The 57,671-nt window shown below is 36.2% G+C and carries 55 protein-coding genes and 2 tRNA genes (2 of these 57 running past the window's edge); 24 read left to right on the top strand and 33 right to left on the bottom strand.

Features of this window, described 5'->3' with window-relative positions:
• On the top strand, positions 1–3,041 hold the 3' portion of the coding sequence (locus IP358_RS01200; protein ID WP_006802101.1) for an autotransporter outer membrane beta-barrel domain-containing protein. The gene continues 361 nt to the left of window position 1, outside the view; only the last 3,041 of its 3,402 coding nucleotides appear in the window; its start codon lies beyond the left edge, outside the window; it ends in the stop codon at positions 3,039–3,041.
• A gap of 14 nt (positions 3,042–3,055) precedes the next feature.
• Here IP358_RS01200 and IP358_RS01205 read toward each other — a convergent pair whose 3' ends face one another.
• The 4 genes from IP358_RS01205 to IP358_RS01220 form a co-directional block, all read right to left on the bottom strand.
• Positions 3,056–3,262, bottom strand: coding sequence for a hypothetical protein (locus IP358_RS01205; protein WP_006802100.1), 207 nt, complete (start codon positions 3,260–3,262; stop codon positions 3,056–3,058).
• Between the two features lie 3 nt (positions 3,263–3,265).
• Positions 3,266–4,498: a malic enzyme-like NAD(P)-binding protein gene (locus tag IP358_RS01210; protein WP_006802099.1), complete on the bottom strand. Its 1,233-nt coding sequence runs from the start codon at positions 4,496–4,498 to the stop codon at positions 3,266–3,268.
• Positions 4,499–4,598: 100 nt separating this feature from the next.
• Positions 4,599–6,584 (bottom strand): translocation/assembly module TamB domain-containing protein, encoded by a 1,986-nt coding sequence (locus tag IP358_RS01215; protein ID WP_006802098.1) that lies wholly within the window; start codon positions 6,582–6,584, stop codon positions 4,599–4,601.
• 17 nt (positions 6,585–6,601) lie between these two features.
• Positions 6,602–6,898: a hypothetical protein gene (locus IP358_RS01220; RefSeq protein WP_006802097.1), complete on the bottom strand. Its 297-nt coding sequence runs from the start codon at positions 6,896–6,898 to the stop codon at positions 6,602–6,604.
• A gap of 108 nt (positions 6,899–7,006) precedes the next feature.
• Here IP358_RS01220 and ileS point away from each other — a divergent pair, with 108 nt between their 5' ends.
• The 4 genes from ileS (at position 7,007) to IP358_RS01240 (ending at position 16,274) form a co-directional block, all read left to right on the top strand.
• Complete coding sequence (ileS, locus tag IP358_RS01225; RefSeq protein WP_006802096.1) at positions 7,007–9,793, top strand: isoleucine--tRNA ligase; 2,787 nt, start codon at positions 7,007–7,009, stop codon at positions 9,791–9,793.
• 16 nt (positions 9,794–9,809) lie between these two features.
• Positions 9,810–9,935, top strand: a complete 126-nt coding sequence (locus IP358_RS01230; RefSeq protein WP_257534883.1) for a hypothetical protein — start codon at positions 9,810–9,812, stop codon at positions 9,933–9,935.
• Between the two features lie 72 nt (positions 9,936–10,007).
• Positions 10,008–11,780, top strand: a complete 1,773-nt coding sequence (locus IP358_RS01235) for a Na/Pi cotransporter family protein (RefSeq protein ID WP_040498270.1) — start codon at positions 10,008–10,010, stop codon at positions 11,778–11,780.
• A gap of 168 nt (positions 11,781–11,948) precedes the next feature.
• Positions 11,949–16,274, top strand: a complete 4,326-nt coding sequence (locus IP358_RS01240) for a hypothetical protein (protein ID WP_370525621.1) — start codon at positions 11,949–11,951, stop codon at positions 16,272–16,274.
• A gap of 43 nt (positions 16,275–16,317) precedes the next feature.
• Here the strand turns inward: IP358_RS01240 and metK are convergent, their stop codons facing one another.
• Positions 16,318–17,475: a methionine adenosyltransferase gene (gene metK, locus IP358_RS01245; protein WP_006802094.1), complete on the bottom strand. Its 1,158-nt coding sequence runs from the start codon at positions 17,473–17,475 to the stop codon at positions 16,318–16,320.
• A 143-nt stretch (positions 17,476–17,618) separates the two neighbouring features.
• On the opposite strand from metK, the gene IP358_RS01250 reads away from it, so the two are divergent.
• Together IP358_RS01250 and IP358_RS01255 are read left to right on the top strand one after the other, a co-directional pair.
• Positions 17,619–18,215, top strand: coding sequence for a peroxiredoxin (locus tag IP358_RS01250; RefSeq protein ID WP_006802092.1), 597 nt, complete (start codon positions 17,619–17,621; stop codon positions 18,213–18,215).
• Positions 18,216–18,345: 130 nt separating this feature from the next.
• A complete protein-coding gene (locus tag IP358_RS01255; RefSeq protein WP_040498268.1) occupies positions 18,346–19,482 on the top strand; it encodes a sugar transporter in 1,137 nt (378 codons plus the stop codon).
• Positions 19,483–19,490: 8 nt separating this feature from the next.
• Here IP358_RS01255 and IP358_RS01260 read toward each other — a convergent pair whose 3' ends face one another.
• Complete coding sequence (locus IP358_RS01260) at positions 19,491–20,342, bottom strand: HDOD domain-containing protein (RefSeq protein ID WP_006802090.1); 852 nt, start codon at positions 20,340–20,342, stop codon at positions 19,491–19,493.
• 150 nt (positions 20,343–20,492) lie between these two features.
• Here IP358_RS01260 and IP358_RS01265 point away from each other — a divergent pair, with 150 nt between their 5' ends.
• The 6 genes from IP358_RS01265 (at position 20,493) to IP358_RS01290 (ending at position 24,298) form a co-directional block, all read left to right on the top strand.
• Positions 20,493–21,212 carry an MqnA/MqnD/SBP family protein gene (locus IP358_RS01265; RefSeq protein WP_006802089.1) on the top strand — a complete coding sequence of 240 codons (720 nt, stop codon included), beginning with the start codon at positions 20,493–20,495 and terminating at the stop codon, positions 21,210–21,212.
• Positions 21,213–21,307: 95 nt separating this feature from the next.
• On the top strand, positions 21,308–21,721 hold the full coding sequence (ndk, locus tag IP358_RS01270) for a nucleoside-diphosphate kinase (RefSeq protein WP_006802088.1): 414 nt from the start codon (positions 21,308–21,310) through the stop codon (positions 21,719–21,721).
• A 3-nt stretch (positions 21,722–21,724) separates the two neighbouring features.
• Positions 21,725–22,096, top strand: coding sequence for a DUF177 domain-containing protein (locus IP358_RS01275; protein ID WP_006802087.1), 372 nt, complete (start codon positions 21,725–21,727; stop codon positions 22,094–22,096).
• 17 nt (positions 22,097–22,113) lie between these two features.
• Positions 22,114–22,269, top strand: coding sequence for a 50S ribosomal protein L32 (rpmF, locus tag IP358_RS01280; RefSeq protein WP_006802086.1), 156 nt, complete (start codon positions 22,114–22,116; stop codon positions 22,267–22,269).
• Between the two features lie 15 nt (positions 22,270–22,284).
• Positions 22,285–23,271, top strand: a complete 987-nt coding sequence (gene plsX / locus IP358_RS01285) for a phosphate acyltransferase PlsX (RefSeq protein ID WP_006802085.1) — start codon at positions 22,285–22,287, stop codon at positions 23,269–23,271.
• 13 nt (positions 23,272–23,284) lie between these two features.
• Entirely contained in the window at positions 23,285–24,298 is a 1,014-nt protein-coding gene (locus IP358_RS01290) for a beta-ketoacyl-ACP synthase III (RefSeq protein WP_006802084.1), read from the top strand.
• Here IP358_RS01290 and IP358_RS01295 read toward each other — a convergent pair.
• The 19 genes from IP358_RS01295 to IP358_RS01385 form a co-directional block, all read right to left on the bottom strand.
• Positions 24,295–25,968 carry a lytic transglycosylase domain-containing protein gene (locus IP358_RS01295; protein ID WP_101313223.1) on the bottom strand — a complete coding sequence of 558 codons (1,674 nt, stop codon included), beginning with the start codon at positions 25,966–25,968 and terminating at the stop codon, positions 24,295–24,297. The two genes, IP358_RS01290 and IP358_RS01295, sit on opposite strands and share 4 nt — an antisense overlap.
• Positions 25,969–25,982: 14 nt before the next feature.
• Positions 25,983–26,276, bottom strand: coding sequence for a YggT family protein (locus IP358_RS01300; RefSeq protein WP_006802082.1), 294 nt, complete (start codon positions 26,274–26,276; stop codon positions 25,983–25,985).
• 2 nt (positions 26,277–26,278) lie between these two features.
• Positions 26,279–27,628, bottom strand: coding sequence for a glutamate--tRNA ligase (gene gltX / locus IP358_RS01305; protein WP_006802081.1), 1,350 nt, complete (start codon positions 27,626–27,628; stop codon positions 26,279–26,281).
• A gap of 71 nt (positions 27,629–27,699) precedes the next feature.
• Complete coding sequence (locus IP358_RS01310) at positions 27,700–28,083, bottom strand: hypothetical protein (protein ID WP_006802080.1); 384 nt, start codon at positions 28,081–28,083, stop codon at positions 27,700–27,702.
• A 262-nt stretch (positions 28,084–28,345) separates the two neighbouring features.
• Complete coding sequence (locus IP358_RS01315) at positions 28,346–28,519, bottom strand: hypothetical protein (protein ID WP_156777714.1); 174 nt, start codon at positions 28,517–28,519, stop codon at positions 28,346–28,348.
• Positions 28,520–28,547: 28 nt separating this feature from the next.
• Positions 28,548–29,207 (bottom strand): LysE family translocator, encoded by a 660-nt coding sequence (locus IP358_RS01320; protein ID WP_006802079.1) that lies wholly within the window; start codon positions 29,205–29,207, stop codon positions 28,548–28,550.
• A 15-nt stretch (positions 29,208–29,222) separates the two neighbouring features.
• The gene (locus IP358_RS01325; protein WP_006802078.1) at positions 29,223–29,900 is read right to left on the bottom strand and encodes a di-trans,poly-cis-decaprenylcistransferase; all 678 of its coding nucleotides are present in this window, start codon (positions 29,898–29,900) and stop codon (positions 29,223–29,225) included.
• Entirely contained in the window at positions 29,901–30,659 is a 759-nt protein-coding gene (locus tag IP358_RS01330; protein ID WP_006802077.1) for a hypothetical protein, read from the bottom strand. It lies immediately after the preceding gene.
• Complete coding sequence (gene coaBC, locus IP358_RS01335; protein WP_006802076.1) at positions 30,656–31,879, bottom strand: bifunctional phosphopantothenoylcysteine decarboxylase/phosphopantothenate--cysteine ligase CoaBC; 1,224 nt, start codon at positions 31,877–31,879, stop codon at positions 30,656–30,658. Before coaBC ends, IP358_RS01330 begins: the two co-directional genes overlap by 4 nt.
• 9 nt (positions 31,880–31,888) lie before the next feature.
• Positions 31,889–33,736 carry a penicillin-binding protein 2 gene (mrdA, locus tag IP358_RS01340; RefSeq protein ID WP_006802075.1) on the bottom strand — a complete coding sequence of 616 codons (1,848 nt, stop codon included), beginning with the start codon at positions 33,734–33,736 and terminating at the stop codon, positions 31,889–31,891.
• Complete coding sequence (locus tag IP358_RS01345; RefSeq protein ID WP_248613353.1) at positions 33,737–34,201, bottom strand: hypothetical protein; 465 nt, start codon at positions 34,199–34,201, stop codon at positions 33,737–33,739. It lies immediately after the preceding gene.
• Positions 34,168–34,710, bottom strand: coding sequence for a GNAT family N-acetyltransferase (locus IP358_RS01350; RefSeq protein WP_006802073.1), 543 nt, complete (start codon positions 34,708–34,710; stop codon positions 34,168–34,170). The genes IP358_RS01345 and IP358_RS01350 overlap by 34 nt, the downstream gene beginning before the upstream one ends.
• Complete coding sequence (gene yihA / locus IP358_RS01355; RefSeq protein ID WP_370521410.1) at positions 34,707–35,318, bottom strand: ribosome biogenesis GTP-binding protein YihA/YsxC; 612 nt, start codon at positions 35,316–35,318, stop codon at positions 34,707–34,709. The genes IP358_RS01350 and yihA overlap by 4 nt, the downstream gene beginning before the upstream one ends.
• 11 nt (positions 35,319–35,329) lie before the next feature.
• Positions 35,330–35,791: an LptA/OstA family protein gene (locus IP358_RS01360; RefSeq protein WP_006802071.1), complete on the bottom strand. Its 462-nt coding sequence runs from the start codon at positions 35,789–35,791 to the stop codon at positions 35,330–35,332.
• A complete protein-coding gene (locus tag IP358_RS01365; RefSeq protein ID WP_006802070.1) occupies positions 35,788–36,339 on the bottom strand; it encodes a hypothetical protein in 552 nt (183 codons plus the stop codon). Before IP358_RS01365 ends, IP358_RS01360 begins: the two co-directional genes overlap by 4 nt.
• Complete coding sequence (locus tag IP358_RS01370; protein WP_006802069.1) at positions 36,323–36,817, bottom strand: KdsC family phosphatase; 495 nt, start codon at positions 36,815–36,817, stop codon at positions 36,323–36,325. Before IP358_RS01370 ends, IP358_RS01365 begins: the two co-directional genes overlap by 17 nt.
• On the bottom strand, positions 36,814–37,386 hold the full coding sequence (gene hisB, locus IP358_RS01375) for an imidazoleglycerol-phosphate dehydratase HisB (protein ID WP_006802068.1): 573 nt from the start codon (positions 37,384–37,386) through the stop codon (positions 36,814–36,816). Before hisB ends, IP358_RS01370 begins: the two co-directional genes overlap by 4 nt.
• Before the next feature lie 8 nt (positions 37,387–37,394).
• Positions 37,395–38,219: a septal ring lytic transglycosylase RlpA family protein gene (locus tag IP358_RS01380; protein WP_006802067.1), complete on the bottom strand. Its 825-nt coding sequence runs from the start codon at positions 38,217–38,219 to the stop codon at positions 37,395–37,397.
• 2 nt (positions 38,220–38,221) lie between these two features.
• On the bottom strand, positions 38,222–39,301 hold the full coding sequence (locus IP358_RS01385) for a lytic transglycosylase domain-containing protein (protein WP_050754798.1): 1,080 nt from the start codon (positions 39,299–39,301) through the stop codon (positions 38,222–38,224).
• A 283-nt stretch (positions 39,302–39,584) separates the two neighbouring features.
• On the opposite strand from IP358_RS01385, the gene IP358_RS01390 reads away from it, so the two are divergent.
• The 3 genes from IP358_RS01390 (at position 39,585) to IP358_RS01400 (ending at position 42,818) form a co-directional block, all read left to right on the top strand.
• Positions 39,585–40,760: a ferritin-like domain-containing protein gene (locus IP358_RS01390; RefSeq protein WP_006802065.1), complete on the top strand. Its 1,176-nt coding sequence runs from the start codon at positions 39,585–39,587 to the stop codon at positions 40,758–40,760.
• Positions 40,761–40,844: 84 nt separating this feature from the next.
• Positions 40,845–41,969, top strand: a complete 1,125-nt coding sequence (locus tag IP358_RS01395) for an acyl-CoA dehydrogenase family protein (RefSeq protein WP_006802064.1) — start codon at positions 40,845–40,847, stop codon at positions 41,967–41,969.
• A 9-nt stretch (positions 41,970–41,978) separates the two neighbouring features.
• Entirely contained in the window at positions 41,979–42,818 is an 840-nt protein-coding gene (locus IP358_RS01400; RefSeq protein WP_006802063.1) for a phosphate/phosphite/phosphonate ABC transporter substrate-binding protein, read from the top strand.
• Positions 42,819–42,945: 127 nt separating this feature from the next.
• Here IP358_RS01400 and IP358_RS01405 read toward each other — a convergent pair.
• From IP358_RS01405 to rpsT, 3 genes are all read right to left on the bottom strand, one after another.
• A tRNA-Ser gene (locus IP358_RS01405) sits at positions 42,946–43,036 on the bottom strand.
• A 55-nt stretch (positions 43,037–43,091) separates the two neighbouring features.
• On the bottom strand, positions 43,092–44,162 hold the full coding sequence (gene prfA / locus IP358_RS01410; RefSeq protein WP_006802062.1) for a peptide chain release factor 1: 1,071 nt from the start codon (positions 44,160–44,162) through the stop codon (positions 43,092–43,094).
• Between the two features lie 30 nt (positions 44,163–44,192).
• A complete protein-coding gene (gene rpsT / locus IP358_RS01415) occupies positions 44,193–44,468 on the bottom strand; it encodes a 30S ribosomal protein S20 (protein ID WP_006802061.1) in 276 nt (91 codons plus the stop codon).
• A gap of 80 nt (positions 44,469–44,548) precedes the next feature.
• Here rpsT and glmM point away from each other — a divergent pair, with 80 nt between their 5' ends.
• The 3 genes from glmM to IP358_RS01430 all read left to right on the top strand — a co-directional run bounded on the left by glmM (position 44,549) and on the right by IP358_RS01430 (position 46,471).
• Entirely contained in the window at positions 44,549–45,886 is a 1,338-nt protein-coding gene (gene glmM, locus IP358_RS01420; RefSeq protein WP_006802060.1) for a phosphoglucosamine mutase, read from the top strand.
• A complete protein-coding gene (gene lspA, locus IP358_RS01425) occupies positions 45,880–46,368 on the top strand; it encodes a signal peptidase II (protein ID WP_006802059.1) in 489 nt (162 codons plus the stop codon). Before glmM ends, lspA begins: the two co-directional genes overlap by 7 nt.
• 27 nt (positions 46,369–46,395) lie before the next feature.
• Positions 46,396–46,471 (top strand) — tRNA-Val (locus tag IP358_RS01430).
• A gap of 73 nt (positions 46,472–46,544) precedes the next feature.
• Here the strand turns inward: IP358_RS01430 and glmS are convergent.
• A complete protein-coding gene (glmS, locus tag IP358_RS01435) occupies positions 46,545–48,338 on the bottom strand; it encodes a glutamine--fructose-6-phosphate transaminase (isomerizing) (protein ID WP_006802058.1) in 1,794 nt (597 codons plus the stop codon).
• Between the two features lie 123 nt (positions 48,339–48,461).
• Here glmS and galE point away from each other — a divergent pair, with 123 nt between their 5' ends.
• Both galE and IP358_RS01445 read left to right on the top strand, forming a co-directional pair.
• On the top strand, positions 48,462–49,484 hold the full coding sequence (galE, locus tag IP358_RS01440; protein WP_006802057.1) for a UDP-glucose 4-epimerase GalE: 1,023 nt from the start codon (positions 48,462–48,464) through the stop codon (positions 49,482–49,484).
• A 4-nt stretch (positions 49,485–49,488) separates the two neighbouring features.
• Positions 49,489–50,580, top strand: coding sequence for a phospholipase A (locus IP358_RS01445; RefSeq protein ID WP_006802056.1), 1,092 nt, complete (start codon positions 49,489–49,491; stop codon positions 50,578–50,580).
• Positions 50,581–50,683: 103 nt separating this feature from the next.
• Here IP358_RS01445 and IP358_RS01450 read toward each other — a convergent pair whose 3' ends face one another.
• The 3 genes from IP358_RS01450 to grpE form a co-directional block, all read right to left on the bottom strand.
• Complete coding sequence (locus IP358_RS01450; protein ID WP_180322761.1) at positions 50,684–51,310, bottom strand: glycosyltransferase family 9 protein; 627 nt, start codon at positions 51,308–51,310, stop codon at positions 50,684–50,686.
• A 397-nt stretch (positions 51,311–51,707) separates the two neighbouring features.
• On the bottom strand, positions 51,708–53,585 hold the full coding sequence (gene dnaK, locus IP358_RS01455; protein ID WP_006802054.1) for a molecular chaperone DnaK: 1,878 nt from the start codon (positions 53,583–53,585) through the stop codon (positions 51,708–51,710).
• A 22-nt stretch (positions 53,586–53,607) separates the two neighbouring features.
• A complete protein-coding gene (gene grpE, locus IP358_RS01460) occupies positions 53,608–54,117 on the bottom strand; it encodes a nucleotide exchange factor GrpE (protein WP_050754808.1) in 510 nt (169 codons plus the stop codon).
• 380 nt (positions 54,118–54,497) lie between these two features.
• Here grpE and pgp3 point away from each other — a divergent pair, with 380 nt between their 5' ends.
• Entirely contained in the window at positions 54,498–55,256 is a 759-nt protein-coding gene (gene pgp3 / locus IP358_RS01465; RefSeq protein ID WP_457851935.1) for a peptidoglycan metallopeptidase Pgp3, read from the top strand.
• Between the two features lie 66 nt (positions 55,257–55,322).
• Positions 55,323–55,883, top strand: coding sequence for a class II aldolase and adducin N-terminal domain-containing protein (locus tag IP358_RS01470; RefSeq protein WP_050754807.1), 561 nt, complete (start codon positions 55,323–55,325; stop codon positions 55,881–55,883).
• Here IP358_RS01470 and IP358_RS01475 read toward each other — a convergent pair.
• The gene (locus IP358_RS01475; protein WP_006802050.1) at positions 55,880–57,091 is read right to left on the bottom strand and encodes an NAD(P)/FAD-dependent oxidoreductase; all 1,212 of its coding nucleotides are present in this window, start codon (positions 57,089–57,091) and stop codon (positions 55,880–55,882) included. The two genes, IP358_RS01470 and IP358_RS01475, sit on opposite strands and share 4 nt — an antisense overlap.
• A 153-nt stretch (positions 57,092–57,244) precedes the next feature.
• Here IP358_RS01475 and IP358_RS01480 point away from each other — a divergent pair, with 153 nt between their 5' ends.
• Positions 57,245–57,671, top strand: the 5' portion of a protein-coding gene (locus IP358_RS01480) for a hypothetical protein (RefSeq protein ID WP_143440563.1). 371 nt of this gene lie beyond the right edge of the window; 427 of the gene's 798 nt are visible here — the first part of the coding sequence; it begins with the start codon at positions 57,245–57,247; its stop codon lies beyond the right edge, outside the window.

Below are 57,671 nucleotides of genomic sequence, written 5' to 3' on the forward strand. Positions count from 1 at the left end.
ATCTCAAAAATTCCATTATAGTGGAGGGCAAAGAATCTAAATTGCAAGTGCAAGATAAAATTAGCTCTACAAATCAAGATAATACGCTGATTGTCGTTAATGGATTTAGGGAAACGACAAATAGCAAGGTTAAAGATGTGGTGCATTCTGCGATTTTAAGCGCGAATGGAGGCATTGAGCTACAAGGCACAGAATCGCGTGGGTTAAGCCAAACTTGCAACGGAGATAAATCTGGTGTAGATTGTTTTAATGATAAATCTATGAATAGTAAGATTAGCAATATTGTGCTAACAACTGGGGGCAAAATAGATTCTAACCTTAAAGCTACAAATTTACAACTCAATGTTAATGTAGATAAAGATTCTAGCTTTTTGGGTAGTGGTAAAACGCTCACAGCAGATAAGTCAAGCGTGGCATTAAATTTTGAGTTAGGCGGTAAAGAACAAGAGTTTAACATTGACGCAAAGCAAAAAAGCCATATCACGCTCACCGCTCACGCTAAAGAATCTTTGGCAAAGGACTCTAAAGCCTTTGAAAAGGCATTAGAATCTTCACAGTATAAAGGTAAAATCTCTGCGGATAATGGTTCTAAAATAGATTCTAATCTAAGCAATATTACTGCAAGTGTGGATTTAAAAGGTGGAGCTAGTTTAAATGTCAAAAGTGGTGGAATCCTAACGCTTAAAGATAACTTCAATAGCATAAGCTTGAGTGGAGCTAATACGGCGTTAAATGTTGGCACAATTGTGGCGGAGAGTTTAAGCAATCTTGCTTTGAATGTGGGGCAAGATTCTAAATTTAATGTTACAAACTTTGTGTTTAAGGGCGGCAGTGTGAGTAACGATAGATTCTATGGGGAGAATGTTTGGTTGCAAGATTCCGCCAATGTAACACTAAATCAAGGTGGCACAATTGCGCATAATCTTTACATTGATAGCAAATCTATCTTTAATACCAATCCAAATGAAGCACTACTAAGCGGAGGTAAAAAGCTTTTAATTGGTGGGGAATCTAGCTTTAAAGTGGCAAATGGAAGCGGGACTTTGGGCGTAAATGAGAGCGGAGAGACGATAATTCAAACCGAGATAGGTTCAAAACTAGAGATTAACAAACTTTTAGCGCAAAATGGTAGCAAGGTGTATGTAAGTCTAGATTTAGACAAAGTAGAGAGCAAAAAAGCGAATTCTAGCGAGCAAAAGAACTTCAACATTGAAGCGACAAATGGCAGTAATGTTTATGTCAATAGCTGGGATATGAATCGCCAAAGCTTTAGTAGTGGCAAAACAAGTCTCATTACTGATGAAAGCTCCAGAATCCACTTTGGGATTTTCAAGCATAATATGGCAAACCAAAACTATATAGAATCACCTATTAAGGCAAATCTCACTATTTCTCAACATTTAAGTCTGGAGAATGTTGGTAAGCCTAAGCCAAGTGCTGGGAATAAGGCTGTACAAAATAGCGTAAGTGTTTCTGCGATGACAAGAGATATTACAAGCGAAACTGCCACAATGCCTACAAATCAAACATTTTCAGAATCTGACCCGCTAAAGCTTGCTACACAAGCTGGCACAAATGATGATAGATTCCACGCGCTAAAATTGGAAGGCAATACTCTGTCAAATGGAGTGGTGCAAAACACAGGTAAAAATCTTACCCTAGAAAATGGCACGCGTATTGATGTAAAACTAGATGAAAGCATAAAAGCACCTGAAAATAGTAGCGGTGGAGATTTTCAGCTTAATAAATACTACACGCTAATTTCTGCAGGGAGCATTACGGATAATCGCACAGATAAGAGAATTTATTTTGATTTCGCAAATGGAAATGCGCCGCTGTATTGGGTTACGCTTGTGGAAAATGGAGAGGTGAAAGTTAAATTTATCAAAGAAGATCCAAGCAGTTATAAGGAGCTATCAAAATATATTAATAATGATAGATTGCTAGAGATTTTAATCCAGCATAATCCACAAGATTCTTTTGTGCAAATGGCAGGAACAGCAAGTCAATATAAAGAATTAGAGGGATATTTGGGAGCTATTGATAAGGATATGGAGCGTATTGCTAAAAATAGTGTGAATACTATTGAAAAGGTGCTTTGGGCAAATAATCAAAGCATTAATACGCGCATTATTCAAGTAAGACACGCACAAAAACACTTTGCTATAACTCCTGTGAAGCTTGCAAGCAATGATACTGAAGCCACATCGTTAGCTATTCAGGAAATTGAGAGTATGAGAGAGAAAAATAATATGTGGCTAAATACGAGTGTGGGGGCTTTTGTGCAAGGTAGAGATGATGAAGCAGATATTAATTTTTATAGCACAAATATTGGCTATGATAGATTGTTTGATATAGGAGATGATGAGTTGATACTTGGTGTTATGGCTGGATTTGGTAAGTCAAATTATGACGCTTCTATTTTTAGCGATAATTCTACGATTGTGAATTTTGGAGTTTATGGGTTGTATCAAACAGGCAATCACGAAATACAAAGCAATCTATCTATTAGCTCTATTAGAGGAGATAGAAGTATGCAGGGTGTTTTGGGGAGTGAAAAAGCGCATACGGATTCTTTGGGATTGCTTTCTCATAATTATTATAAATATAACTTCTTGCTAAAAAAGGGAGAAAATTTTGAATCTCTTTTGAAGCCTGTGGGGCTTTTGAGTCTTGGTTATGATAGTATTGGTGATTATAGAGGGACAAATTACGCACAGCAATCATTTGAATCTTTTAATGTAGGTTTGGGTACTGGGGTGGAATACGCTCTTGTGAATGAAAAAAATTCCTATATTTTTTCACTCTTAGCAAAAAAGAATCTATATAACTCAGCAGACCAAGTTTTTGTAAGCTTGAGCAATGCCCAAAACTTTATCGGTTATGAGCTTAATCCGGAGCCTTTAACCTTTCAACTTGACTTTATTGGAAAAAATCAATTTGATAATGGTTTTGCGTTACAATATGGGTTTTCGGTGATGAGCGATGTAGATGGCGGATATGGCGGCAAGGGTAATATAAGCCTTGAATATAAATTTTAAAGAAGTGACTAAAATTAAAGTTTATCAATCACAAAGCGATTGTTTTTTAAAAGAATCGGATAAACTTCACGCGTTTTGAGATCTACTAAGAAGCATTCATCACCATTTTCAAGCGTATAACGCTCTATGGGATAAATGCTTAAGCGGCGTTTGACTTCTTCTAAATCTTCGCATAATGCACTAAAGCCAAACATTACGAGTTTATAGCTAAATTCTTCCATAAATTATAGGCTTTTAATGCGCGCCACACCGCTATCAATGGCAGCTTGAGCAACAGCATTTGAGATAAACTCTTTTAAGCGTGTATCAAATGGGCTTGGGATAATGTATTCTTTGCCAAATTCAAAGGCTCTGCCGTGGATTTTCTCTAATTCTTGCTTTAAATCACTTGGAATCTCCGCTCTTGCTAAGTCCGCTAATGCTTTTGCTGCTGCAAGTTTCATCTCTTCATTAATACATCTTGCGCGTGCTTTTAACGCACCTTTAAAGATATAAGGAAACCCTAGCACATTATTGATTTGATTAGGATAATCGCTTCTGCCTGTGGCGATAATTGCGTCTGGACGCACTTTTCGCACAAGTTCCGGGCTAATTTCTGGCACTGGATTGCTCATTACAAAAATCATTGGATTAGGATTCATTCCTTCAATATCTTTTGCTTCTAAAATATCTGCTCTTGATAGTCCTAGCACCACATCCGCACCATCAAGCGCGTCTTTATAAGAGTTGATTTCTCTATCTACGATAAAATCTTTTTTAAATCCATTAAGATTGTCTTTGCGGTGCGTGGTGATTGCGCCCTTACTATCAAACATTACAATATTTTTTATGCCTAGACTTTGGGCAATTTTTGCACAAGCAATTGCCGCACCACCAGCCCCTAGCACAACGACCTTTAAATCCGCAATATTCTTATTAGTAACCTTTGCCCCATTGATGATTCCAGAAGCGGAGATAATCGCCGTTCCGTGCTGGTCATCGTGCATAATAGGGATATTTAAAATCTCTTTTAAGCGAGATTCTATATAAAAACACTCAGGGGCTTTAATATCTTCTAAATTGATTCCTCCAAAAGTTGGGGCGATAGCACGCACAATATCAATAAATTTATCGGGATCTGTTTCATCAACTTCAATGTCAAAGGCATTAATATCGGCAAATTTTTTAAACAACACTGCTTTGCCTTCCATTACAGGTTTTCCTGCAAGTGCGCCAATATCACCTAGCCCTAAAACTGCTGTTCCATTGGAGATAACAGCAACAAGATTGCTTTTTGCGGTGTATTCATAGGCGGTGTTTGGATTGCGCTGGATTTCTTTACAAGGGACGGCAACTCCCGGAGAGTAGGCTAGGGACAAGTCGTGTTCGTTATCAAGCTTGGTGCGTGCAATAACTTCAATTTTGCCACCTTGATGATAGGGGAGAGAATCGGGGTAAGTTTGCTTTAAATCTTCCATTTTGAAGCCTTAAGGGGGGGATAAAATTTTGCACGCATTTAAGCGAAATTAATATAAAGAAAAAATGAATTTAAATTTAAATTGTGCTAAATTTGTGTTTTTATATAGCTTTTTTAAATTTTAGATTTTGTGTTGAGCCACTTATATCAGCCTTTTTTGTGGTTTTGTTGCATTGTATTGTGAGATTTCCTCTTAGTGCTTGCGTGTTTAGATTTGTAATAATTTCAGAAGTATGAATGTTTTTGGGGTTGGAATCTTTTTTGTTTTGGAGTGTAAAAGTGCTTAAGAGTGTATTATCTGCTTGGAGTTTATTGTAAAAATGTCCGCTAAAAGTAGCGTTGTCTAGATTTATGCAACTCACTTTATTGAGATTATTTAAGAGCATTCCTTTTTGAAGCTTTAGAGCTATAATGTCAAAATTTATGTGCTTTGTGTGTTCTAAAAAATCGTGTTGAAAATGTAGATTAGCGCGTCCTTCTAGTGTTTTTAAAAAGGTTGGAATCTTTGGAAAAATTGTGTGAATTTGCTTTTGGGAGAGATTTTCTAAGTTAAAGTTTATGCGTTTTGGGTTTAAGATAAGACTGATTTTGGATTCTAACTTTTCTTGTGTGATTGCGCCATTTAGTGTAATAGAATCTTGTGTTGCAATGCCATTAAGGTTTAGCGCGCCATTTAGTAGGCTTTTGTTGTTATAAGAGAGATTTTGGAGTTTGCTAGCATTAATATTTTGAGGGAGATTTAGGCTAAAAGGTGCTAGCGTAATGCTTCCACCTACGCTTTGAAAGCGTATAATGTTAGAATCCAAAATGTAATCTACCACTCCTTTGCCTTGTGCAAGTTCAACTTTGGAATCTAAAGAAAATGCAGTGGAGGGGAAACCAATTTTAGTGTGGGTTTCAAAGAGTGGGCTATTGATAAATAGGTTTTCTCCTTGAATTTGTGCAATGCCTGAGATTCCGTGTGTAAAGTCGCGCAAAAGCACTTTTAGTGATAAGATTCCATTAAGATAAGCAGGTTGATTAAAAAGCTTTAAAAGCGCCATTGCTTGGAGATTATCGCTGTTTAACTCAAGGGTATGGGGATTTAACTCTTTTAAGCTTAGGCGAAAGTCAAGCGGGGAGTTTTCAAGTGTGATTCCGCCTTGGATTAACATATTTTTTATATCACCGCGTGCTGTGCCTTTTGCTAAAAAGATTCCATTTAAGGGGAGTTTAAAAAAAGGTGAAAAAGGCGATAAGCTTTGAAGCTTAATATTAAAGTCTGTATTTGTGGCAAGAGAGTAGATATTAGTTGTTCCATTTAAGAGAATATCGCCAATATTAGAGTAAAGGTTGAAAGTGTAATCTAAAGTGTTTTGGGAGATTGTGCCTTGGAATTGCGTGATAAAATGCGTTGGAGAAATCTTTAGATTAAAGGTTTTTAAAAACGCTTCTGTATCTAAATCTCCGCCATCAATATTTAGTGTAATATTGCCATCAAAGGTGCTGTTGAAAGCCTTTTGGGCTAAGTGGCGGTTAAGCTGTAAATCAAGGCTTAAGATTCCATCGCTATATGGGATAATATTTAGCATTTCAAGTGTTTTGGCAAGGCTTGCATCTTTTGTGGCAAGGCTAATACTTTGGGGAGTTAGATAAGAAAAGGCTATGCTTAAATCACTATGGGCTTGTAAGAGATTGCTACTTGCTTGAATGAAATAGTTTGCAAACTCTCCTGAAAATGTGCCTTCAATCCACGCGTTATTAGGGATTTTTAGGTGCTTTTGCTGATTTTTAAGCGGAAGCAAAAAGCCCTTAGAGTTTAAAAGAAAATCTCCTTGAATGCTTTGGGTTAAAAGAGAGTAATTACCCTTTGCAAAAAGCTCCAAATGCGTATCTAATGCGCTAAAATCCAAAGAAAATGCACTTGGGGTAAGTTTAAAATCACGCGTTTCCCATACAATGCCTGTTTTGGATTCTAAATTTTTAAGGATTAAACTTGCAACAAGGCTATTCCCAAAAGGTGAAAATAACAGCGCAAAAGCTCCACCAAAGAATATGAAAAGTCCAAAAATACAGAGTAAGATTTTGGACTTTAAAAGAGATTTCATTGTGATTTAAATGCGTTTTATAAGCCTTGACAGCGTTTTTTACACTGCTCAGAAGCTGGAGTATTTTTTCCGTGGCGTGTATTGCAATCTTGCAAGCAACCTTTTGTTTTTACTGCTTCACACATTCCACGCACCTTTTCGCATTCTTCAAGACAGCGAGTTTGCCCTTTGCCATCTTTGCGACATTTAATTAAACAATCACGCTTTGCATCATTACAATTAGAGCTTTTGTAAAGAAAAGAATTATTTTCTCCACTGCAAGCACCAAAAAATAAAACAGCAACAAAACCAAATAAAATAAATAATTTTTTCATAAGGCGAAGTCTATTTAAAAAATAGTTTAAAAGAACTTAAAAATAATACAATTTTAAATCAAATTAAGGTAGTATTCAAACTTTATTGTCTTAAAACAAAGGAATTTTATGGATTATAAAGAAACTCTTGTGCTACCTGTTACTAGCTTTCCTATGCGTGGAAATCTTCCACAAAATGAACCTAAAACCTATCTTTCTTGGAAGCAAAAAGGCGTGTATGCAAAAATGCTAAAAAATCGCCAAAACGCCAAAGATAGTTTTAATCTTCACGATGGTCCTCCCTATGCAAATGGGCATATCCACATAGGACACGCGCTTAATAAGATTCTAAAAGATATGGTTGTAAAACACCATTATTTTCAAGGTAAAAAGGTATTTTACACACCCGGCTGGGACTGCCACGGATTGCCTATTGAACAACAAGTGGAGAAAAAAATCGGCAAAGAAAAAAAGGATAATCTACCAAAAACGAAAATTAGAGAGCTTTGTCGCAAGCACGCACAAGAGTTTGTAGCAATCCAAAAAGACGAGTTTTTAGGGCTTGGAGTTTGGGGGGATTTTGAAAATCCTTATCAAACAATGGATTTTGCCTTTGAGACAGAAATTTATAAAGCACTCTGTGAAATCGCAAAAAAAGGATTGTTAAAAGAGCGTAGCAAGCCTGTGTATTGGAGCTGGGCTTGCCAAACAGCACTTGCTGAAGCAGAAGTGGAGTATAAAGAAAAAGAAAGCGATTCTATCTTTGTAGCCTTTGATTTGCAACAAGACGCACTAGAAGCTATTAACGCTAAAGAATGTGGAATCCAAAAAGCACAATGCGTAATTTGGACAACAACGCCTTGGACTTTGCCAGCAAATAGCGGGATTGCGCTAAATCCAAATGAAACTTATGCGCTCACAAGCAATGGCAAAATTGTTCTAGCTTCACAAGTGGAAAAACTTGTCCAAAGTGGCATTGTAGAGAATGGAATCCTAAAAACCTTTAGCGCAAAGATTTTAGAAAACAAGCACGCAATTAATCCACTAAATGGCAAGGATTCTAAGATTATCCTAGGCGAACATGTTGCAGTGGGCGAGGGAAGTGGTTGTGTGCATACAGCTCCCGGACACGGAGAGGACGATTATTTTGTGGGGTTAAAATACCATTTGCCTGTGTATATGCCTGTTGATGATAGGGGTTGTTTTGATGAAACTCTAATTAGAGAGCAATTATTGTTTAATCCTGATGAATTTGTAGGAAAATTTGTTTTTGACACACATACAAGGATTTTTGAGCTTTTAGGGGAGAATCTTTTAAAGCATACTAAGATCAAGCATTCCTATCCGCATTGCTGGCGATCTCACCAGCCGATTATTTTTAGGGCAACGGCGCAATGGTTTGTGATGATGGATACTCCCTTTAGTAGCAAGGGAAAAACACTGCGCGAAGTGGCATTAGAGCAAATTGATGCAACGCGTTTTTACCCAGAACACGGACTCCGTAGAATCCGCTCTATGATTGAAGAACGCCCTGATTGGTGCATTTCAAGACAAAGGGATTGGGGTGTGCCTATTGCGTTTTTTAGGGATAAGCGTAGTGGTGAAGTGTTATTAAATGCTGAAATTTTAGATTTTGTAGCAGATATTTTTAGCAAAGAGGGCTGTGATGCGTGGTGGAGTAAGAGTGTAGAAGAGCTTTTGCCTCCAAGTTTTAAAGCACAAAGTGAGCATTTAGAGAAAATCCACCATATTTTAGATGTGTGGTTTGATAGTGGAAGCACTTGGAAAGCTGTTTTAAATAACGCAAAATACACAAGTGGCGGTTATCCAGCGCAAATGTATTTAGAGGGGAGCGACCAGCATAGAGGGTGGTTTCATAGTTCCTTGCTTGTAAGCTGTGCGATTAATGAATGTGCGCCTTATCAAAGCATTTTAACGCACGGCTTTACAATGGACGAAAATGGTGAGAAAATGAGCAAATCTAAAGGCAATGTGATTCCACCAGAGAAAGTGTTAAAAGACTTTGGAAGTGAGATTTTGCGCCTTTGGGTGGCACAAAGTGATTATCAAAATGATCAAAGGATTTCAGAAAATATTTTAAAACAAGTGAGCGATAATTATCGCAAGATACGCAATACAATCCGCTTTTTGCTTGCTAATGTGGAATCTTTGGAATCCTTAGAAGTTGAGCATTTTTCACAAATTGATTTGTGGATTTTAAAATGTGCTAAAGAATGCTTTGAAAGTGTCAATCAATTCTTTTTTAATTATGAATTTTCAAAGGGGTTGCAAGAGTTAAATTACTTCTTAAATGTGGAGTTAAGTGGAATCTATTTGGATTTATGTAAAGATAATTTGTATTGCAATGCGCTAAATTCAAAAGAGCGCAAAGCTGCACAAAGCGTAATGGCTTTAATTTGCGGTAGGCTTTTTGGCTTGCTTGCCCCAATTCTCACTTATACTATTAATGAGGCTCTAAGCCATACGCAAAGTAAGGCGTTATTGGAATCTTGTGGAATCGCAAATGTAGCAAGTTATGATGTGCTAGATTTACTCTATCAGCCTTTGCCTAGCTTTGAAACTCCAAGTGTGGATTTTGAAATGCTTTTAGCCTTGCGTTCAAGCTTCTTAGAGCAAATTGATAGCTTAAAAAAAGAAGGTAAAATCAAATCCACGCTTGAAGTGGATTTAGGGATTCCAACTTCTTTAGAAAATTTTAAGGAATTAAACCTTTGGCTAATGGTGAGTGCTATTAAAGAGAATAGCGAAGCAAACGCGCTTGTAACTTTCACATTCAAGGGCGAGAATTACAAGATTTATCTAGCAAGTGGGCATAAATGTCCGCGTTGTTGGCAGTTTATTAGCAAGCAAGAAGGGCAACCTTGCGCGCGCTGTGCGCAAGTTTTAGAAAATTAAATAGCGCAGGGATTTAATGAAAGGATTTTTTGATTTAACACAGCCAGTAGGGCTTGTTGAAACTTGGGTAAGTATTGTGGTGGTTGTTTCTGCAATGTGGCTTGGATTTGCTTTGTTAAAGCGCTTAAAAAATAAGGAATAAAATGCAAGACAAGTGATAGCGCTAAAAATTAACAACACAATCCAAAAGTAACTTTAAATAAAAGGAGTGTTTTTGCAAAGAATAGGGTTGCCTCTAGCAATTTTAATATTGTGCTATATTTTTTATATGCATAAAGATAGCGTTGAGATTATCGCAGGCGTTGGGATTTTCTTGTTTGGAATGCTAACGCTTGAAGATGGGTTTAAGCTTTTAAGTGGTGGTGTGCTAGAAAAGATTATGAAAAAAGCAACTTCTAACACACTAAAAAGCATTATTTTTGGAACAATTTCAACGGCTCTTATGCAATCTAGCACGCTAATTTCGTTGTTTGCGATTTCTTTTGTGTCTGCTGGAATTATTACCTTAGCACAAGGCGTGGGTGTGATTTTTGGAGCAAATCTTGGAACAACGACAGGGGCTTGGATCATCGCTGGAATTGGGATTAAGGTTAATATCGCAGAATACGCCTTGCCACTAATTGCCATTGGTGTGATTTGCCTTTTTGTGAAAGATAGAATTACGCGCGGAATCGGATATGTGCTAGTTGGAATCGGATTTATCTTTCTTGGAATTTATTACATTAAAGAGGGCTTTGATGTATATAAAGAAATGATAGATTTGACACAATATGCAGTAAGTGGCTTTAAAGGTGTGCTTGTCTTTACTTTTATTGGAATCCTTTTTACTATCGTTGCCCAAAGTAGCCACGCAACTCTTGTAATTGTTATCTCCGCGCTTTCTGTCGGGCAAGTAACCTATGAAAACGCGCTTGCAATGGCGATTGGCGCAAACATTGGTTCAAGCGTTACAACAGCACTTGGAGCGATAAATTCAAACCTTAATGGTAAGCGATTAGCCCTAGCGCATATTGTATTTAATGGAATCACAGCCATTGTGGCGATTGTCTTTATTAATCAAATGTTATTTTTAGTAACTGCAATTAGCGACTTTTTAGACATTCAAGATGATATGCTAAGGCTTGCAGTTTTCCACACATTGTTTAATTTAATTGGAATCCTTTTAATGCTCCCTTTTATTCCAAAGCTTATTCACTTGCTTTATTTAATGGTGCGCAACAAAAAAGATAGCGATTCTGGCGCGCCGTTGTATTTAGAAAACTCTGCGCTAGATTATGCAGATACTTCCTTAGAAGTTTTGCGCAAAGAGATTAAGCACCTATATAACAATGCCTTTGGGATTATTGCGCATAGCATTGGCTTTAATCGCCGTGATATTAAGTCTTTTGAAGCCCTTGAAACGCTTGCGAAAAACAAAGCAATGCTTAAAAAAGATATTGATATTAATGAGTTGTATGAAAACACGATTAAGCCCCTTGATAATGCTATTATGGAGTTTAGTATCAAGGCTAAGGCACACATTGAAAGCGATGCGCAAAACCACTCGTATTATAATTTACAGCTTGCTACACAAAATATCGTAGAAGCAGTGAAATATATGCTTTTGTTACAAAAGAACATTCAACGCTATTCTTTGAGCGAAAACAAGGCGTTAAGTGATGAGTATGACGCGATTAGAAAGTCGCTAGCTAGGCTCTTACGAAGTGTTGAAGAGCTAAAGATTACGCCAGAAGATGACAACGCGCAAGTGCTTAAGAAAATTAAAGCGTGTAAAAATGAGTTTTCTTATGATGATTTGTATATTGTAAATAAAACAGAATTGCTTGTGTATAATCAGAAAATCACCTTAGCACAATCCACTTCTTTAATAAATGATTTATCCTTTGTGCGCTCCATTGCAACGAAGCTTTTAGGGGCGATTGATTGCTTGTATATTACGCATAATACAGATAAAAAAGAAGATAATATACGCCAAATTACTGCTTAAGGAACTCCCCTTAGGCATTTCTTTTTCAAGCCTAAACATAAAGGCTTGGATATAAAAAGTAATAAGAAAAATAAATTAAAAATGTTTTATTTATTTTTCTTATGCAAAGAAGTATAATTACACATTTTTATTTTTACAAATAAGGGAGAAATAAATGCAAAACAATTCTTGCTCCATTTTCAATATTCAATTAACCCAGCGGGGGGGGGGCAAAATCCTAATTATCAGCCACTAAAACGACTTACTTCTTCAATCTTTTATGGTTCATTAGTTTTAACAACTTTTCTTACAAATGTCAATGCGCAAGATATTGAAATTGCCCAAAAAAATAATGCTCCACTTACTGTTACTGGGGGAACAAATAATGTTACAATAAAAAATGGTGCTAGCGTGCAGAAAGGGACTCCAACTGCTGGTGGAAATCAAGCTAGTAACTCTTCCATTGGTGTGGGTGGTAATGTTGGGACTATCATTGTAGAAGAAGGTGCTAGGTTGGATGGTAGGATTTATAGTAATAATGCGAAAATTAACAAAATAGAAGTTAATGGTAATATAGGTGTTGGAGGTAGCAATTCCAGTATTATTAATTTTAATGGGACAAACATAAATACAATTGAGATAGGAAAGAATGCTGTCCTTCAAGGTAAAATTTTTAATACATACTATAATAATTTAGGGTCTAGTAGTGGTAATAGCATAATTTCTAATATTAATATACAAGGTTCTGTTCATAGTCTTGATAATCAATCTGGCACAATGAGTAATGTCCAAATTACCAATGGCGGTAAGGTTAATAATGGTATTAGTAACAAAGGCACAATGAACACTATCCAAATTACCAATGGTGGTTCTGTTGGTGGCACAAGTCAAGGCATTAGAAATGACAAGACCATAAACGATATCCAAATAACAAATGGTGGTGGCGTTAATTGGATTGGAAACCATAGTCAAGGGACAATTGATAATGTTACTATTGATGGTGGCACTATTAAAAGTGACATCAATAATCAAAATGGTTCAATAAATAAGATTAATATTGACAACAATGGTTCTGTCGGTTCAATTACAAATGGAGATGGCAACACAAATTCTACAATAGGTTCTATACAAATTAGCAACAAAAGTAACATTAATGGCAATATCACTAATAAGGCAACTATCACAAATGGCATCTCCATCAATGGTGGAACAATAGGTGGCGACATTAAAAACAACGGAACCAATGCAAAAACAGGAAACATTACTATTAATAATGGTGGAAGTGTTGGTGGTTCTATCATCAATGAAAATGGTGCAAATTATGAAGCTACAAATACAATTACACTAGATAAAGGCTCTAGCCTAGGTGGTATTCAAAACAAAGGAGCAAACTCAACTTTTAGTGCCAAACTTGATTTAAAAGGCAATGTTGGAACAATCTCTAATGAAGGAACATTTAATAGTGATTTAAATCTTAATAACATTAGTGTTAATACAATTAACAATTCTAAAGACTTCAATGGAGATTTAAATCTTAGTAATGGTGCGAGTGTTCAAGCCATTAACAATAATGGCGGAACAATCTCTAAAGATATTAGTATAAACTCTAATGCTAAGGTTGGAACAATCTCTAATGCTGTTGGTGCAATCATTGCAAAAAACATTTCTGTAAATAATGCTACACTAACAAGCATTGATAACAAAGGAACAATACAAGAAGCTATTAAATTAGAAAATGGAACAATAGGCGATATTACTAATAGTGGAACAATCACAAATGGAATCACTGCAAGTAATGGAACAATCAATAAGATTACTAATAGTGATAGTGGAACAATCTCTAAAGAAATTAATATAAGCTCTAATGCTAATGTTGGAGCAATCTCTAACTCTGGAACAATTCAAGAAGCTATTAGACTAAATAGTGGAATCCTAACTGCTTTAAGCAATGCTAAAAATGCAACCATTAAAGAAGTAAATATTTCTAATAATTCTAAAGTAGGCAATATTACAAATGAAGGCACAATCACAAATGGTATCACAATTGATAAAGCAAGCTTAGAAGGTAATATTACAAATTCTGGAAATCTTTCTAAAATAGATGTTAATAATGGTGGAAACATCACAGGTAATATTACTTATAGCAATAACGCTAAAGGAAATCTTACTATTAAAGATGGTGGTAAAGTAGCAGGAGCTTTTATTAATGAAAAAAATTCAACCTTTAATGACGCAATCAAAGTAGAAAATAACGCAAGTTTAGGTGGAGTTGTTAATAAAGGAACATTTTCAGGTAGTCTTACAGTAGATAAAGGTGGAGAAGTAGGATATATTTCTTATGAAGAGGGTTCTACCTTTAATGGAACACTAGATATAAAAGGGGAAGTAGGTGGAATCTCTAATAAAGGAAACTTTAATGGAACTATTAAAGTAGATTCTATTCTAAAAGCTTTAAGTAATGAAGGAACTATTAAAGAAGTAGAACTTGCCAATACTGCTAAACTTGATGCTCTAATTAATGAAGGAACTATTAATGATAAACTCACAAACAAAGGAGAGCTTGCACAATTAGCAAACTCTGGGACATTAGAAAATGGATTTGAAAGTGAGAGTAAAAAAGATACCACTTTAATAAACTCTGGAAACATTAAAAATGGTATTACTAATAATGGAACTGGAAAACTAACTCTAGCTAATAGTGGAACTATCACTAATGGTATTACTAACAACACTAATGCAAATCTCACTTTAGTTAATCAAAAGAACATTACAGGAGATATTACTAACAATACCAATGCAAATCTTACCTTAGATAACCACAAAGACATCACAGGAAGTATCACTAACTCTGGGGAATTAACTCTAACTAATACTGGAGATATTTCTAAGGGAGTTACTAATAATGCTAATAGTAATTTAACTCTAACTAACTCTGGAACAATTACTGAAAATATCACTAACTCTGGTGAATTAACTCTTACTAATACTGGAAATATTTCTCAAGGTATTACTAATAGTGGAACTATGACTCTTGCTAATAACCTTGATAATGGTATAACAAGAGCAGTAAGTAATCTTGCAAATGGAATCATTGGTAAAAACAATAATGGTGTGCAATTAGAAAACAATGGAGTAAATGCTAAACTCTCTATTAAAGATTGGTATTTTAAAGCACCCGAATTTACAACTAATGATGAAAGAAAAGATGGCTCTTTACTTGTAGGTGGAGATAATATTGCTGGAATCTCTTTAGAGAAAGTCTATATTAACACTGAAGATTTAGATATAGATAAAATCTATGATTCTAATACTTTCTTTGCAGATAAAGATGGAAATGCAGTAGGAGAGCAAATTAATACTAATCAAGGAATTGATGCTAATAATATCCATTCTATCTCTGGAATTTATACCTTTGAGAGTGCAAACAATAATGGGGGATATAGAGCAAAAATTAATCGTGCAGAATTAAGTGGTAAAACCTTAGCACAATCTGTTGTGTATTCTTCAAGACTTAGAAATATGAGCGTTTCAAATCTTTTAAGAGCTACCACCACACAGAACTTTGCAACAAACTTTAATGCCATAGAAGATATGGAACTCTCTAAAGAAGGAGAAGCACCAACAGATGCAGATGTTTTATCAGAGTTTGAAAAACTCTATATTAACCATAATAACTTAGAATCTAAAAACCATTCCTTTGTAATTCCTTATTATCAATACTTTAGTGCAGATATGGAAGGGGGCAGTGGAAAACTAAAATCTAATTCTGCAGGAATGCTAATAGGAACACAAAGACTACTTCCAAATGATTATGGAATCTTAGGTGTTTATGGCGGATTTGAAAGTGCAGATCAAGATGTTTCTAACCAAAGATTAGAGTTTGATAATAAATCTTACTTTGGGGGATTATCTTATTATGATATTTTTTATAGAAAAGGTTTAACACAATATTTTGTGAGTCTTACAACAAATCTTGATTACACTAATGCAGATGTTAGCAAAACTTATACAGATGGTGTTACAAAAGTAGATTCTACTGCAAAGATTTATGGATATGGAGTAAATGCAAGAGTTGGATTAAGCCATTATATGTTGCATAACTATTTAAGAGTAACTCCAGAGATAGGATTTAATTATTTAGGAATGCATTCTAAAGACTTTACATTACAACACTTAGGTGGAACAAATGAACATTATAAGGCACAATATTTTAACTTTATAGATACAGTTGCTTCTATAAAAATAGAATCCCCTTATAGTAATCGTTTAAGAACATCTTTTAGTGTAGGTGGTTTATACAATGTTTATAAAGATGCAGAAGGAAGATTAAAGCTAGATAGAAATATCCTTACAAGTGAAATTGATGTTGCAAGATGGTATGCATTTGTGCAAATGGGATTATCTTATGATTTCTTAGAAAATGCTAATCTCTCATTAAACTATAATGGAATCTCTACACTCTCAAGCAAAGCAAACTCTCATAGTGTGTTTGTGAAGTTTGCTTGGTGGTGGTAGGTTGCTTATTTAGGCTTTAAAGCCTAAATAAATACTCTTTAAATTATAAATTGAAGTAGTCTTTAATTGCTTCTACTTTGTCAGTCTTTTCCCAAGTGAATTCTGGCAACTCTCTTCCAAAGTGTCCATAGCTTGCTGTTTTTTGATAAATCGGACGCAATAAGTCTAAAGACTCAATGATTCCACGCGGTGTTAAACGAAAAATCTTTTTGACACATTCTTCAATTTTAGAGTCTTCCACTTTGCCTGTTCCGTGCGTATTAACAAGAATAGAGACAGGTTCTACAACACCGATTGCATAAGCGATTTGAATAGTAGCTTTATCGCAAATTCCGCTTGCAACAAGGTTTTTTGCCACATAGCGCATTGCATAAGCACCGCTTCTATCTACTTTGCTAGGATCTTTTCCGCTAAATGCACCCCCGCCGTGTGGGCAACTTCCACCATAAGTATCTACGATGATTTTACGCCCTGTAAGCCCTGCGTCTCCTTGTGGTCCGCCGATAACAAACTTACCTGTGGGATTAACAAAATAGCGAATATTATCGTTTGCGAATTCTTTTGGTAGCACTTTTTTAACCACTTCTTCAATTACAGAATTTCTTAGTGTATCTTGTGAAGTCTCAGGGCTGTGCTGTGTAGAAACAACGATTGTATCAATGCCAACAGGCTTACCATTTGCGTATTTAATAGTAACTTGCGATTTGCCATCAGGGCGCAAGAAAGGTAGTGTTCCGTCCTTTCTAGCGCGTGCTAGCCCTTCTGTGATTCTGTGAGAGAGATAAATAGGAAGTGGCATTAGCACATCAGTTTCTCGGCAAGCATAGCCAAACATAAGCCCTTGATCCCCTGCGCCTATCTCGCCATCTTCTCTATCAACTCCTTGATTAATATCTGGGCTTTGCTCTCCGATTCCATTTAAAACACCGGCACTTCTATAATCAAAGCCATATTTGGCGTCAATATAGCCAATTTCACGCACAACGCGTCTTGCAATATCTTGCATAGGAGCATAAGCGTGTGTTTTTAACTCTCCAGCAATCACGCAATAGCCATTAGAAAGTAAGGTTTCACAAGCTACTCTAGCCTTTGGGTCGTGTTCAATAATATAGTCTAAAATCGCGTCACTAATTTGGTCAGCCATTTTATCGGGGTGCCCTTCTGTTACAGATTCTGAAGTAAAAAGAAACTCTTTTTGCATAAATTCACCTTGTATTTTGAAATAATTTGCAATTCTAACATAAAAAACTTAAAAGTTTTAATTTTGCATTTATATTATGTTGGTTAGAATTTCGCAATTGATATTTTTTATCAATAAATTATTTTTACATTAAGGATTTAACAATGTTAGTTACAAAAAAAGCTCCCGATTTTAAAGCGTCTGCTGTTTTAGCAAATAATCAAATTGTAAAAGATTTTGAACTTTCAAAAAATCTTGGCAAAAATGGTGCAGTTTTGTTTTTCTGGCCTTTGGATTTTACTTTTGTTTGTCCATCAGAAATTATTGCAATGGATCATAGAGTGAAAGACTTTGAAGCAAAAGGATTTAATGTAATTGGTGTGTCTATTGACTCTGATGTTGTGCATTTTGCTTGGAAAAACACTCCTGTAAATCAAGGTGGAATCGGAAATGTGCAATTCCCTATGGTTGCAGATTTAAATAAACAAATTTCAAGAGATTATGATGTGTTGTTTGATGAGTCTGTTGCACTTAGAGGTTCTTTCTTAATTGATAAAAATCAAGTAATCCGCCACGCTGTAATTAATGATTTACCGCTTGGTAGAAATATGGACGAAATGCTAAGAATGTGTGATGCTTTAACATTCTTTGAAGAGCACGGAGAAGTATGTCCAGCTGGCTGGAATAAAGGCGATAAGGGAATGAAAGCAACAACAGAAGGTGTTGCAGAATATCTTGCACAAAACGCTGATAAATTATAATTTTACAAGATTCCATTTTTGGAATCTTGAACTTCTTATTCAAACTTCCTAAATTTAATTTCAAACTTGCATATTTTTGGAAAAACTTAAGTATAATGCGCGCCTAATTTTTGGATTTTTAAGGATAGAAATGCAAGCTGTTATTGCAATTGCCTTTGCTGCATTTATTTTCAATACTTCAGAATTTATCCCTATTGGGCTTTTAACGCTTATTGCCACAGATTTTGGAATCACAGAAGCTAAGGCTGGATTTTTAATGAGTGTGTATGCGTGGGTTGTTGCGCTTGCTTCGTTACCTTTAATGCTTGCGTGTTCGCGTTTTGATTTAAGACGCCTTTTGCTCTTTGTAATGGGGTTATTTATCGTCAGCCATATTTTTTCTACATTTGCGGATAATTATTATATGTTAATGGCTTCAAGGTTGGGGGTTGCCTGTGCGCACGCATTGTTTTGGTCAATCGCTACGCCAATGGCGGTGCGCGTTGCTCCAAAGGGAAAGGAAAGCGTGGCGATTAGTTTTGTGATTGTAGGGACTAGTATAGCACTGCTTGCCGGGCTTCCTTTAGGGCGTGTGATTGGATTGTATTTAGGTTGGAGAGTGAGTTTTTTTAGCATTGGAATTGTAGCGTTTTTAGTCTTTTTGGTGCTATTAAAAACCTTGCCACAAATGCCAACAAGTGGAGCGATTTCCTTGCGTTCTTTACCACAGCTTCTAAAAACACCAAAGCTCTTAGGGGTTTATGGTATCACAATGTGCCTAGTTACTGCCCATTTCATTGCATATAGTTATATTGAACCATTTTTAGCGCAAAATGCGCATTTTAGTCAAAATGCAATTACGGCAACGCTTATAATCTTTGGTGCAATGGGGATTGTTGGGGGATATTTGTTTTCTAAATATCACGATAAATATAAGGAAACTTTTTTGACTTTTGCAATTTTTGGAGTTTTTGTTGCGTTATTGCTTTTGAAGCTTTTAAGTTTTAGCGGATTTGGCGTTGTTTTAGTCTGTTTGCTTTGGGGTTTATCTATTGTAATGTTTGGACTTGCTTTTCAGGCAAAGGTATTGCATTTAGTGCCTGTTGGAACTTCTGTTGCGATGTCTATTTTTTCTGGAATTTATAATGTTGGAATCGGAAGTGGTGCTTATTTTGGCGGATTAATTACAGAGTATTTAAGTGTAGGATATGTGGGCTACTTTGGAGCGTTTTTAGCATTTTTTGTTTGCGTGTATTACAAGGGAAGTTTTGCAAAAAAGATTCCATAGTTGGAATCTTAATCATCTTTGATGAGATTTTCTTTTGCTTCTTCTGGGAGTTTTGCTAGAAAATTTGCCATATTGAAATTAACACCTTGCCCTATGGCTTCGTTAATAAGCGCAATGGATTTTTTAGAATTGAATTGACTAAGCGGATGATAAGGCTCAAAGAGACAATTTGTAACTGCAAGCGCATAGGAATTCTTTTTTATTTCTTGTGTTGCTGCGTGGGGGTTATGAATGTAGGCTATGCTTTGGATTAAGCGTTCATCAAACTCCCAGTGATTAAACAAGAAGCCTAAAAATGAAATGCTATCTACTCCACAATATTGATTTTCTAAGTTATGCACATCTTGAAAATTATTAGCTTTGTTTTGCTCTAAAAATTCCTTATCCTTGCCAGATTTAATGAGCATATCAGAGAGTAAAATCATTCCTAAGCGCAATAGCATTGCACAAGGGATTAACTCATTTGCAAGTGCTTTATCTTCTTCCCTTAACCACGCTGAAATAAAATCCACTTCCTTAGAGCAGTTTGTTAAAAACGCATTATTATCTAGCCCATAGGGCGAAACATTAATAGAGAAGTTTGAGCGGATTGCATTTGCCATAACAGTGTTTTTAATTGTTCCAGCTCCTAGCAAAGATACAACTTGTTGGATAGTGGAAACTTGGCGTGATAGCCCATAAAAAGGAGAATTTGCAAGGCGTAACAACTCGCCTACAATTAAGGGATCTTTTGAAAGGATTTCTGCAACTTTAGAGACTTCCAAATCAGCTCCACTGGAATCTACATAATTACGCAATTCTATAACTGTTTGTGGTAGCGGTGGTAGCTCTTTAATGGTTTCTACAAGTAAAGGATTCATAGGATTTTCCTCTAGTTTATGTTGTTAATCAAAAGGTAGATTTTATATTAAATTTATTAAAACAATCCTTTAATATTGAAGCGAGTTTTAGGGGGCAAGGCTTTTTGGTTTAAGTTATGTTAAAATAATGCAAATTTTTAAGGATTTTTGATGCGTTTTGGAAAAATTGATTATTTAAATCTTTTGCCTTTTGAAGTCTTTGTGCGTGCTTATCCAAAACTTTCGCAATTTCAGCTATTTTATAATAAGAAGAAATCTTATCCTGCACATTTAAATAAGGAATTTTTGTTTCAACGCATTGATGCTGGGTTTATTTCATCTATTGCGGCTTTAAGGGCTAAAAAAGAGAGATTTCAAGCAACTAACATTGGAATCATAGCGCGTAAAAGAGTAATAAGTGTGATTTGTTTGCCAGAAGAGAGAGGTGATGATTATCAATCTGCAACTTCAAATGCGCTTTTAAGGGTATTGGGATTAAAAGGGCGTGTGTTAATTGGTGATAGAGCATTGGTAGAAGTGTTGCAGCAAGAGCAAAATTTTAGAGAAAAGGGAAAGGGGGTTACCTATTTGGATATGGGGGAAAAATGGGTGCAAAAAGAGCATTTGCCTTTTGTGTTTGGGCGTTTGTGCGTTAGGGAAAATAAGGAATTTTATGCAAAATTAATGCGTGCCTTTGCGAAAAAAAAGAAAATTAAGATTCCATATTTTATGCTTAAAAATACAGAGTCTAAAAGTGGAGTGGAAGCCAAAGAGATTTTAAATTATCTTCAAGTCCTATCTTATGTAATAGATAAAAAGGCTTGGTTTGGAGTGGAGCGGTTTTATCGTAAATTGAGAATTTTAGGAATTAAACCGCCAAAAAGATTTTAGCAGTTTTTAATTTTAAACTAAAATCTAGGTTTAATATAATATAATTTTGCCCTTAAATTTTAAAAAATCCCAAAAATATGGGTTTAGGAGTAGCAATGGAGCAGACATTATCCATTATCAAGCCTGATGCAGTGCAAAAAAATGTGATTGGGAAAATTGTTGATAGATTTGAAAGCAATGGCTTAAGAATTGCAGCAATGAAAAAAATTAGGCTTAGTAGAAATGATGCAAAAGAATTTTATGCAGTGCATAAAGAGCGTCCTTTCTTTAATGATTTAGTTGATTTTATGGTAAGCGGACCTGTGGTTGTAATGGTTCTTGAGGGGTTAAATGCTGTGGCTAAAAATCGTGAGCTTATGGGAGCAACAAATCCAAAAGAAGCAGCAGCTGGGACTATCCGCGCAGACTTTGCTGATAGCATTGATGCAAATGCAGTGCATGGAAGCGATAGTTTAGAAAACGCACAAAGAGAGGTTGCATTTTTCTTTTCAACAAGGGAAATTTGTTAGTTAATGCAATTAGCTTTTCAAAAGGCATTCCAAACCTGTAAAAATGGAGAAAAGATTCCATTTTTGGTTCAAAGCGATGATAAAAAAGCACAATTAGAAGGCGTGCTTTTTTATGAAAAGGGTCATTTTAATTTATTAAAATTAAAAGGAATCCTTAAGGGAAGCATTACTTTAATCTGCGATATTAGCGGAGAAGAATATGAAAAAATACTTAATGAGCCTTTAGAATTTTATCTAAGTGATGGCATTATAAATTTAGATAATGAAAATTTTGAAGATGTAATTGAGTGTGAAAATGGTAATATTAACTTAAGTGAGATTTTAAATGGCGAGTTAGAGATAATTCGTTGTGATTATCACACAAAAGATGATTAATTTTTAAGGAGTAAAAAATGGCAGTACCAAAAAGACGCGTAAGTAAAACAAGAGCAGCAAAAAGAAGAACACATTACAAACTAACATTGGCGGTTCCTGTAAAAGATAAGGATGGTAGTTGGAAAATGCCGCACCGCGTAAATAAATTTACTGGAAATTACAAAAGCAACTAATATTAGGGTGCAATAATGAGAATTGCCGTAGATGCAATGGGTGGGGATTATGGCTCTGTGCCACTTGTGCAAGGATCGTTGCAAGCCTTAAAAGAGCGTGATTTTACGCTTGTGCTTGTGGGCGATGAGCAAGTGATTAAGCCTTTAATTCCTGCAAATTTACAAAGCAAAGTGGAAATTGTGCATTGTAATGATTTTATTGCAATGGAAGAGAGTGCAACTTCTGCGCTAAAGCGAAAAGAGAGCTCTATTTATATTGCAATGGAAATGTTAAAAAACAAAGCCATAGATGGAGTTGTTTCTGCTGGGCATAGTGGTGCAACAATGAGTTTAGCCACACTAAAAATTGGGCGATTAAACAATGTTTTGCGTCCTGCAATTTGTACGCTTATGCCACGCATTGATGGAAACAAAAGCTTAGTTTTAGATGCTGGGGCAAATGTGGATTGCAAGCCAGAAAATTTGTTTGAGTTTGGAATTATGGGCTACGAATATGCAAGGGCGATTTTAAATTACCCTAAAGTGCGTATTGGTCTGCTTGCAAATGGAGAAGAAGAGTGCAAGGGCAATGAGATGACAAAAGTTGCTTTTGAGCTTTTAAAGAAGCATCCAAACTTTATAGGCAATGTGGAAGGGAACAATATTTTTGATAGCAATGTAGAAGTTATTGTTTGTGATGGCTTTGTAGGAAATGCTGTGCTAAAAGCAAGCGAGGGAGTTGCAAACTCTATTTCTTTTTTGCTAAAAAAACATATTAAGGCTTCCCCGATTGGAATTTTTGGGGCGTTGTTTATGAAAAATGTGTTTAAGAAGCTTAAAAAGCAGATTGACTATGCTGAATATGGTGGTGCGCCACTTCTTGGCGTAAATGGCAATGTGATTATTTGCCACGGAAAAAGCAATGCAAAGGCGATGAAAAATGCTGTTTTTCAAGCAATTTTGGCTTATGAAAATGCAGTGAATCATAATATTGAAGTCGCACTAGAAAAATTTAAAAACTAAAAAGGATTAGCCAGTGGAGAAGCCAATATATGCAAGTTTAAGCTCCATTGGTGCTTATATTCCAAGTCAAATTATTACAAACGATGATCTTTCTAAAATTGTAGAAACTAGCGATGAATGGATTACTAAACGCACAGGGATTAAAGAGCGTAGATTTGCTGATGATAGTGAGGCTACAAGTGATCTCGCCACAAAGGCTGCAAAATTAGCCATTAAGCGTGCAAATTTAAAGTCTAGTGATATAGATGCAGTGATTGTTGCGACAATTTCTCCAGATTATTTTTGTATGCCTTCAACTGCTTGTGTGGTGGCACATAATTTAGGAATTGTTGGCAAGCCTGCATTTGATATTGCCGCAGCTTGTAGTGGGTTTATTTATCTGCTTTTTTTGGCAAAGTCTTTGATTGAGTCAAGGGCGCATAAAAATATCTTAATTATCGGTGCCGAAAAGCTTTCAAGCATTATTGATATGCAAGATAGAAGCACTTGTGTGCTTTTTGGCGATGGGGCTGGGGCAGCTGTGATTAGCCAAACACAGCATAAAGATTTAAGTATTTTAGATGTAAATTGTGCATCAAATGGACAATACCAAGACTTTTTAATGACTCCGGGTTGTGGAAGCAAGAATCCTGTAAATGATAGGGTTTTACAAGAGAGATTACAATTTATTAAAATGAAAGGTAATGAGACTTTTAAGCTTGCTGTTAAAACACTCACACAAGATGTTATTGAGATTTTAGAAAAAAACAATATAAGTAAAGATTTCATTGACTTTTTTATTCCCCATCAGGCGAACTTGCGTATCATTTCTGCTGTGGGTGATGCACTTTCTTTTCCTAAAGAAAAGATTGCTCTAACGGTGCAAAAATACGGCAACACTTCTGCTGCTTCAATCCCTATGGCAATCAATGAATTGTATGAAGAAGGTAGAATCCAAAAGGGTTCTAAACTTCTCTTAGACGCTTTTGGTGGTGGTTTAACTTGGGGTTCAGCAATTCTTGCTTTTAATGGAGAGAGTTTAGCCTAATACACAAGCGTATCGTGTAAAAGGTCTAATAGATTAACTTCTTTGCCTAATTTTCTTTGGTAAATTATATAGTTTGCAAGCACTTTTTTCCCATAAATGCGCGATTCTTCATAGGGTATCATCTCCATACTATACCAAGGATCTAAGGGATTATTCTTTTTAAAAAGATAATTTTTAGCGAGTAAGCGGCGTGTAAAGCCGGGTCCGCCATTGTAGGCATAAGCAATAAATAAAGGGTGGTTGAATTCTTTTACTAAAGGGCGCGTAAAGTATTCTGCATAAGGCACATTAATCGCTGGGTCAAACATATCTAAATAGCCCACTTGTTGTTCTTGTTTTAATTCCTTGGCAATAGCTTTAACATTAAAAGGCATAAGCTGCATAAGTCCTAGTGCATAAGAAGTAGAAATTGCTGTTGGGATAAAGAGACTTTCTTGTCTAGCAAGCGCATAAAGAAGAGCTTGCTTATCAGTGTTATATTTAGAAAAGACTTCTCTATAAGGCATTAAAAAATATTCTTTGTTGAAATCGCGTGAGAGCCAAACATAATGCGCTTTAGTTTCTGCATTATTTGTTTTGAGCAAGAGTTTTTTAGCGGAATCTTGATTAGAAGTTTTTAGATTTTTAAAGGAATCACGGATTCTTTCCCATTCAAATGGGTTCTTAAAATCCCACTCTGCATTTTTTGCTTGTGTTGAAACATCATAGATAATGCTATAATTTGGATTTTCTTGAAGCATTTCAATGCTTGATAGACTGTAAATATCTACTGCTTTAGATTGTGAAACTTCTTGCAAGTAGAGTGCATCATTACTTGCCAAAAAAGCCCAAAAGGTTGCACGATTTTTATTGAAAGGATATTTTGAAAGCTTTTGGGAATGTAGAAAATAAGAAAGTGCTTGATCTTTTTTATTAGAGTGCATTGCGTTTAAGCCTAAATAAAAGGAGGTTTCAGCGTCAAGAGCGTTAATAATGCTTTGTGGTTTAATGGTTGTAAGTGAGGCATTAAATGTTTTAAGGTTTGGTGAGAGAATCATATGTTTTAGCGCGCGGTTAAAATTCTCATTGCGTTCATTGATTAAACGCACTATTATTTCTTTTGGAATCTTAAAATTTAAATGCTTGCGATATTCTTGAGAGACTGCAAAATAAAAGCTACCAAAGGTTTTAGCATCTTTTGTAATTAGGGATTCAAAGGGATTTTTAGAAGCTAGAATTTGTAAGTTTTTAGAAAGATTAGGGTTATGGGGTTGGATTGTATTTGAGATTTTTCTTAGTGTGGCTTTATCTAAGGATTCTGCATTTTTTGTTGTGAGTGCAAGGGCTACACATTTCGCATCTTCTTTTAAGAGTTTATCTAGGGGCATTCTTTGGCAAATTGTTTGGCGTGAGAGTGTTTTATTGTCGCCTTTTTTAAAGTAGAGTCCAAAGAGTTTTGCATTTTTGCGTATGGCGAGATTGTAGGCTTCTTTTGCTTCTTTTGGGCTAATATCTTGTTGTAAGAATAGCCAAATATAAAAATCTCTTGAAATTCCAGCAGGCTGTTTTTTAAGGTAATCTAGCGTGATGTTTTGATTAATGGTTGGGGCTTTGTGTAATTGTTTATGCTGTTGTGCTGTTGCGCCACAAGTAAGACTTAGCAAACAAAAAAGAAAAAGAAAATATCGCATTACTTTCCTTAAATTTAGAGATTGTGAGAGAGCTGAAAAAGTAATTTTACAACAAATAAATCAATGAATTTTAATACTAAAATCACAAGAATAGGTGTTAAATCCACGCCTCCTATAAATGTTGGAATAAATCTCCGAATCTTTGCATAAAGAGGTTCGGTAAGTCTTGCTAGAATTTGAACAATAGGATTATAAGGGTCTGGTCGCACCCAAGAGATAAGAGCGGCGATGATAATCACCCAAATATAAATGTTAATTACCATACTTAAAATTTGTGCAAAGGCTTGAATAAAAGTGCTTAAAACCATTTTTAGTTCCTTAAAATATCATCTAAATATAAACGCAAATATGGAAAAAGGTCGCTTAACTCCGGTCCGTGCGTGTGTCCTGTTAGCAAAAAGCGCAAAGGTTTAAAGAAATGCTTACCCTTTAATCCACTTACTTGCATTGCCTGTGTTTTAAAGGCATCAAATTCTGCCCTTTTAAAATCCTGCTCTTTTAAGAGTGAGAGAAGGGCAAGTTGTAAAGTGTTAATTGCGTCTTTAAACTCTAAAATTTCTTGTGCTTCTTGGTTTTTAGATTCCATATTTTGCTCTAAAAGTAGGGCTTTTTTAGCAAAAATACAATCCACTTTTTCGCGGATTTCATTAAGTGTGCTTGCTTCTTGCAAATACAGCTTTGCTAATGCGCCAATTGTGGAATCCTTATAGCCTAAAAGCACTGCTAAATCTTGCTCACTAAGTTTTTTAAAATGTTCTCTATTTAGGAATTTTAGCTTATCAATATCAAAACGCGCAGGGGCTTTTGCCACTTTTGTAATATCAAACCATTCAAAGGTATCCTTTAAGCTAAAGACTTCACAGGGCGTTTTATTCCCCATTAGCACAAGATAATTCACAATCGCCTGTGGCAAAAAACCACAATCTAAGAGCCATTGCACGCTAGAAGCATTATCTCTTTTGCTCATTTTTTTGCCTTCTTCATTAAGGATTATCGGCAAATGCGCAAATTTAATAGTTTTTTCATAGTTTAAATAATGATGGATTAGCATTTGTTTGGGCGTATTGCTTACATGGTCTTCTCCACGCACGATAAAATCAATATCATAGAGCATATCATCAACCGCACAAGCAAAATTATAAGTTGGGATTCCATCTTCTTTTAAGATAATAAAACTATCAATTTCATTGGGCGCAAAAACGATATCGCCTTTAATTTCATCGTGGAATTGCATTTGCTCTTTAGGGGCTTTTAATCGCACAACAGGGTGTGGATTTTTGTCCTTTTGCAGTTCTGCCCAAGAGTCATCATAGCGGAATGCTTGGTGGTTTGCCTTTGCAATTTCGCGCTTGCTGTCTAAAAACTCTTTTGTGCAGTAGCAATAAAATGCATTTCCTTGCTTGATTAAATATTCCGCTAATTGGCGGTGGCGTTCAAAATTGTGGCTTTGATACACAAGATTATCCCAAGTGATTCCAAAAAGACTAAGCAAAAACATAATATCTTTATCTTTACCTTCAATATTGCGCGCAGTGTCTGTATCTTCAATGCGAAGCAAAAACTTTTCATTGCGCTGTTTTGCTAAAATATAATTAAAAACAGCGGCACGCAAATTTCCTGTGTGCATATCGCCTGTTGGGCTTGGTGCAAATCGTAGCATCTTAAAACCTTATGTTAAAATCTTGGGATTTTAGCATAAGCAAAATTAAAATAGCACCTTAAGCTTGAAGTTTAGACAAATTGATAGCGTGAATCTTGGCGAATATCATAGAGATTTTTAGATTCTGGTTTTCTAAGATTAAAGGTTAAAATGGGTGCAACAAAGGGATAAAATCCCATAAACATAAACCATTCCCTATTGTATTTAAAAGTCGTGTGCGTGTTTGTATTAATAATTGTCTGCACAAAATCTTCATAATCTTGCGTAGAATCTGTGTAAAACTCATTAGAATATAAGCTTAAGATTTTGCGCTTGCAATAGGGATCTTGAATAATATCTTCTGTGCCGATGTTAAAAAAGACATTAAAAGTTGGATCTAAAATCTGCCATTGATTGTGGGTTTTAACTTCTAAAAATCCGTGCGACCAGCCTAAAATATCAGAGTAACTTACCACGCGTGATTCTAATCCAAAGTGTTCTAAAAGCCAAAAGAGAGCATGAGGCTTTTGCCCGCAATGTCCGTATTCTAATTTTGTAAAATACTCATAGAGATTCTTAAAAGCTATATTTTCTTTAATATTGTTTGGTGTGTAGTGTTTGGTTTTATGAATAAAGTCGTTTAAATATAAATAGATGGCGATCTCTTTTTGGATTCCGCGTTCTTGTAATTCTTTTTGTAAGTGTTTTTCTTGTTTGTTAAAATCTAGCTTTAGAGCATTAATGAGTTTGTTTAAATCTTTTGTTGTTGGTTTGCGGGGGGGGGGGGCAAACTAATGGATTATTAAAGAGCTTTTTATTGTGAGAGATTTTTAAGGGAAAATATTCTTGAATTTGCAAGGGACGAATGGTGCTAGAAGTGTAGCGGTATTGGTGTTTGGTATCTATTACCATTTAAAATCCTTTAAAAGTAAATTTAAGATTATAGCATTAAATGAGAGATTCCATAGATAATCCCCATAATTCCTATGCCACATAGCACAAGATCGCTAAAAAGGGTGATAAGTCTTTGGAATCTCTCTAGTTTTGCTTTTTGGGCAAAGTAACTAAGGGCAAGAAGTAAGCCAAAATCAAGCAATATCCAAAGAAATGCTAAAAGAATAATGCTTAATGCCATAGAATCTGTTATGCCCATAAATTGTGGAAAAAATGCGATAAAAAACAAAATATCCTTAGGATTGCTAAGGCTTAGAAAAAGTCCTTGTATAAAGCATTTTCTTGGAGTTAGTTTAGTTTGATTGGTGAAATTGTTAGATTGTTCCATATTTGTGGCTTTGCTAGCTTTAAAAAGGGCAAAAAGGGAGCTAAATCCTAGATAAAAGATAAAACAAGAGCCAAGCAAGCTAAGTAATGAGATCGCAAAGCTTGAAATGCGTGTTGTCCCTAAAATCACGGCAATGCTTATAGAGATTAGCAGAAGTGAGCCAAGGTTAGTTCCACAGATTGTAAAAAATGCCACTTTAAAGTTATTTTGTGGATTTTGCAAAGCATTTTTAATCACAAGAGCAACAACAGGTCCGGGTGTGGCAATAAGCGTGATGATTGCCACAAGATAGACTAAAAGAAGTTCATAAGAGAGCATTACAATATCCTTGAGCTATAAGCCTCCAAAACGGCGGTGGCGGGTTTTAAACTCCAAAAGCATTGCTTCTAATTCTTTAGAAGTAAAGCTAGGCCACAGCGTTTTTGTAAAAAAGAGTTCTGCATAAGCGCTCTGCCATAAAAGGAAGTTTGAAAGGCGCATTTCACCCCCTGTTCTTACAAGCATATCCACAGGTGGAATCCCTGTGGTATCAAGTGCATTTTCAATAGAATCAAAACTAAAATTTCGCTCTTGTTTTAAAACAAGTTTTAAAAAGGCGCGGCGCAACTCATCTTGTGAGCCATAATTTAAGGCTAGGATTTGTGTTAAGCCATTGCATTGCTCTTTTGTGACAAGTTCTAAAGAGTGGATTTTTTCTTGTAATTGCGTGCTAAAAATGCTTAAATCACCAATGGCCTTAAAAATAATGTTATTGTTTAAATAGGTAGAAAATTTAGAATCCAAATATTCTTCAAGCAAGCGCATTAGAAAATCTACTTCAGTTTTTGGGCGTTTCCAGTTTTCTGTTGAAAAAGCATAAAGGCTTAAAAAAGCGATTCCATATTTTGTGCAAAATTCTGTGATTTCTTGGATTTTTTTGGCACCTGCTTTGTGCCCAAAGGTGCGCATTTGCAAATGGTTTTTAGCCCATCTGCCATTGCCATCCATAATAATTGCTAAATGCTTTGGCATTTATCCCTCTAAATCCAGCAAAGAGTCGCTAAACTCATAAAGTGGCACAATTTCGCTATTAATGTTAATATGCGTTTCTTTGATGAAGGCAAGATTGTCTAAGTTTCTGTGCAAAAGATTCGCTACGCTCTCATACATTACGCTAATATCTAATCGCACGCCTTCTTTAAAATCCCAGAGTAAGCCCCAAGTTGCACCTAAGTTTGAAAATACGGAGTAAAACTCTAAGCATTCTTGCTCTTTAATACGCTTTTTTCTTAGCTGCATAAAGCCATCTTTGCTTGCATCATCATAATGAAGTGGAATGGTTAAAACCTTGTGTTTTAGGGACATTAGCATATGGCTAAGAAAGGCAAACTCCCATTTGGATTCCGCATTTGCTAGGCGGTCTGTTAAAAAGCCCTTCATTATATCAAAGGGATTTTCGCTATTTTTTAAAAACTGCTCTAGAGTTTTTTCATTGAGTTTTAAAGGAATATTGGAATCTTTTAGTAAATTTGGCTGTTTAATAAGGTTTGAAAGCGTGATAGAGCCTGTGCTTCCACGCCCCATCATTGCCCAATATTTGCCACCAATTTGAAGTTCTTTTAGGCTTTTTGTCTCCATCGCAGTGTTGCCGACTTTTAGCATATAACGAATGCCTTGTAGTTTTTCCATTACTTCAAGTTTAATAGGTAATGTGGCATTAAATTGCGTTGTTTTAGCGGGGTTTTGGAGTGTGTTTTGCACTTGGGCTAATTGGTGCAATTGTTTTATCATAAATACTGCGCCTGTTCTAAGATTTTAAATGCTAGGCTTAGTTTATCGCAAAATCCTAAATCTTTAACAAACGAATTGCTAATCCATAAAAGCTGATTGTTATTAGCATTTAGAGGATTATGGCTTTGTGTGATTGTGTTTAGGCAAATGGCGTCTAAGCCCTTGTGTTTTAGGGCATTTTTAGCATTTTGGATTCCATCTTTGGATTCCAACTTAAAGCCGATTGTTTTTTGTGTTTTAGGAAGTGTGGCTAAAATATCTTGGTTTTCTATTAGTTTAAGATTCCATTCCTGCCCTAATTCTTGCTTTTTTAGCTTTTCTTTAACTTGATTTTTAGGGAGATAATCGCTAATTGCCGCACTCATAAACAAAAAATTTTGTGTTTTGGATTCCATATTTTGCCATTGTTTGATTGCTTCTAAATATTCTTGTGTGGATTGCACAGCTTGTGTTTGTAGATTTAGTGGCAAAATAAAGGGGAATTGTGAGCTTATAAACTCTACTTTTGCACCTAAAAAATACGCTACAAGCGCAATACAAGCCCCCATTTTGCCACTAGAATAATTAGAGAGATAACGCACTGCATCAATGTTTTCTTTGCTGCCACCGCCACTTACACATACACGCGCTTGCTTCCAAAAAGGGTTTTGATAAAAGGCGCGCAAGATTTGATAAGCAATTTCTAAAGGCTCTGCTAATGCGCCATTTCCGATTGTTTGGCAAGCTAGTTCTTTACATTGTGGAGCGATGAGTGTTATTTCTCTTTGCTTCAAAAGCCTTAGAGATTCCATAGTTGCTTTGTTTTCTAGCATTTTTGTATTTGCTGCTGGGGCAATGCATTTAAGCTTATCAAAGGCTAAAAAACTCTCTAATAGCACATTATCTGCAATTCCGCAGGCGATTTTATTAAGCGTGTTTGCGCTACAAGGAGCGATTACAAATAAATCTGCCCAAGTGGCAAGTTCAATGTGATTGTGTGGAATCTCCCCCCAGCTTTGTGTGCTTTGTGTTAGCACACTATGGTGTGAAATAGCCTCAAAAAGTAAGGGTTGGATAAAATCCGCTGCTCCCTTACTCATCACCACGCGCACGCTAGCACCTAGTTTTTGTAAAATGCGTATAAGTTCCAAGCTTTTATAAATTGCCACGCTTCCACACACGCCAAGTGCGATTTTTTTGCCCTTTAAGAGTTGTCCTAAGTTTTGGATTGTTTGCTTCATTTTCCCCCCTTATTCCGCTTCTAATTCAAAGTTTAAATCGTTTTTATTTAGGGATTTAGAAGCTTTTTTGTAAGGTTTAACATAGCCTAAATCCACAAGAGCATTTGAAAGCTTTGCAAGCACTGGACCACCTGTTCCACTTCCACTTCCTCCGTGTTCTACCATTATAGTAATCACATAGCGAGGGTTATCAGCGGGTAAAAATGCTGTAATCCACGCTTGTGAGCGGTGAAAATATTCCATATCTTCTTCTTTGATTCTTGCTTTATCTTCTTGTGAGATTCCAACAACTTGCGCAGTTCCGGTTTTGCAAGCTAGATGAGCCTTAGATTCTCTTGTTGCATAAAATGCTGTGCCACCGATTTCAGAACACACTTGACGCATTCCTTCGCGCAAAATGGGAAGCTTGCTTTTTTCAAACGCATTTAGCACATCTTTTGGCAATGCTTCTTGTGTATTTTTGACAAAATGGGGAGTGGGAAGCTTGCCGCTTGCAATTAGGGCGGTGTAGTTTGCAATCTGTAAGGGGGTGGTTAGAAACAAGCCCTGTCCTATGGAGCTAACAACGCTATCGCCTGCAAACCAGTCTTGCTTGTAACGCTTCTTTTTAAAAGAAGGGCTTGGCACGATTCCTATAAATTCATTGGGTAAATCCACACCTGTCTTTTCGCCTAAGCCCATTTTCTTTAACACGCTAGCAATGTTTTCAAAATCTGTGCGTTGGGCTAAAAGGTAAAAATACACATCAACGCTGCGTTTAATCGCTTTGTATAAATCAGCACTTTCGTGTCCCTCTTTTTTCCAATCTCGGAATTTTCTCCCACCTAGCTCAATAAAGGGGGGAGTTTTAATTTCAGTGTTTTCATTAATATCGGTATATTCTAAAAGGGCTAAACCCATTCCCATTTTAATAACGGAGCCGGGAGGATATAAACCATTTATAAACTTATTAATAAGCGGTTTATGGGGATTATCACGCAATGCATTCCAGTTTTCATGAGAGATTCCACCTATAAAATGATTTAAATTATATTCTGGATAACTTCCAGCTGCTAAAATCTCTCCATTAAGGGCGTCCATAATAATTGCCGCTCCATTTTTATTGCTAAAGATGGAATCCATTGCGCTTTGAAGCTTTATATCAAGTGTTGTGATGAGAACACGATTTTCAATAGCTTCTTTATGGGAGACTACACCTACTTCCTGATTGAGTGCAGTAACTTTAACAATCCTTTCGCCTAGCTCACCTTGCAAAAAAGTGTCGTATTGTCGCTCCAAGCCTTCTTTACCGATATTTCCTGTGTATTTTGCGATGGGCTGTTTTTCTATGTCTTTTTGATTTGCGCGACTCACATAGCCTATAATATGTGAAGCAGTGGCATTGTTTGGGTAAAAACGGCGTGCTAATGGGACTATGCGGAGTGTATTGCTTTGGCTAAGTTTAGGATAATATTTCAAAATCTCTTCGTGCCCTACAAAGTCAATCACTGGGATAAACTCGTGGTTGTAAGGGGAGTCTTTTTGCCGATATTTTTTAATTAACTCTTCTTTGGAATATTTTGGAAAAAAAGCTAAGAGCTTTTCTGTCTCTTGCTCTAAAATGGGCAGATTTGCGCGTAAAGATAGGCGTGGTGGCAAGGATATACTAAAACCTACGGTGTTTGTAGCAAGAGGAAGCCCATTGCGATCTAAGATTTGTCCGCGGATTGGGATAATGGGTTCTTGGCGGAGCATATTTTTACTCGCTTGATCTTCAAAGTTTTTATGTTCTAAAATGCTAATGTCAAAGATTTTAATCAATAATAAAAGCCAAAACAATACAAAGGCGCTAAAGAGAAAAAGAATGCGTGAATTCATCTACAAAATCCATAAAAATATCCAAATTAATACTACTTCAGTTCCTGCATAGAGTGCTAAAAGTGGTGAAAACTGCGGAATGTGGATATCAAAAAGCCAACCAAAAAAGCAAAGAAAAGCAAAATAACCAAAATACGCATAAAAAATAAAAAGTGGAATGAAAATTTTGTTATATCCAAAGAATTTACGGAATTTTGGAAGTAAAATTTTAAAGGAAAAGAGTATAAAAAGTAGGGTGCTAAGGAATGGCAAGCCCTTGCTTGCTTCAAAATAAAGAAAAAACGGTGCAAGAAAATAAAAGATTCCAAAGGATTGTGCTTCATATTTTTCTTGTGCAATCACATAGGCAACACCAAAAAGTGGTGGCAAAAAATAATAAATATCAGTGATTGCAACATAAACAATAAAAAAAAGAACTAAGAAAAAAATTCTTAGATTTCTTTTATCAGTGCTATTTCTTCGCATAGTGGAAAATGTTTGCATAAAATACAATCCGCCCAAATTTTTTGATTAGGAATTTTATCTTTGCTAATCTCCATAAAATCAAGCTTTTCAAAGAGTGTGCGTTTGTAGGTTAGCACTAAGATTTCTTTGATTCCAAGTGCTTTGGCTTCTTTTTCACAATCTCTAATCAGTGCTGTGGCAACCCCTAGCCGTTGAGCTTTAGGAGTAACAATTAAACTTCTAATTTCAGCAAGTGTGGTAGAATGTAAATGCAAGGCACAAAAACCTAACATTATGGGGTTTTTCATCGCTCTTAAGAGCTTGTTTTCTAAGATGAGTTTGCCAAAGTTGGAATCCAAAAATTCTTTATTCTTTAAAACTTCTTGTTCTTCCCAAGCAACGCGATAAGAGCGAATCATATTTGCCATAACTTCGGCACTTCTCTCTAAAATCACGCCTCTTTCTACTTCTGGGCGAACAATTTCACGCATTGCTGGAATATCATTTAATACAGGCTGTGTAATAATCATAGGGCATATCCTAATGTGTTTGCTACAATAAAATCCGCAATTTTAGGGGTATTGTGCTTTTTTAAAGAGCTTGAAAATAAAGCGTTTGGAAAGGCAGCTTTTAGCTTGTTTTGCTCATTAACATTAAGCTTATCAAACTTTGTAAAAACCTGCACAAAGCGTTGATCCCCCCTTAAAAATTGTTCCACAAAAGCAACAAGATTGGCATCAATTTCTAAGCTTGGATGTCTGCTATCTACCAAATGCACAAATAATCTAATACAATCCCTTTTGCGTAAAAATTCTACTAAATTGCGATTCCATAATTCCTTTTGGCTTTTAGCAACTTTTGCATAGCCAAAACCGGGCAAATCTACAAACATAAGTTTTAAAACCTCTTGTGTGGAATCTTGCGAGTTTGCTTTCCATTGTGTTGCAAAGAAGTTAATAAGCTGTGTTTTGCCCGGAGTTGAAGAGCTTTTTGCTAGGTTTTTTTGGTTGCATAAGAGATTAATAAGCGTGCTTTTTCCTACATTGCTTCGCCCTAAAAACGCAACTTCTGAGAGCATAGGCGGAGGGCATTGCGAGAGATTTTGCGCCGAAGTTAGAAAGCTTGCGTTTTTTAGGATAAAGTGTTGCATTATTTCTCTTTGTCAAGCTTAAAAATTAGTCGTGCTGGTTTTTTGTCATTACCTATTACATTGATATAGCCAACTTTTTGGCGAACTATGATTTTATCACCACGCACAATATTTTGTTTGCCGATTTCTCGCACAATTGCATTGCCTAAAATTTGATATTCTTGCGTGTTTGGAAAGTATAAGGCTTCATTAGATTCCCCTTCAATTTCTCTTCCATCTTTTAATGCGAACCAAAAACGCACATTGCCAATGGCTTGCATTTTATTAGGGCGATTGTTGGAATCTAAATATACAAAGGCTTCATTGGCAATCAAACGATCGCTTGCGCGTTTAATTTCTACATTCCCTTTTAAATGTGTAAGTTTTTTTTTCTCATCACCGATAAATTCTTGTGCGCTCACCTCAATTTCATCAGCAAACGCAAAAATCCCTAAAATCAGGATTCCAACTAAAAATTTCATTGCTCTGCCTTTAGGATTCCGTGAATATTTGTTGCATAGACTTTTGCATCTTTATAGATAATATTGCGCCCACGAATTGTGGCACTTTTATCTAAAATCACAAACTCTCCCACTCCTTCTAGATTTTTAGAATCTGGGTAATAGCGCGCCTGTTCACTCCAAAACTTTGTAGCATCACGCGTGTAAGTAACGCCTTGTGGAAAGAAAATATCGCTATTGTTATAAAGAGCAAAATCTGCTTGTAAGTATTCTGAAGTTCCGTTATTTAAATTTTTCACATTTAAGGATTCTAGTTCGCTTTCTTTATTTGTATTTTCTCTTGCTTTTTTGCCACTAGCAGTGGTATTTACTCCATTTTTTGTGATTTTAAAATACTCAAAATCAAAGACTTCAAAGCGCGTGATATTTTGTTGCGCTTGTGCAATGCGGGCTTGTTTAATGCCTAAAAACAACACCATTAAAAGACTAAAACCGCACAGAGCAATAAAAAAGAGAGTTACAAATCGCGCACTTTGGTAAGATTTTAGGGGGTTAAGCAAAGAGTTCATAAAGTTTTTTCTCTAAATTTTCTTTTTTGATAAGTTCATCAATCATCGCACGCACAGCACCTTTGCCGCCCTTTTGCTTAAGCACTTTGCAGACATTTTGCCTAACAAGTTTTACAGCATCTTTTGGAGCATAAGAGTGCTTAACAAGTCTTAACATACTTAAATCATTTAAATCATCACCGATAATTGCGACTTCATCTAAGGAAATATTTGCTTGCTCTAAAATTTCTTTTAGGGCTTGTGCCTTGTCTTTAATTCCTTGTTTAATGTAGGTAACTTTTAACTCTTTAGCGCGATTTTCTACAAGTTTAGATTCCCTTCCTGTGATAATCGCAACTTCTCTCCCAAGCTTAATCCAAGCTGCAATGCCTAAGCCATCTTTGACATTAAAAGCTTTAATTTCTGCTCCACTATCGCTATAAATAATGCTTCCATCACTCAAAGTGCCATCTACATCTAAGACAATAAGTCTAATCATAGCACGCCCTTTGTGCTAGGGATTCCAAGCGCATTATTTTTCACGCAAGCCCTACGCAATGCCACTGCAAAGGCTTTAAAAGAAGCTTCAATTAAATGGTGCTGATTTTTTCCTCTTTTTGCAATGATATGTGCTGAGATTCCAGCATTTTGCACAACAGCACGAAAAAATTCCTCTGCTAACTCGGAATCAAACTCCCCAACCTTGCCACTAACAGGGACTTTATACACTAAAAAAGGGCGATTGCTTAAGTCTAAGTCGCATTCTACGCATGCTTCATCCATTACAATGCTGGCATTACCAAAGCGTTCTATTTGGCTAATGGGAAAAAGTGCTTGTTTTAGCAATGTTCCTATAACAATTCCGCAATCTTCCACGCTGTGATGAAAATCTACTTCTAAATCTCCCTTGCAATTAAGATTTAGATTCCAACTTGCGTGCTTGCAAAGAGATTCTAGCATATGGTTAAAAAATCCGATTCCACTTTTAATCTCCCCATTACCCTTTCCATACACTTCTAAAGAAGCGGTGATCTGTGTTTCTTTTGTGTTGCGTGTTAATGTTTGCATATTTTAGCCTATTCTGTGGTGATAAATGCACCTGCAATTTTTTGTGAAGCAATAAAATCCCTTGCTTCTTCCTCACTTTTAAATCCACTTAACATTACGCGATAAATGGGTGCGCCATCAAGCATATATTCTTTAATGATGGCGTGATAGCCGTGTATATCAGTGTGGCTTTTTTGGTAGCTTTGCGCGCCTTCTTTGCGCCTAAATGCCCCAATTTGCACAAGGAATTGTGAGAGTTGTATTGTTTTTTGTGTTGTAGCAACCTTGTATTCACTGCGTGCAATGGTTTCTTGGTTGAGCGGTAAAGAATTGGAGATTGTGCCATTAAATCCGATAACTTCTACACGCACACGCGCTGTGCCTTTTGCCATCATATCAATATCTTCTGCAGCGCTTTTGGATAAATCAATAATTCTGCCTGCAATAAAAGGACCTCTATCATTAATGCGCACAATTGTTGATCGACCATTCTCTTTGCTCGTTACGCGCACAATCGTATTCATTGGCAGGGTTTTATGTGCAGCAGTGTGTGCATACATACTATAAGTTTCTCCATTGGAAGTTTTTTTGCCGTGAAACTTTGGACCATACCAACTTGCGATTCCATCATAAGTTTCTCCTAGTGTTACGGTTGTGGGATAATACCATTTGCCATTGATTTGATAAGGACGCATTGTGGCTTTTTGTGATTGTGCGCTATTGTTCATTGAGCCATAATTAGGAGCACCGCCATTATAAGGAATGTTTGTTCTCTTGGAGCCACAGCCACCAAGCAGTAAAATTGCTATGAAAATCCCTGAAAAAACTTTAAAAAAGATTCCAATAATTTGCATTTTTATCCCTTATTTAGTGGAATTACAATCTCTTGATTGATAGAGAGTGTATTGCTATTTAGGATTCCATTGTGTTGTGCGATTTGCTTGCTTGGGACACCGTAGCGTTTAGCAATAGAATACATTGTATCTCCCTTGCCTACGCGATGCACAAGATAAGGTTTGACTTTAATCTCTTGATTTTGGGCGTTCTCTTTGTATTGGGCTAGGAATTGATAGGGTAAATGCACGCTATAAGTTTTGGCGAATGTTGGGGTGATTGCGCGTTTAAATTGCGGGTTATAGCGCTTTAATTTGTTTAAAGGAATTCCAGCTTTAGCAGCAATTTGGCTAAGTGGTGTGGCAGGAGCTACTTTAATGGTTGCTAGAAGAGAGTTTGCTCCACGATTTAAGAAGTAGTCATAATCATTTGTTTTTAATGTATCAATATTGTGAAAAAATAAGGAAACTGATAGGATTTTGCGGATATACATTCTGCTTTCTAGTGGAATGTATTTCTCATTTGGATCTAAGAGTACACTTAGTGAGTCGCTTCCTGCCTTTTCTATTGCTCTTCTTAAGCGCCCATCTCCACAATTATATGCAATAGCGGCTAGATACCATTTGCCAAAAGAAGCTTTGAGATATTTTAGATACGCAATGGCAGCTTGTGTGGATTTAATGGGATCTTTGCGTTCATCAATTTGTGCATTAATGGAAAGTCCCAAGGATTGCGCAGTTTTTGGCATAAACTGCCACATTCCTATGGCGCGTTTGTTAGATTTTGCCGTGAGTGAAAAGCCTGATTCTATCATTGCAAGATATAAAAATTCTTGGGGAATACCTTCCTTTAAAAACATTTCTTTCAAGGTTGGAATAAACTCTTGTCCGTCTTTAAACTTCGCAAGTAAATAGTTTTGATGTGTATCGTTAAAAAATGTGTTTTTTACATCAAGAAAGTAGGGGTTATTTAAAAAATCTGGTTCTACTTCAAAGGTTTTTAGTACTTCTTCACTATGTATATCATAGCTTAAATCATCAAATTGCGCGAAACTAGAAGTTATAAAAGTTAGCAAACAAAGTAAAACATAAAAAAATTTCATTTTTAGATAGCCTTGCATTAAAAATTACATTTAAAAATTAAGATTAAGTTTAAAAAACTTTGATTTTATCTAAAAAAAGCTAATTTTGCAATAAATTGTCCTACAAAGAAAAATTAAGAAAATAAGGCAAGAAAAGAGTCTAAAGCATTAAGAAAAACATTTTAGATAGTTTTAAAAGGTTTTGTGTTATAATCAAAACCTTTACTGCAATATTGCCATTGCCGTGTTGTTTTCCGTGTGAAAAATCCATAGCTCACGCTACAATTTATTTTAAAAGCCAAAAATGCCTACAAATACAATTTTTATGGGAGAGATTCCTTTAGGAAAACTCTTTTTTATGCGCCTTGAAAATGCGTTTTTACTTGCTTTGGAGAATGCAACGCTTGAAGTGGTAAGTGATTTTGATAATTTAGAGTCCGAGCTTAATGCGTGGTGCCGTTTAAAGGGCGAAAAGTTCATTCAAAAAACCCCTTTAAAGCATTGCTCTAGCTACACGCTTCAAAAGCAATCTAAAAATGCTTTCACGCCTTTAAAAACCGATTCTATCTTGTCTCTTGCGCCAAGTAATTTTGGGCTAAGTGCTAGGGATTCTATACCACAGATTGCAAGCCCAGAGTATGACTTTATGTTAAGCCACAAAGAGAGCGTTTGGAGTGAGAATCTAACACGTCTTTATGAAGACTCTAAAGTGGCACAATGGAATGCAACAAGTGAGATTGAGTGGGGTGCGATTCCAACTTATGATAAATCCTTAGAATTTGCCATTGCGCAAGTTATGACTTATCTCGTAGAAAATGAGTTTTCCGCCCTTTATGTGCCTGCAAAATTTTTACCAAAAGTTTCGCCTTATTACACAGAAGTGCCTTTACTCCTCTCTAGTATTATCGGTGATGAAGCAAGGCATATTGAAGTTTTCATTAAGCGTGCAAAAGCCACAGGTTTAGGGCTTCAATACTCTACGCTAACTACTCAGCAAAGCCTTTATACGCTTTTTAAAGAAGAAAATTACTTTGTTTCTAGTTTTTTGTTACACATTATGGGAGAGGGGACTTTTGTAGATTTGTTACATTTTTTAGAAGAGCATATCCCTGATGCGCCGACAAAAAAGCTTTTGCGCCTTGCAAGAAAAGATGAAATGCGCCATGTTGCCTATGGAATGGCACATATTAAGCAAGGTTTAAGCGAAAATCCTAACAAAATCGTGCTTTTAAAACGCTCTGTGTTAGAGCGGAGAAGTTATTTAGATGAATTAAGTGGGGAATCTACGCTTTTATTGGAGTCATTAGCTGTAATTGCTGGTGGTGGAAATTCTCCAAATGCTATAAAAAGAGGATTTGAAGCCTTAGAAGAGTTAAAGAAAAAAATGGAAAAAAATCGCACAAAACGCTTGATAGAATGCAGAATTGATGAAGAGCTTGCAAGGGAGTTAAGCAAGGCACATACACCAAACTTTATGTGAATCTTTTTTGGTGGCGCAATTTGCGCTATCACAAAGGGTTTATCCTTAAAATCCGTGAGATTATTAACAAAAAAAGGAGCTTAAATGCTAGAGAAAGAAACACTTTTGGATTCCACACTTGCCTTTGGAGCGGAGTTTGTCGCACCTGTTACACAAGATGCTGATTTGCAAGGAAAGTTTCCAAAATCTGCTTATGATGCCTTAAAACAAAAGGGTTATATGGGGCTTTTAGTGCCAAAGGAATATGGCGGTTTAGGTGGAGGAAACTTTGAACATACTCAGGTTTGCTATGCTTTGGCACAATATTGTGCTACAACAGCACTTTGCTATATGATGCACAATACTTCTGTGGCGGGGCTTTGCGCGAGCGGTTCTGATGAGCTAAAGCAAGAGTTTTTGCCAAAGGTTGCTAAAGGGGAGATTGCCTTTGCTCTTGCCTTTAGTGAAAGTGGCTCTGGGACACATTTTGGAGAGCCTGATATTACAGAAGAATTAAGTGGTGAAGATAGAATCCTAAATGGGCGAAAGAGCTTTGTAACTTCTGCGCAAAATGCGGATTATTATCTAACTTATACAAATTCCTGCATTAATCAAGGTGCAAAAAATATTTGGCTTGTGCATAAGGATTCTAACAATCTTTTGCACGAAGAAAATGTATGGAATGGTCTTGGAATGCGTGGTAATGCTTCAAAGCCTGTGCAATATAATGGTGTGCGTGTGAGTGAGCATTTAAGAGTGGGTAAAGAAGGAGACGGGGAGAGTGCTACTGGGGCTGTTTTAATGCATTTTATTACTGGACTTGCAGCAGTGTATAGCGGACTTGCAAAAGCGGCGTATGATTGTGCGTTAGAACATACAAAAACAAGACAATACACAAACAAGACTTCTCTTAGTGATGTGGAGCTTGTGAAAATCCACTTAGCTGATATGTATGCTAAGGTTCAAAGTGGAATTGCATTAGCACTTGATGCGGCAAGTAGCTTTGATAAAGGTGCTGATGATGCGGTTGTAAAAATCTTTGCTTCGCGCATTAATGCAACACATAATGTCTTAGATGTCTGCACTCTTGCAATGCGTTTAGGCGGTGGAAAGGCATATAGCAAGCTTTTGCCACTTGAACGCTATATGCGTGATGCGCTTGCTTCACAAGTTATGGCACCTAGTCTTGATGTGTTAAAGGTATGGCTAGGTAATGCGATTACAAAATAAAGGAAAACTATGCAAACATTACTTTTAGGCGCGGTTGCGTATGACCCAAAGGTTGTGCCTATTTGGGATATTATTAGGGATTATGCAAATGAAAATGCAAAGACTTTTGGCATTAAACTAGATTATGTGCTATTTAGCAATTATGAAAGGCAAGTTGATGCGCTGTTAAAGGGGCATATTGATATTGCGTGGAATACAAATGTAGCGTGGATTCGCACTTTGCATGCGACAGGAGGCAAGGCAAGCGCGCTGGTTATGCGTGATACGGATATAGATTTTACGACGAAATTTGTTTGTAAAAAGGGAAGTAGAATCCAAAGCCTTGCTGATTTGGCAGGTAAAAGATTTGGTTTAGGCTCTATGGATTCCGCTCAAGCGGCGATTATGCCTTTGTATTATTTGCAAAAAGAGCAAGACGGTTTAGATTTTCAACTCTCCATTGTGCGTTATAATAGTGATGTTGGCAAGCACGGAGATACAGGTAGAAGCGAGTTTGATCTCTTAGAAGCGATTAAAAAAGGTGAGTTAGATGCCGGAAGCATTGGCTCTAGCACTTGGATTAGAATCCTAGAAGAAGGGAGTTATCCTGATATTGAAAGTTTTTGGAGTAGCCCAGGGTATTGCCATTGTAACTTTTCTGTTTTATCAAATTTGGATTCCAACTTAGCGGAATCTTTTAGCCAAATGTTACTTAGCCAAAATGCTAAAAAAGATAATCCTATCATTGCAAAAATGATGCAAATGGAAGGATTAAATGCTTGGGTTAAAGTAGGGGAGAGTGAGCTTAGAGCTTATGATAGCATTCATCAAGCAATGCAAAAACAAAATCTTTTAGAAAATAATCTTTAAATATTCAAACCACTGCGTGCAAAATGCGTGGGGGTTGCAAGTAAATAAAATCACAAATTTCAATCACTAGATTAACTTAATATGGAATCCATTTTTGGTATTTGTTACAGTGGAGATTTATAAAGAGTGGCGGACAGAGAGAGATTCGAACTCTCGGTAATCTTGCGACTACGCATCCTTAGCAGGGATGTGGTTTCAGCCAACTCACCCATCTGTCCAAAGAATAAAAAGAAGCGTAATTATAGCGGATTTAAGTAAAAGAGAGCTTAAAGATTATGCAATTCCACTATTTTGCAAGGCTTCTGCTTGAAAATACGCGACAATAGGATCAATAACGGAATCCAAATTTCCACTTAACATAATTTCCTCTAGGCTATAAAGCGTAAGTCCAACGCGATGGTCTGTCAAGCGGTTTTGTGGATAGTTATAAGTGCGGATTCTCTCACTTCTATCTCCACTTCCAACTTGAGATTTTCGAGCTTCTGCGTTTTGTTCCATTTGTGCTTCAAGCTCCGCTTCATAGATTCTAGCCTTTAGGATTTTCATCGCCTTATCTTTGTTTTTATGCTGGGATTTTTCATCTTGCATAGATACACTAATGCCTGTGGGAATATGTGTAATTCTAACGGCGGAATCTGTGGTATTAACGCATTGTCCGCCGTGTCCGCCTGCGCGAAAAACTTCAATGCGTAAATCATTAGGATTTATCACAACTTCTACATCATCAACTTCAGGCATAATGGCAACTGTGATTGCTGAGGTATGCACCCTGCCTTGTGATTCTGTTGCTGGAACGCGTTGCACGCGATGTGTGCCACCTTCATATTTTAGCCTTGAATATGCTCCCTTGCCTTTAACAAGTGCGATGATTTCTTTATAGCCCCCAACACTATTTTCACTAGAGCTGATAATCTCTACTTTCCAACCTTTAAGATCTGCATAGCGAACATAAGCGCGGAATAAATCGCCCACAAAAATCCCTGCTTCATCTCCCCCTGTACCCGCACGCAATTCCAAATAAATATTTTTATCATCATTGGGGTCCTTGGGCAATAATAAGACTTTAATTTCTGCTTCTAATTTCACATTTTGTGTTTCTGTTTCTTTAATTTCTTCTTTTGCTAAATCGCCAAGCTCTTTATCATCTAGCAAAGCTTTATTCTCTTCAATGCTTTGGAGATTGTTAAGATAAGCGCGTGCCTTTTCTACAAGCTCTTCTAGGTCGCTTTGTTCTTTGCTAAGTTCTGTAATGCGTTTAATATCATTTAAGATATTAGGATCAACAAGTAATGTGCTAATTTCATCATAACGTTTAATGAAAGGCTGAAGTTTGGAAGCTAACATATAAGAGCTTTGGGGAACAAACGCTAAGATTTAAGCGTTTGCTAGGGCAAGTTTTTTTACAGAAGCGTTTAGACGACTAACTTTTCTAGCGGCTGTATTTTTAGTTAGGATTCCTTTGCTAACATAGCTATGAAAGTTTTGATTGATTTGTTTCATAGTTTCTTGTGCTTTATTTAAATCTTTCGCATCAATAGCCTCTTTTAAAGCTCTTGTCATATTTTTAATTCTTGTTTTATAATAGCGATTTCTTTCTGTGCGCTTTTTTGTCTGACGAATGCGTTTCTCTGCCGATTTATGATTTGCCATAGGGTATTAATCCTTTTGTAAAAAATTTAAGCTAAAATTCTATTTAACATTTTATTAAAAGCAAATAAAAAGGCGTAATTATGAAATTATTTGGAACAGATGGTGTAAGGGGTGAGGCTGGTGTGAAGTTAGATGCGTTTTGCGCGCTTAAGTTAGGGATTGCTGCGGGGATTTATTATAGAGAGCACGCAAAAACAAATAGGATTCTTGTAGGAAAAGACACAAGACGCAGTGGATATATGTTAGAAAATGCACTTGTTAGCGGACTTACAGCAGTGGGTTATGAAGTGATACAAATTGGTCCTATGCCTACACCTGCAATTGCGTATTTGACAGAGGATATGCGCTGCGATGGAGGGATAATGGTGAGTGCTAGTCATAATCCTTTTATGGACAATGGAATCAAATTTTTTGGGCGTAGTGGATACAAGATTGATGAAAAAGATGAAGGGGAGATTGAGAGAATTTATAAAGATTTAAATATGCTCGAGACAGCGCAAAAAAGGGGCAAAGAGATTGGATCATCTAAAAGAATCGATGATGTAGTTGGGCGTTATATTGTGCATATTAAAAACTCTTTTCCGAAAGATTTGTCTTTGTATGGGATCCGTGTAGTTTTAGACTGCGCAAATGGGGCGGCATATAAGGTTGCGCCAACAATTTTTAGCGAGCTTGGGGCGGAAGTGTTTGTGATTAATGATGAACCAAACGGCTTTAACATTAATGAAAATTGTGGTGCGACACAGCCTTTAATGCTCCAAGAAGAGGTGCGTCGTGTGAGAGCGGATATTGGATTTGCGCTTGATGGTGATGCTGATAGACTTGTAGTTGTTGATGAAAAGGGAGAGGTGATTCACGGAGATAAGTTAATTGGTGTGCTAGCTCTAGCAGCAAAGGAATCTAAAATGCTAAAAAATAATGCTGTTGTCGCAACTATTATGAGCAATTACGCCTTAGAAGAGTTTTTAAAATCTCACGGAATCGCACTTGTGCGCTCTAATGTAGGTGATAAATATGTGCTTGAGGCAATGCTTGATAAAAATTTAAATTTTGGTGGGGAGCAAAGTGGGCATATTATTTTTAGTGATTTTGCAAAAACAGGCGATGGTTTAGTGAGTGCCTTGCAAACAATGGCTTATATTTTAAAGTCTAAAAAGCCAGCTTCTAAGGCGTTAAATTGTTTTAATCTTTATCCACAAATTTTAAAAAATCTTTCTGTAAATTCTAAGCCTAGTTTAGAGTCATTAGAAAATTATCAAAACTTTTTAAAATCCATTGAAGCGCATAATATTCGCCACCTAATTCGTTATAGCGGGACGGAGAATAAATTGCGCATTTTATTAGAAGGTAAAGATGTGAAACTATTAGATAAGGTTATGCTAGAGTGTGAAGAATATTTTAAGGGTAAAATTTGCTAAAGGGGGACTTTAAAAATTCCACTTGGCTTTGCTTTTTTATCGCTTTGTGCGTTGTATTTTTGCTAGATCAGGCAATTAAGTGGTATTTTGTCTTAAGGGGTTATCAGCAAGGTGATGTGATTTATAGCACAAATGTGGTTTCGCTATTGCTTGTGTATAATAAGGGTGTGGCATTTTCAATGTTTGCATTTTTGCAAGAGTGGCTTAAGTATTTGCAAATTACACTTTTAGTTGGAATCTTTTTTTATTTATGCAAACATAAAGAGATTTTAAAAGCTCATTCTATTGCACTTGGAATGATTTTTGGCGCTGGGATTTCTAATATTTTAGATAGATTTATGCACAGCGGAGTGGTGGATTATATTTTTTGGCATTATAAGTTTGAATTTGCAATTTTTAATTTTGCTGATGTGATGATTAATGTGGGCGTTGCCTTGATTCTCTTAAATATGTTTTTAAGAAAAGATAAAAGCGCGTTGTGATAGAATCTGCACTCTGTTTAGATTTGAGGTCGCGTAGCTCAGTTGGTAGAGCACTACCTTGACATGGTAGTGGTCGCTGGTTCGAGTCCAGTCGTGGCCACCATTAGTCTGATTTTTCAATCTTACAAATTTAAGAATTAAAGAAAATTTTTCAAATTTTTTGTAGATAGATAATTTTATTCCACCGTTACGCTTTTTGCCAAGTTTCTTGGCATATCCACATCGTTGCCTAATCTTACCGCAACTTCAAGGGCAAAGATTTGCAACACAACCATCATTGAGAAAAACTCTACCATATAATGGGGATAATGTGGAATCTTAATCCAATCATCACAGCCTTCATAATGCTCCGCGCTTAATGCACAAATCATCGCTTCGCGCGCACTTAGCTCTTCAACATTGCTTTTAATCTTATCGTGGAGTAAATTTTGTGGCATTAGCGCAACGCAAAATAGCCCTAAATCCGCTAGCGCAATAGGTCCGTGCTTCATCTCTCCACTAGGATAACCTTCTGCGTGCAAATAGCTAATTTCTTTAAGCTTTAGCGCTCCCTCAAGCGCTAAAGGATAGAAAATATCTCGCCCGATAAAGAAAAATCCGTGTCCGTGTAAGTAGCGGCGTGATAGGCGCTTAATATGTTCGTGGAGTTTTTTATCCACTTTTGTAGCCCTGCTTGCCTCAAGCATTGTGTTTGCTTCGTTTTTAATAGATTCTTCATTTAAGATTCCGCGTTTTTGCGCTAAGAAATTTGCTAAAATCCAAAGTAGCATAACCTGCGTAGCAAAAGCCTTTGTGCTTGCCACGCCCTTTTCAATTCCAGCGCGCGTAAGCAAGGAATAATCGCTCTCTCTAACAATGGAGCTATTATCTACATTACAAATTCCAAGTGTTTTTAGTCCGCTTTTTTTGGCAAGTTTTAGGGCTTCAAGTGTGTCGGCAGTTTCGCCACTTTGAGAGATCACAATAAAGAGTTCATCTTTATGCAAAATTGGCTCTTTGTAGCGAAACTCACTTGCGATTTCTACCTTTGTTTTTAACTTAGCAATGCGCTCTAGCAAATAGCTTCCAGCAAGGCTTGCATGGTAGCTTGTTCCACAAGCGCAAAGTGTAATGGAGCTAAAAGAGTCCAAATTTAATGCTTCTAGCTCGTCAAGATGGAATCCTTTTTCGCTAACCCTTCCCATCATCGTTTCAAGCAAGACTTTGTGTTGCTCATAAATTTCCTTTTCCATGAAAAAGGTAAATCCATCTTTTTGAGCGGAGAGTTTATCGCCATTTAGAGGCTTTGTGTTAGAGAGAGTGTGAAAACTTCCTAGCTCCATTTTGCCAACTTCTCCATCTTCTAAATACGCAACTTCGCTTGCAAGTCCGATTAATGGCGCATCAGATGAAGCAAAAAAGATTTCTGTTTCATCTGTATTTTTGCCAATGATTAAGGGTGATCCGTTTTTGGCATAATAAATTGTATTGGGGGATTTTTGTGTGATAAGCAAGATTGCATATGCGCCTTTTAAATCCGCAATTGTCTTTTTAAATGCACTAAAAGGGTCATTTGTCTGTGCAACATAGGATTCAAAGAGATGCACAATGGCTTCAGTATCTGTTTGTGAAGTAAAAACATAACCTTGTTTTTGCAAAGATTCCTTAATGCTTTGGTAATTTTCAATAATCCCATTATGTACAACATTGCTATAATGCCCAATATGTGGGTGTGCGTTAATCTCTGTGGGCTTCCCGTGCGTTGCCCAGCGCGTGTGTCCTATGCCTAAACCAAAGCCACTAGACTTAAAGTTTTCACATTTATGCTCTAAATTTACAAGCTTGCCCACGGCTTTAAAAGTGTGTAATTCCCCATTTTCTAAAACAGAAATTCCAGCGGAGTCATAGCCACGATATTCTAACTCTTTTAAGCCATTTAACAAAAGGGATTTTTTCTCATTATTGCCGATATAGCCCACGATTCCACACATTTTTTTCTCCTAAAACTAATCTTGTATATTGTTGCATAAAATGCGTAAAGAAATGGTAAATGCGCTAAATTATGCTAAAATTCGTGCTTAAACTTAGATTAAATAGGGATTTAAGGATTAAAAATGCAAACCTTTTTATTTACAGGAGCTGCTGGATATATCGGCTCACACACGGCGTATTATTTTTTAAAAAACAGCGATTGTAAGATCGTGATTTTTGATAATCTTTCCACAGGCTTTTTAGAAAACATAGAGTTTTTACAGCATACATTTAAGGAGCGTGTGGAGTTTATACAAGGGGATTTAAGTGATACTAAAGCTTTAAGAAAAGTATTTTTAGATTCCAATATTTGTGCGATTATCCATTTTGCTGCAAGTTTGATTGTGCAAGAATCTGTGCAAAAACCTCTAATGTATTTTAAAAATAATGTTGCAAACACGACAAATTTGCTAGAAGTGGCGCAAGAGTTTGGAGTCAATCGCTTTTTATTTAGCTCAACTGCGGCAGTTTATGGAGAACCAAAAAGCAAAGAAAATATCGTAGAATCTTCTTTAAAAGCCCCTATTAATCCTTATGGGGAGTCTAAATTAATGATTGAAAAGATTTTGCACGCGTTAGAAGTGGCAAATCCTAGTTTTAAAAGCGTGATTTTACGCTATTTTAATGTTGCTGGCGCGTTAATGGAGCAACAAGGCGCGTTAGGGCAGAGAGTGAAAAACGCAACGCATTTGATTAAAGTTGCGTGTGAGTGTGCGTGTGGCAAGCGTTCTAAAATGCAAATTTTTGGGGAAGATTATCCAACAAGTGATGGCACTTGTATTAGAGATTATATCCACATCGATGATTTAGCAAGCGCTCATTTTTGGGCTTTAAAAGCGTTGATGGAGACAGAAAAAAGCGAAGTTTATAATGTGGGCTATGGCAAGGGTTTTAGTGTTAAAGAAGTGATTGATTGTGTTAAAAAGGTAAGCGGTAAGGATTTTATTGTGGAATCTGCACCAAGAAGAGAAGGTGATCCTAGTGTGCTTGTGAGTGATAACCAAAGGATTTTAGCGCATACAAGTTGGAATCCAAAATATGATGATTTAGAAGTGATTTGTAAAAGCGCGTATTTATGGGAACAGATATTAAAAAAGGGTAATTAAATCAATGTGGTTTAGAATTTTAGGTATGTTATGCCTGCCTTTGTTTGTGTATTGTGATGTGCTTAAAGAAAGACTTTATGAGAAATTAGATTTTAGCGAAAATGAGCGCGCTAAGGTTTTGATATTGGATAAACAAATGCAAATTTTAAAAGTAATTAGCGTGCAGAAAGGTCAAAAAGAACTCAAATTAAATTTACAAGACTCTGATGAGCTTTTTGTAACTTTTGTAGAAAATCCAAAAAATGCTCCCTTGGCAAAAGATTCTAAATATTTAAAAAACTTTGCCAACATAGAAACAAAAGAAGCACCGCAAGAAGAGGTAAAAAATGTGAGTCTAGAAGAGGGAGTTAGTCGTTATGAAGCACGCTTTGAGAGAAATCGCTTTTTTGGAGATTTTTTAGGGTTTGAGCCTTATAGGTTTAATTATTTTTTGCCTGCAAGCATTAGTTTTAATAAAGAACAAGGACAAACAAAGCGCACAGAAGCAAAATTTCAAATTAGCATTAAAAAAATGCTTATTGATGATTTGTTTTTTAAGGATTTAGATCTTTATTTTGCTTATACACAGCAGAGTCTTTGGCAGCTTTATGACAATGAACATTCTCGCCCTTTTAGGGAGAGTAATTATGAGCCGGCATTGTTTCTTAGCTATCCTTTGGAACAATATAATGTATTTTTTGATCGTGTGAATTTTGGCTATGTGCATCAAAGTAATGGTGGAGATTTATTAAAATCAAGAAGCTGGGAGCGTTTATTTGTGGAAGGGATTTATGGATATGAAAATTTTGCTTTGGGTCTTAAGGCTTGGTATCGCATAAAAGAAGATGCAAATAAAGACGATAATCCAGATATTTTGGATTATATGGGATATGGGGAATTGAATTTAGCTTATGGGATAGACAAGCATCTTTTTACACTCACTTTACGCAATAACTTAAAATCAGATAACAGAGGGGCATTTATGTTGGATTATTCTTATCCGATTTATAAGAATCTTTATTTATATGTGCAGTATTTTAATGGATATGGAGAAAGTTTGGCAGATTATAATCGTTCAATTGAGCGTGTAGGGGTTGGATTCTTGTTTGCAAGATGATTTTGCAAGAGCAAAATTAAATATTTTGCATATTTGTTTAACTTGTTGCTACAATTTTTAGGTTTTAAATATTAAATATTTTGTAATCAAATAAACTTAATATCTAAGAATTTTTTGCTAAGTTTTTTAGACAGGATAATGCTAATGATAAAAATTTAAAGAAGTATTTTTGTTTGTGTTTTTGCCAATTTATTGGCAGGGACATAATTTTGCAAAATCCTCCATATGCACCTCCGCACCATTGATTCTTTTTGCTTTTTGAAATGATTTCTAGAGTAGGTATTTTTAGATTATCTGCAATATGGACATTTCCTGTATCAACACTTATAAGAAAATCTAGGCGCGAGATAAGTTCTACAAGATTTAATAAGTCATTATTATTTTGAAAAATAATAATATTTTTATTGTTTTCCAAATTTGGTATATTTCCTTTGGGATGGCTCAAAAATATAAATAAAAAAGAAGGAAATTTTAGCGATAAAATATTTGCTATTTCTATCCACTCTTTTATATCAAAATTCATTTTTCTGCGTGTAGCTGTTTCTCCAAATGGTGCAATGCCTATGATTTTATCGGTTAAAATAGTGTTAGCATTAAGTAGAAATTTGTCAATATAATCTTTATTTATGGGGTTTGTTTGTAATTTTGCATGGGCAAAATTAATAAGAGAGAATTGTTTATCAAATAAGGTAGGATTAATTTTTCTTACAAGATTAAGATTGCGTTGCACTTCTCTATGTGTTTGGAACCAATAGGGATTAATAAAGCGTTCAAATCCTGAAATAAACAAGATTCCATGTCGCAACATTAAACTTTGAGAAAAAGTCGTAATTCTTCTTTTAGCTGGTATATTTTTAGCTTTTTGTAAAATTTTAAGATTGTTATGATTGATAACTAAAAGAATATCAAATTCTGCCCCCCCCCCCATTTTATTTTTGTAAGCTTCCAAGGTGGTTATTTCATCAATGAAATTTAAATGAGAAAAAATGTTATGTGCTACACTTGTATTGCATAAAAGCGTTAAAAAACTTTTGGGATAAAGATGTTTAATGGTGTAGTAGGCTGGGAGACAGACTAATTCGTCTCCTATTTTGCCTGTATTTCCGAATATTCCGATTTTAAAAACTCTATTCCACTTCCGCATCAATTACATCATCATCTTTTTTGTTGTTTTGCGTGTTTGGATTTTGTGCGTTCTCATCTTTTTTATACATTGCTTCTGCAAGTTTATGGCTTGCTTCTGTAAGCTCTTTTACCTTTGCTTCAATCTCTTCTTTGCTGGCGTTTTCGTTTTTAAGCACATCTTTTAGCGCATTGATTGCGTTTTGGATTTTTTCAGCATCGCTTGTGTCAATTTTATCTTTCATTTCATCTAGGCTTTTTTGTGTTTGATATACTAGACTATCTGCTTGATTGCGCACTTCAATGATTTCTTTTTTCTTTTTGTCTTCTTCTTTATTTAGCTCTGCGTCTTTTACCATTTTTTCAATTTCGGAATCAGAAAGTCCGCTAGAACCTGTGATTTTAATCTCTTGAGCTTTGCCAGTTGCCTTGTCTTTTGCGCTAACAGTTAAGATTCCATTTGCGTCAATGTCAAAGGTTACTTCAATTTGTGGCACACCTCTTGGAGCTGCTGGGATTCCACTTAATTCAAAGTTTCCTAGCACTTTATTGTCTCTTGCTAGCTCTCTTTCGCCTTGTAAGACTTGGATGGTAACTGCGGGTTGATTATCTTCTGCAGTAGAGAAAACTTGATTTTTCTTTGTTGGAATCGTAGTTCCGCGCTCAATAATTCTAGTCATCACGCCACCTAGCGTTTCAATTCCTAGTGAGAGTGGTGTAACATCAAGCAAAAGCACATCTTTAACATCGCCTTTTAACACGCCTCCTTGGATTGCTGCACCAACGGCTACAACTTCATCAGGATTTACGGATTTATTAAGCTCTTTACCGATAAATTCTTTTACACGCTCTTGCGCCTTTGGGATTCTTGTAGAACCGCCTACCATTACAACTTCATTAATTTCGCTCTTGCTTAAATCCGCATCTTTAATTACGCTATCAATTTTGTCAATAGTTTGGTTGATGTATTGCTCAATTAAGCCTTCAAACTTTGCTCTTGTGAGTTTTTTAACCAAGTGTTGCGGTCCTGCTTGTGTCATTGTGATAAAAGGCAGATTAATTTCAGTTTCTTGCGCGCTACTTAGCTCTTTTTTTGCATTTTCTGCTGCTTCTTTTAGTCTTTGGAGAGCCATCACATCATTTTTAAGATTAACCCCTTGCTCGCTTTCAAACTCGCTAACAAGCCAATCAATAATTGCATTATCAAAATCATCTCCGCCTAAAAACGCATCACCGCCTGTAGCTTTAACTTCTACGACATTATCGCCAGTTTCAAGAACGGTAACATCAAATGTTCCTCCTCCTAAGTCATAAACCACGATATTTTCAGATTGTTTTTTGTCCAATCCATACGCAAGAGCTGCTGAGGTTGGCTCATTAATGATTCTAAGTACATTCAGCCCTGCAATAGTTCCCGCTTCTTTAGTTGCCTTTCTTTGTGCGTCGTTAAAATACGCTGGCACGGTGATAACTGCTTCTGTAACTTCTTCGCCTAGATAGCTTTCTGCATCAGCTTTGAGTTTCATTAAAATCTTAGCGGAGATTTCTTGTGGGGTATAAACTTTGCCTGCAATCTCAATCGCGCATGCCCCATTTCTATCCACCACTTTATAAGGAAGTCTTTTTTTGGCTTCTTGGGCTTTGTCTTCATTATACATTAATCCCATAATTCTTTTAATGGAATAAATTGTTTTTTCTGGATTTGTGATAGCTTGGCGTTTTGCAGGATCACCCACTAAAACTTCTCCCTTATCCGTGAAAGCCACAACAGAAGGCGTTGTGTTTTTGCCTTCTTTGTTTGCAATGATTTTTGCTTCGTTGCCTTCAAATACAGCCATTGCTGAGTTTGTTGTTCCTAAGTCAATTCCTAATACTTTTCCCATTTTTTATCCTTTTAAAATTTAATTATTTTGCAATGCTAACCATTGATGGTCGCAAAACTCTTTCTTTATAAGTATAACCTTTTTGCATTACTGCAACAATATCTCCTGCGTTATGCTCGGCACTTTCAACTTGCATAATTGCATCGTGAAAATTTGGGTCAAATGCGCCATCAGTGGCGATAGGCTCAATCCCGTGTTTGGCAAGAGATTTTAGTAGATTATCTAGCGTCAATGCGATTCCTTCTTCAATCTTGCTAAAGATTGCATTTTGTGTGGCATCATTAGTTTTGGAATCTTGAATGCTTTTTAGTGCAATCTCTAGTGTATCAATGCTAGGCAATAAATCTTTTGCAATTTTTTCATACGCGTATTCTAAAGCTTGGTCTTTATCGCGCTCTAAACGCTTCTTGGTGTTTTCAAAGTCTGCATAAGCACGCACATATTGCTCTTTTAACTCCGCAATTTGTGTTTGCAAGGCTTCTGTATTTGCAGAATCTTCCGCTGTGTTATCGCAATCTTGCAAATCTTGCATCTGCGTCTCTTGCAAATTGTCTTGATCATTGTGTTGATTGTCTTGCAATACTGCTCCTTTTTGGTGAATTAACAACTTAAAAGTGAATTTTAGCAATTATTCTTTCAAATTTCAAGCAAAATTATATAACTTTAGTCCTTTATTGTCAAGTTTAATTAATAAAATAAACTAAAGTTTCTTAAAAATTAAGATTCAATTTTGAAAAACACAGGTTTTTTGGCGTTTTTTGGGATTTTTTTGTTTTGTAAGTAAAACTGCGTTATGCTACAAAATTTAAAATTTAAAGGGTGTTTGGAATGCTTAGAAAAGTTGGAATTGGAATGGTGTTTGTGCTATTGTCAATCTTTGCGCAAGCAAATACAGATAAACTAAAACAAGCGATGGGGAAAAATGCGGAATTTGTCGTAGAAAATGGTAAAACCATAATCTTAAGCACAACAATACGGAATCCAAAACCCATTGTGATTGATAAAAAAACTTATTCTTGGATTCCACATCCTAGCAATTTGGAGCGAAAAATCGTAATTTTAGCGATTCCTTATTATTCAAAGCCTAGTGTTGTGGTATTAGAAAATGGTGAGAGAGTGGAAGTTGTGCAAGGGAGTTATAAAAAAGAGAGCATTCAAGTGAGTCCAAGTAAGGCAAAGCCAAATCCTAAAAATCAAGAGCGGATTAAAAAAGAGCGCGAAGAAGCCAATGCAATTTACAATAATTATAGCCAAAAACGCCTTTGGGATTCCACTTTTATGCTCCCAATGCAAAGTAAAATTACAAGCTCATATGGCAATGCGCGTGTGTTTAATGGGGAAATTAAGAGTTATCATAGCGGGACAGATTTTAGAGCAGCTATTGGGACAGAGATTTTTGCTAGCAATAGAGGGAAGGTCGTGATTGCAAAGGATCGCTTTTTAGCTGGGGGTTCTGTGGTGCTAGACCACGGGGAAGGTGTGTTTAGTATGTATTATCATTGTAGTGCAATTAAAGTTAAGGTTGGCGAGATTGTAGAAAAGGGTGATTTAATCGCGTTTAGTGGAGCAACAGGACGGGTAAGTGGCCCGCATTTGCATTTTGGAATTTTAGTGCGTGGCGTGCAAGTAGATCCGCTAGATTTTATCGCGCAAGTTAATGGACTATTTTAGGGGGAAAGCGTGGATTATAATATTGATACAGAGATTTTAAAGAATCTAAAAACCATTTCGCTTTCAATGTTTCGTAAAAATTTCTTTGGAATTTTTCATGGTTCGCTCTCAACAAAGCTTGAAGAAGGGCATTTTCTTATCAACAAAAAAGACGCGATTTTTGATGATTTAAATCAAGATTCCCTAATTATGCTCTATCACAAGCAAGATTACCGCTGGAATGAAGCAAGCATTGATGCTTTTATCCATTCTTTGATTTATCAAAATATTCCCAATGCAAAATATATCGCTTATGGAATGCCACCTTTTACGGTGTCTTACACGCTAACGCATAATCAAATTATCCCTAAAGATTATTTTGGCTACACAATGCTAGGAGTGTTAGATGTGTATGATCCAAAGGATTTTGATAATTGGTATGAAAGGGCGGATATTGAGATAAATCGCTATTTTAAAGAGAGTGACAAAAAGATAATGGTAATCCGTGGTTATGGTGTGTATGTGTATCATAGGGATTTACAAATGCTCTCCAAACTTTTAGCGCTTTTAGAAAACACTTGTAAAATTTTGCATTTTAGCTCTATTTTAGAAGCGAGTAGGCAAAGTCAAGATTTGTTTGATATTTAATTGCTTGTGCGGTAGCGGAATTGCCCTTTTTTGAAAACCATATTCAAGCCGCCTATGCTGTATAGCCATTTGTTTTCAATAGTGTTTTTCATAAAAGCGGCAATCTCGCCTTTAACATTTTTGTGATACACAATTCCCACTCCATCTGTGTGTCCTATGGAGCAAACCGTTCCTCTGTGGTTAAATTTAAAAACCTTGTCAAAAGATTTGTTTTCTAGCTTTGCACATAAAAGTTCAGCAACATAATCCCCCATTTGTGCCGCAAGTTGCGCTGTGGGGGCGTGGATAGCATCTTTGTCTGTGGCAATGGCACAATCGCCTACGACATAAATGTTTTCAAATTCTTTGCATTGAAGTTGCGCATTTACCGCAATTCTACCATTTTTATTAGGGATTTCTGATTGCTCTACAATCTCACTCCCTTTAACGCCTGCGCTCCAAATAATTGTGTTGCCATAAATACTTTGTGTTTCGCCCTCACGCTTTATAATCACTTCGCCTTCTTTAATCTCTTGAATATCTGCGCTAGATAGGATCTCAACGCCTAGGTTTTTAAGTTTGGATTCCGCAATTTTCGCAAGAGAGTCGCTAAAGACGGGTAAAATATGTTGAGAGCGCCCTATACAAGTTACTTTTGGAATCCTTTGGTTAATGCCACAGATTAGACAAAGCTCTTGAAGTTGTGTAGCAAGTTCAGCGGCAAATTCAATTCCTGTAAAGCCTGTGCCGCATACGATTGTTTGTAAGTCTTTTGGATTTTTAGTATGCACAAATTCTTTAAACTTATTTTCTATATTCTTGTCTAATTTTAAAGCAGAATTTAAAGATGAGAGCGTATAGGCGTATTTTTCAACACCTTTAATACCAAAATTATTAGGTTTAAAGCCAAGTGCTACAACTAAAATATCATAAAAGTATTCTCCACCATTGCCAATAACTTTGTTTTCTTTTGGGCAAAGCTGCTTGATTTTATCTTTGATAAAATGTACCTTATTTAAATCCAAAACCTTGCGGTAATAAATCCTTGCCTTTCTCGCACTTAGTGTGCCTATTGCTACTTTGTGTAATAGCGTGGTTTGGTAGTGGTAATCGTGCTTGCTAATAAGTGTGATGTCCGCTGTGCCTTTGTATTTGCGCTGAAGTCCTAAAACTGCCTTCAATCCACCATATCCGCCACCGATAATTAGAATCCTTTTGCACTCCTGCATACCCAAATCCTTGCGATGAAACTTTGGATTCTATATTAAAATAAAGTTGTTAATAAAATACTAAAAGGTTAAATAAAAATTTATTTTTTAATTAAAATGTGTAGTTTTGGGAATATTTTTTGCTTAAAAATCTTTAAAATCAAAGGACTAAAAATGCAAGTTAGCCTAAAATATCAATCCCATCTTAGTCAAGTTAAAGAAGGCACTTTTGATAAGTCTTTGTTTGCTTTTAATACGGCTTTTGAGAGTGCCTTAAAGCCAAAAGAGTCAAAAGAGATTCCGCCTTTAGAATTAACTTTGGATAGGGAAATGACAGAAAGCATTGTTGGGGTGGCGCAAGGGGACGAATATTTTTTACAAGATTTGGAATCCCTAGCGCGTTCTTATCCTTTTGAAACGCAAAAAACGATTAGTAGTCCATTAAATCCTTTCTCTTATCCTAGAACTTTGGCGGTTTTGGGGGATTTAATGGAAGAGAAAATTAATGAATTACACACGCAAAAACAAGACCCTAAAGACCCTATTTTACAGACCTTATTACTTTTTAAAGAGCGATTTTTGGAGTTTCCAAAAACTATGG

The organism is Helicobacter winghamensis ATCC BAA-430, from assembly GCF_028751035.1.
Lineage (GTDB): Bacteria > Campylobacterota > Campylobacteria > Campylobacterales > Helicobacteraceae > Helicobacter_D > Helicobacter_D winghamensis.

What these genes read in the sequence shown, in the direction of transcription:
- IP358_RS01390 (WP_006802065.1), top strand. Translation starts at nt 39,585, where the DNA reads ATGCCTACAAATACAATTTTTATGGGAGAGATTCCTTTAGGAAAACTC.
- ndk (WP_006802088.1), top strand. Translation starts at nt 21,308, where the DNA reads ATGGAGCAGACATTATCCATTATCAAGCCTGATGCAGTGCAAAAAAAT.
- IP358_RS01325 (WP_006802078.1), bottom strand. Translation starts at nt 29,900, where the DNA reads ATGCCAAAGCATTTAGCAATTATTATGGATGGCAATGGCAGATGGGCT.
- IP358_RS01275 (WP_006802087.1), top strand. Translation starts at nt 21,725, where the DNA reads ATGCAATTAGCTTTTCAAAAGGCATTCCAAACCTGTAAAAATGGAGAA.
- galE (WP_006802057.1), top strand. Translation starts at nt 48,462, where the DNA reads ATGCAAACCTTTTTATTTACAGGAGCTGCTGGATATATCGGCTCACAC.
- IP358_RS01315 (WP_156777714.1), bottom strand. Translation starts at nt 28,519, where the DNA reads ATGGTAATAGATACCAAACACCAATACCGCTACACTTCTAGCACCATT.
- coaBC (WP_006802076.1), bottom strand. Translation starts at nt 31,879, where the DNA reads ATGAAGCAAACAATCCAAAACTTAGGACAACTCTTAAAGGGCAAAAAA.
- IP358_RS01330 (WP_006802077.1), bottom strand. Translation starts at nt 30,659, where the DNA reads ATGATAAAACAATTGCACCAATTAGCCCAAGTGCAAAACACACTCCAA.
- IP358_RS01475 (WP_006802050.1), bottom strand. Translation starts at nt 57,091, where the DNA reads ATGCAGGAGTGCAAAAGGATTCTAATTATCGGTGGCGGATATGGTGGA.
- IP358_RS01220 (WP_006802097.1), bottom strand. Translation starts at nt 6,898, where the DNA reads ATGAAAAAATTATTTATTTTATTTGGTTTTGTTGCTGTTTTATTTTTT.
- prfA (WP_006802062.1), bottom strand. Translation starts at nt 44,162, where the DNA reads ATGTTAGCTTCCAAACTTCAGCCTTTCATTAAACGTTATGATGAAATT.
- IP358_RS01250 (WP_006802092.1), top strand. Translation starts at nt 17,619, where the DNA reads ATGTTAGTTACAAAAAAAGCTCCCGATTTTAAAGCGTCTGCTGTTTTA.
- IP358_RS01295 (WP_101313223.1), bottom strand. Translation starts at nt 25,968, where the DNA reads ATGCGATATTTTCTTTTTCTTTTTTGTTTGCTAAGTCTTACTTGTGGC.
- IP358_RS01215 (WP_006802098.1), bottom strand. Translation starts at nt 6,584, where the DNA reads ATGAAATCTCTTTTAAAGTCCAAAATCTTACTCTGTATTTTTGGACTT.
- IP358_RS01370 (WP_006802069.1), bottom strand. Translation starts at nt 36,817, where the DNA reads ATGATTAGACTTATTGTCTTAGATGTAGATGGCACTTTGAGTGATGGA.
- IP358_RS01395 (WP_006802064.1), top strand. Translation starts at nt 40,845, where the DNA reads ATGCTAGAGAAAGAAACACTTTTGGATTCCACACTTGCCTTTGGAGCG.
- IP358_RS01265 (WP_006802089.1), top strand. Translation starts at nt 20,493, where the DNA reads ATGCGTTTTGGAAAAATTGATTATTTAAATCTTTTGCCTTTTGAAGTC.
- IP358_RS01260 (WP_006802090.1), bottom strand. Translation starts at nt 20,342, where the DNA reads ATGAATCCTTTACTTGTAGAAACCATTAAAGAGCTACCACCGCTACCA.
- IP358_RS01205 (WP_006802100.1), bottom strand. Translation starts at nt 3,262, where the DNA reads ATGGAAGAATTTAGCTATAAACTCGTAATGTTTGGCTTTAGTGCATTA.
- rpmF (WP_006802086.1), top strand. Translation starts at nt 22,114, where the DNA reads ATGGCAGTACCAAAAAGACGCGTAAGTAAAACAAGAGCAGCAAAAAGA.
- ileS (WP_006802096.1), top strand. Translation starts at nt 7,007, where the DNA reads ATGGATTATAAAGAAACTCTTGTGCTACCTGTTACTAGCTTTCCTATG.
- IP358_RS01385 (WP_050754798.1), bottom strand. Translation starts at nt 39,301, where the DNA reads ATGAAATTTTTTTATGTTTTACTTTGTTTGCTAACTTTTATAACTTCT.
- IP358_RS01360 (WP_006802071.1), bottom strand. Translation starts at nt 35,791, where the DNA reads ATGAAATTTTTAGTTGGAATCCTGATTTTAGGGATTTTTGCGTTTGCT.
- mrdA (WP_006802075.1), bottom strand. Translation starts at nt 33,736, where the DNA reads ATGAATTCACGCATTCTTTTTCTCTTTAGCGCCTTTGTATTGTTTTGG.
- glmM (WP_006802060.1), top strand. Translation starts at nt 44,549, where the DNA reads ATGAAATTATTTGGAACAGATGGTGTAAGGGGTGAGGCTGGTGTGAAG.
- IP358_RS01380 (WP_006802067.1), bottom strand. Translation starts at nt 38,219, where the DNA reads ATGCAAATTATTGGAATCTTTTTTAAAGTTTTTTCAGGGATTTTCATA.
- IP358_RS01365 (WP_006802070.1), bottom strand. Translation starts at nt 36,339, where the DNA reads ATGAACTCTTTGCTTAACCCCCTAAAATCTTACCAAAGTGCGCGATTT.
- IP358_RS01350 (WP_006802073.1), bottom strand. Translation starts at nt 34,710, where the DNA reads ATGATTATTACACAGCCTGTATTAAATGATATTCCAGCAATGCGTGAA.
- rpsT (WP_006802061.1), bottom strand. Translation starts at nt 44,468, where the DNA reads ATGGCAAATCATAAATCGGCAGAGAAACGCATTCGTCAGACAAAAAAG.
- IP358_RS01300 (WP_006802082.1), bottom strand. Translation starts at nt 26,276, where the DNA reads ATGGTTTTAAGCACTTTTATTCAAGCCTTTGCACAAATTTTAAGTATG.
- hisB (WP_006802068.1), bottom strand. Translation starts at nt 37,386, where the DNA reads ATGCAAACATTAACACGCAACACAAAAGAAACACAGATCACCGCTTCT.
- IP358_RS01345 (WP_248613353.1), bottom strand. Translation starts at nt 34,201, where the DNA reads ATGCGAAGAAATAGCACTGATAAAAGAAATCTAAGAATTTTTTTCTTA.
- IP358_RS01210 (WP_006802099.1), bottom strand. Translation starts at nt 4,498, where the DNA reads ATGGAAGATTTAAAGCAAACTTACCCCGATTCTCTCCCCTATCATCAA.
- IP358_RS01230 (WP_257534883.1), top strand. Translation starts at nt 9,810, where the DNA reads ATGAAAGGATTTTTTGATTTAACACAGCCAGTAGGGCTTGTTGAAACT.
- metK (WP_006802094.1), bottom strand. Translation starts at nt 17,475, where the DNA reads ATGCAAAAAGAGTTTCTTTTTACTTCAGAATCTGTAACAGAAGGGCAC.
- plsX (WP_006802085.1), top strand. Translation starts at nt 22,285, where the DNA reads ATGAGAATTGCCGTAGATGCAATGGGTGGGGATTATGGCTCTGTGCCA.
- gltX (WP_006802081.1), bottom strand. Translation starts at nt 27,628, where the DNA reads ATGCTACGATTTGCACCAAGCCCAACAGGCGATATGCACACAGGAAAT.
- IP358_RS01320 (WP_006802079.1), bottom strand. Translation starts at nt 29,207, where the DNA reads ATGCTCTCTTATGAACTTCTTTTAGTCTATCTTGTGGCAATCATCACG.
- IP358_RS01470 (WP_050754807.1), top strand. Translation starts at nt 55,323, where the DNA reads ATGTTTCGTAAAAATTTCTTTGGAATTTTTCATGGTTCGCTCTCAACA.
- pgp3 (WP_457851935.1), top strand. Translation starts at nt 54,498, where the DNA reads ATGGGGAAAAATGCGGAATTTGTCGTAGAAAATGGTAAAACCATAATC.
- glmS (WP_006802058.1), bottom strand. Translation starts at nt 48,338, where the DNA reads ATGTGTGGAATCGTGGGCTATATCGGCAATAATGAGAAAAAATCCCTT.
- IP358_RS01445 (WP_006802056.1), top strand. Translation starts at nt 49,489, where the DNA reads ATGTGGTTTAGAATTTTAGGTATGTTATGCCTGCCTTTGTTTGTGTAT.
- grpE (WP_050754808.1), bottom strand. Translation starts at nt 54,117, where the DNA reads ATGCAAGATTTGCAAGATTGCGATAACACAGCGGAAGATTCTGCAAAT.
- dnaK (WP_006802054.1), bottom strand. Translation starts at nt 53,585, where the DNA reads ATGGGAAAAGTATTAGGAATTGACTTAGGAACAACAAACTCAGCAATG.
- IP358_RS01400 (WP_006802063.1), top strand. Translation starts at nt 41,979, where the DNA reads ATGCAAACATTACTTTTAGGCGCGGTTGCGTATGACCCAAAGGTTGTG.
- IP358_RS01255 (WP_040498268.1), top strand. Translation starts at nt 18,346, where the DNA reads ATGCAAGCTGTTATTGCAATTGCCTTTGCTGCATTTATTTTCAATACT.